This window comes from Pseudomonas sp. Marseille-Q5117, assembly GCF_946901175.1.
In the GTDB taxonomy this organism is placed as follows: domain Bacteria; phylum Pseudomonadota; class Gammaproteobacteria; order Pseudomonadales; family Pseudomonadaceae; genus Aquipseudomonas; species Aquipseudomonas iranensis.
The window spans coordinates 229,686-286,769 of sequence record NZ_CAMPPP010000006.1 but is presented as its reverse complement, the minus strand read 5'-3'; the positions used below and the strand labels follow the sequence as shown (position 1 = coordinate 286,769).

49 protein-coding genes, 4 tRNA genes, 1 pseudogene and 1 riboswitch (2 of these 55 running past the window's edge) are annotated in these 57,084 nt (G+C 60.5%); of the genes and pseudogenes, 33 read left to right on the top strand and 21 right to left on the bottom strand.

All coding sequences use genetic code 11. From position 1 onward, the window contains the following. Positions 1-487, top strand: the 3' portion of a protein-coding gene (locus OC605_RS12875) for a C40 family peptidase (protein ID WP_041479547.1). The gene continues 50 nt to the left of window position 1, outside the view; the window shows 487 of its 537 coding nt (coding positions 51-537); the start codon falls outside the window, past its left edge; the stop codon is at positions 485-487. A gap of 128 nt (positions 488-615) precedes the next feature. Here the strand turns inward: OC605_RS12875 and OC605_RS12870 are convergent, their stop codons facing one another. Together OC605_RS12870 and OC605_RS12865 are read right to left on the bottom strand one after the other, a co-directional pair. Continuing rightward, positions 616-1,929, bottom strand: coding sequence for a PQQ-dependent sugar dehydrogenase (locus OC605_RS12870; RefSeq protein WP_262137485.1), 1,314 nt, complete (start codon positions 1,927-1,929; stop codon positions 616-618). 66 nt (positions 1,930-1,995) lie between these two features. Continuing rightward, a complete protein-coding gene (locus tag OC605_RS12865; RefSeq protein ID WP_122611624.1) occupies positions 1,996-2,580 on the bottom strand; it encodes a hypothetical protein in 585 nt (194 codons plus the stop codon). 161 nt (positions 2,581-2,741) lie between these two features. After that, positions 2,742-2,972: riboswitch (cobalamin riboswitch) on the top strand. Between the two features lie 81 nt (positions 2,973-3,053). Here OC605_RS12865 and cobO point away from each other — a divergent pair. From cobO to OC605_RS12795, 14 genes are all read left to right on the top strand, one after another. Continuing rightward, positions 3,054-3,665 (top strand): cob(I)yrinic acid a,c-diamide adenosyltransferase, encoded by a 612-nt coding sequence (gene cobO, locus OC605_RS12860; RefSeq protein WP_016773703.1) that lies wholly within the window; start codon positions 3,054-3,056, stop codon positions 3,663-3,665. Then, positions 3,662-5,044, top strand: a complete 1,383-nt coding sequence (locus OC605_RS12855) for a cobyrinate a,c-diamide synthase (RefSeq protein ID WP_262137484.1) — start codon at positions 3,662-3,664, stop codon at positions 5,042-5,044. Before cobO ends, OC605_RS12855 begins: the two co-directional genes overlap by 4 nt. Further along, positions 5,041-5,691 (top strand): 5,6-dimethylbenzimidazole synthase, encoded by a 651-nt coding sequence (gene bluB / locus OC605_RS12850; protein WP_071171489.1) that lies wholly within the window; start codon positions 5,041-5,043, stop codon positions 5,689-5,691. The genes OC605_RS12855 and bluB overlap by 4 nt, the downstream gene beginning before the upstream one ends. After that, positions 5,688-6,596: an adenosylcobinamide-phosphate synthase CbiB gene (cbiB, locus tag OC605_RS12845; RefSeq protein WP_262137483.1), complete on the top strand. Its 909-nt coding sequence runs from the start codon at positions 5,688-5,690 to the stop codon at positions 6,594-6,596. The genes bluB and cbiB overlap by 4 nt, the downstream gene beginning before the upstream one ends. After that, a complete protein-coding gene (gene cobD, locus OC605_RS12840) occupies positions 6,589-7,581 on the top strand; it encodes a threonine-phosphate decarboxylase CobD (protein WP_122698957.1) in 993 nt (330 codons plus the stop codon). The genes cbiB and cobD overlap by 8 nt, the downstream gene beginning before the upstream one ends. Further along, a complete protein-coding gene (locus OC605_RS12835) occupies positions 7,578-9,029 on the top strand; it encodes a cobyric acid synthase (RefSeq protein WP_262137482.1) in 1,452 nt (483 codons plus the stop codon). The genes cobD and OC605_RS12835 overlap by 4 nt, the downstream gene beginning before the upstream one ends. A gap of 120 nt (positions 9,030-9,149) precedes the next feature. Continuing rightward, the gene (gene cobU / locus OC605_RS12830; RefSeq protein WP_041479540.1) at positions 9,150-9,671 is read left to right on the top strand and encodes a bifunctional adenosylcobinamide kinase/adenosylcobinamide-phosphate guanylyltransferase; all 522 of its coding nucleotides are present in this window, start codon (positions 9,150-9,152) and stop codon (positions 9,669-9,671) included. Next, the gene (gene cobT / locus OC605_RS12825; protein WP_262137481.1) at positions 9,668-10,723 is read left to right on the top strand and encodes a nicotinate-nucleotide--dimethylbenzimidazole phosphoribosyltransferase; all 1,056 of its coding nucleotides are present in this window, start codon (positions 9,668-9,670) and stop codon (positions 10,721-10,723) included. The genes cobU and cobT overlap by 4 nt, the downstream gene beginning before the upstream one ends. Next, entirely contained in the window at positions 10,720-11,295 is a 576-nt protein-coding gene (cobC, locus tag OC605_RS12820; RefSeq protein ID WP_125918404.1) for an alpha-ribazole phosphatase family protein, read from the top strand. The genes cobT and cobC overlap by 4 nt, the downstream gene beginning before the upstream one ends. A 1-nt stretch (position 11,296) precedes the next feature. Next, positions 11,297-12,019 carry an adenosylcobinamide-GDP ribazoletransferase gene (locus OC605_RS12815; protein ID WP_262137480.1) on the top strand — a complete coding sequence of 241 codons (723 nt, stop codon included), beginning with the start codon at positions 11,297-11,299 and terminating at the stop codon, positions 12,017-12,019. A gap of 175 nt (positions 12,020-12,194) precedes the next feature. Next, a complete protein-coding gene (locus OC605_RS12810; protein ID WP_217879566.1) occupies positions 12,195-12,599 on the top strand; it encodes a MarR family winged helix-turn-helix transcriptional regulator in 405 nt (134 codons plus the stop codon). 52 nt (positions 12,600-12,651) lie between these two features. After that, positions 12,652-13,860 (top strand): MFS transporter, encoded by a 1,209-nt coding sequence (locus OC605_RS12805; protein WP_262137479.1) that lies wholly within the window; start codon positions 12,652-12,654, stop codon positions 13,858-13,860. Then, complete coding sequence (locus OC605_RS12800) at positions 13,857-13,979, top strand: hypothetical protein (protein ID WP_262137478.1); 123 nt, start codon at positions 13,857-13,859, stop codon at positions 13,977-13,979. Before OC605_RS12805 ends, OC605_RS12800 begins: the two co-directional genes overlap by 4 nt. 54 nt (positions 13,980-14,033) lie before the next feature. Continuing rightward, positions 14,034-14,594, top strand: coding sequence for a glutathione peroxidase (locus tag OC605_RS12795; protein WP_071171497.1), 561 nt, complete (start codon positions 14,034-14,036; stop codon positions 14,592-14,594). Positions 14,595-14,804: 210 nt separating this feature from the next. Here OC605_RS12795 and OC605_RS12790 read toward each other — a convergent pair whose 3' ends face one another. The 3 genes from OC605_RS12790 to OC605_RS12780 all read right to left on the bottom strand — a co-directional run bounded on the left by OC605_RS12790 (position 14,805) and on the right by OC605_RS12780 (position 17,201). After that, positions 14,805-16,076, bottom strand: coding sequence for an OmpP1/FadL family transporter (locus OC605_RS12790; RefSeq protein WP_262137477.1), 1,272 nt, complete (start codon positions 16,074-16,076; stop codon positions 14,805-14,807). A gap of 146 nt (positions 16,077-16,222) precedes the next feature. Next, the gene (locus OC605_RS12785) at positions 16,223-16,705 is read right to left on the bottom strand and encodes a hypothetical protein (RefSeq protein ID WP_262137476.1); all 483 of its coding nucleotides are present in this window, start codon (positions 16,703-16,705) and stop codon (positions 16,223-16,225) included. Positions 16,706-16,976: 271 nt separating this feature from the next. Next, positions 16,977-17,201 carry a hypothetical protein gene (locus tag OC605_RS12780; protein ID WP_016773719.1) on the bottom strand — a complete coding sequence of 75 codons (225 nt, stop codon included), beginning with the start codon at positions 17,199-17,201 and terminating at the stop codon, positions 16,977-16,979. A gap of 911 nt (positions 17,202-18,112) precedes the next feature. On the opposite strand from OC605_RS12780, the pseudogene OC605_RS12775 reads away from it, so the two are divergent. Together OC605_RS12775 and rmuC are read left to right on the top strand one after the other, a co-directional pair. Next, positions 18,113-18,430 (top strand): annotated as a pseudogene (locus tag OC605_RS12775) (sel1 repeat family protein); the annotation flags it as partial. A 181-nt stretch (positions 18,431-18,611) separates the two neighbouring features. Further along, on the top strand, positions 18,612-19,976 hold the full coding sequence (gene rmuC / locus OC605_RS12770) for a DNA recombination protein RmuC (protein WP_166554593.1): 1,365 nt from the start codon (positions 18,612-18,614) through the stop codon (positions 19,974-19,976). Between the two features lie 440 nt (positions 19,977-20,416). On the opposite strand, the gene OC605_RS12765 is transcribed toward rmuC, so the two are convergent. Next, positions 20,417-23,887: a PAS domain-containing hybrid sensor histidine kinase/response regulator gene (locus OC605_RS12765; protein ID WP_262137475.1), complete on the bottom strand. Its 3,471-nt coding sequence runs from the start codon at positions 23,885-23,887 to the stop codon at positions 20,417-20,419. A 210-nt stretch (positions 23,888-24,097) separates the two neighbouring features. Then, positions 24,098-24,640, bottom strand: a complete 543-nt coding sequence (locus OC605_RS12760) for a TetR/AcrR family transcriptional regulator (RefSeq protein ID WP_223630086.1) — start codon at positions 24,638-24,640, stop codon at positions 24,098-24,100. A gap of 103 nt (positions 24,641-24,743) precedes the next feature. Here OC605_RS12760 and OC605_RS12755 point away from each other — a divergent pair, with 103 nt between their 5' ends. The 3 genes from OC605_RS12755 (at position 24,744) to OC605_RS12745 (ending at position 29,166) form a co-directional block, all read left to right on the top strand. Then, positions 24,744-25,931 (top strand): MFS transporter, encoded by a 1,188-nt coding sequence (locus OC605_RS12755; RefSeq protein ID WP_262137506.1) that lies wholly within the window; start codon positions 24,744-24,746, stop codon positions 25,929-25,931. 115 nt (positions 25,932-26,046) lie between these two features. Then, a complete protein-coding gene (locus OC605_RS12750) occupies positions 26,047-27,198 on the top strand; it encodes a TDT family transporter (RefSeq protein WP_186565885.1) in 1,152 nt (383 codons plus the stop codon). 96 nt (positions 27,199-27,294) lie between these two features. After that, the gene (locus OC605_RS12745; protein WP_262137474.1) at positions 27,295-29,166 is read left to right on the top strand and encodes an MFS transporter; all 1,872 of its coding nucleotides are present in this window, start codon (positions 27,295-27,297) and stop codon (positions 29,164-29,166) included. 103 nt (positions 29,167-29,269) lie between these two features. On the opposite strand, the gene sugE is transcribed toward OC605_RS12745, so the two are convergent. From sugE to rdgC, 3 genes are all read right to left on the bottom strand, one after another. After that, entirely contained in the window at positions 29,270-29,584 is a 315-nt protein-coding gene (sugE, locus tag OC605_RS12740; RefSeq protein WP_024012188.1) for a quaternary ammonium compound efflux SMR transporter SugE, read from the bottom strand. A 120-nt stretch (positions 29,585-29,704) separates the two neighbouring features. Then, entirely contained in the window at positions 29,705-30,670 is a 966-nt protein-coding gene (locus tag OC605_RS12735) for a bile acid:sodium symporter family protein (RefSeq protein WP_041479525.1), read from the bottom strand. A gap of 143 nt (positions 30,671-30,813) precedes the next feature. Continuing rightward, positions 30,814-31,734, bottom strand: coding sequence for a recombination-associated protein RdgC (rdgC, locus tag OC605_RS12730; RefSeq protein WP_024012190.1), 921 nt, complete (start codon positions 31,732-31,734; stop codon positions 30,814-30,816). A gap of 159 nt (positions 31,735-31,893) precedes the next feature. Here rdgC and OC605_RS12725 point away from each other — a divergent pair. From OC605_RS12725 to OC605_RS12710, 4 genes are all read left to right on the top strand, one after another. Continuing rightward, positions 31,894-31,969 (top strand) — tRNA-Val (locus tag OC605_RS12725). A 19-nt stretch (positions 31,970-31,988) separates the two neighbouring features. Further along, positions 31,989-32,065: transfer RNA gene (locus OC605_RS12720), tRNA-Asp, on the top strand. Positions 32,066-32,255: 190 nt separating this feature from the next. Continuing rightward, positions 32,256-32,331: transfer RNA gene (locus OC605_RS12715), tRNA-Val, on the top strand. A gap of 19 nt (positions 32,332-32,350) precedes the next feature. After that, positions 32,351-32,427: transfer RNA gene (locus OC605_RS12710), tRNA-Asp, on the top strand. A gap of 89 nt (positions 32,428-32,516) precedes the next feature. Here OC605_RS12710 and OC605_RS12705 read toward each other — a convergent pair. Beyond that, a complete protein-coding gene (locus OC605_RS12705) occupies positions 32,517-33,686 on the bottom strand; it encodes a catalase family protein (RefSeq protein WP_262137473.1) in 1,170 nt (389 codons plus the stop codon). Next, the gene (locus tag OC605_RS12700; RefSeq protein ID WP_262137471.1) at positions 33,683-35,494 is read right to left on the bottom strand and encodes a cytochrome c; all 1,812 of its coding nucleotides are present in this window, start codon (positions 35,492-35,494) and stop codon (positions 33,683-33,685) included. The genes OC605_RS12705 and OC605_RS12700 overlap by 4 nt, the downstream gene beginning before the upstream one ends. Before the next feature lie 269 nt (positions 35,495-35,763). Between OC605_RS12700 and OC605_RS12695 the strand changes: the two genes are divergently transcribed. From OC605_RS12695 to OC605_RS12665, 7 genes are all read left to right on the top strand, one after another. Beyond that, on the top strand, positions 35,764-36,480 hold the full coding sequence (locus tag OC605_RS12695; RefSeq protein WP_016773732.1) for an FKBP-type peptidyl-prolyl cis-trans isomerase: 717 nt from the start codon (positions 35,764-35,766) through the stop codon (positions 36,478-36,480). 292 nt (positions 36,481-36,772) lie between these two features. Further along, a complete protein-coding gene (locus OC605_RS12690) occupies positions 36,773-37,228 on the top strand; it encodes a YkvA family protein (RefSeq protein ID WP_016773733.1) in 456 nt (151 codons plus the stop codon). 112 nt (positions 37,229-37,340) lie between these two features. Next, the gene (locus tag OC605_RS12685) at positions 37,341-37,682 is read left to right on the top strand and encodes a helix-turn-helix domain-containing protein (RefSeq protein WP_016773735.1); all 342 of its coding nucleotides are present in this window, start codon (positions 37,341-37,343) and stop codon (positions 37,680-37,682) included. Continuing rightward, on the top strand, positions 37,679-38,050 hold the full coding sequence (locus OC605_RS12680; protein WP_003223109.1) for a hypothetical protein: 372 nt from the start codon (positions 37,679-37,681) through the stop codon (positions 38,048-38,050). The genes OC605_RS12685 and OC605_RS12680 overlap by 4 nt, the downstream gene beginning before the upstream one ends. Continuing rightward, entirely contained in the window at positions 38,051-38,458 is a 408-nt protein-coding gene (locus OC605_RS12675) for a sel1 repeat family protein (RefSeq protein WP_262137467.1), read from the top strand. Positions 38,459-38,697: 239 nt separating this feature from the next. Further along, on the top strand, positions 38,698-43,482 hold the full coding sequence (locus tag OC605_RS12670; RefSeq protein WP_262137466.1) for an RHS repeat-associated core domain-containing protein: 4,785 nt from the start codon (positions 38,698-38,700) through the stop codon (positions 43,480-43,482). Continuing rightward, positions 43,482-43,898, top strand: coding sequence for a hypothetical protein (locus OC605_RS12665; protein WP_262137464.1), 417 nt, complete (start codon positions 43,482-43,484; stop codon positions 43,896-43,898). Before OC605_RS12670 ends, OC605_RS12665 begins: the two co-directional genes overlap by 1 nt. A 123-nt stretch (positions 43,899-44,021) precedes the next feature. Here OC605_RS12665 and OC605_RS12660 read toward each other — a convergent pair whose 3' ends face one another. Both OC605_RS12660 and OC605_RS12655 read right to left on the bottom strand, forming a co-directional pair. Beyond that, complete coding sequence (locus OC605_RS12660; RefSeq protein WP_262137462.1) at positions 44,022-45,812, bottom strand: bifunctional diguanylate cyclase/phosphodiesterase; 1,791 nt, start codon at positions 45,810-45,812, stop codon at positions 44,022-44,024. 118 nt (positions 45,813-45,930) lie between these two features. Then, positions 45,931-48,015: a carboxy terminal-processing peptidase gene (locus OC605_RS12655; RefSeq protein WP_262137460.1), complete on the bottom strand. Its 2,085-nt coding sequence runs from the start codon at positions 48,013-48,015 to the stop codon at positions 45,931-45,933. A 138-nt stretch (positions 48,016-48,153) separates the two neighbouring features. On the opposite strand from OC605_RS12655, the gene OC605_RS12650 reads away from it, so the two are divergent. Further along, on the top strand, positions 48,154-49,116 hold the full coding sequence (locus tag OC605_RS12650) for a zinc-binding dehydrogenase (protein WP_133340149.1): 963 nt from the start codon (positions 48,154-48,156) through the stop codon (positions 49,114-49,116). 93 nt (positions 49,117-49,209) lie between these two features. Here the strand turns inward: OC605_RS12650 and OC605_RS12645 are convergent, their stop codons facing one another. The 6 genes from OC605_RS12645 to OC605_RS12620 all read right to left on the bottom strand — a co-directional run bounded on the left by OC605_RS12645 (position 49,210) and on the right by OC605_RS12620 (position 54,646). Beyond that, positions 49,210-49,863, bottom strand: a complete 654-nt coding sequence (locus OC605_RS12645) for an HAD family hydrolase (protein WP_262137459.1) — start codon at positions 49,861-49,863, stop codon at positions 49,210-49,212. 112 nt (positions 49,864-49,975) lie between these two features. Then, entirely contained in the window at positions 49,976-50,965 is a 990-nt protein-coding gene (locus OC605_RS12640; RefSeq protein ID WP_110601211.1) for an ABC transporter ATP-binding protein, read from the bottom strand. After that, positions 50,962-51,762, bottom strand: a complete 801-nt coding sequence (locus OC605_RS12635) for an ABC transporter permease (RefSeq protein WP_016773742.1) — start codon at positions 51,760-51,762, stop codon at positions 50,962-50,964. Before OC605_RS12635 ends, OC605_RS12640 begins: the two co-directional genes overlap by 4 nt. Further along, the gene (locus OC605_RS12630; RefSeq protein ID WP_161984092.1) at positions 51,749-52,585 is read right to left on the bottom strand and encodes an ABC transporter permease; all 837 of its coding nucleotides are present in this window, start codon (positions 52,583-52,585) and stop codon (positions 51,749-51,751) included. Before OC605_RS12630 ends, OC605_RS12635 begins: the two co-directional genes overlap by 14 nt. 5 nt (positions 52,586-52,590) lie before the next feature. Beyond that, positions 52,591-53,397 (bottom strand): alkaline phosphatase family protein, encoded by an 807-nt coding sequence (locus tag OC605_RS12625; RefSeq protein ID WP_217879576.1) that lies wholly within the window; start codon positions 53,395-53,397, stop codon positions 52,591-52,593. A 181-nt stretch (positions 53,398-53,578) separates the two neighbouring features. Next, complete coding sequence (locus OC605_RS12620) at positions 53,579-54,646, bottom strand: ABC transporter substrate-binding protein (protein ID WP_262137454.1); 1,068 nt, start codon at positions 54,644-54,646, stop codon at positions 53,579-53,581. A 351-nt stretch (positions 54,647-54,997) separates the two neighbouring features. Here OC605_RS12620 and OC605_RS12615 point away from each other — a divergent pair, with 351 nt between their 5' ends. After that, positions 54,998-55,711, top strand: coding sequence for a UTRA domain-containing protein (locus OC605_RS12615; protein WP_262137452.1), 714 nt, complete (start codon positions 54,998-55,000; stop codon positions 55,709-55,711). Positions 55,712-56,273: 562 nt separating this feature from the next. Here OC605_RS12615 and OC605_RS12610 read toward each other — a convergent pair. Continuing rightward, positions 56,274-57,084, bottom strand: the 3' portion of a protein-coding gene (locus tag OC605_RS12610) for an amidohydrolase (protein WP_262137450.1). Its footprint extends 524 nt past the window's final position; the window shows 811 of its 1,335 coding nt (coding positions 525-1,335); its start codon lies beyond the right edge, outside the window; the stop codon is at positions 56,274-56,276.

Genomic DNA, 57,084 nt, shown 5'->3' with positions numbered 1-57,084 from the left:
CGCCTGCGCCAGCCGCACACCGCCGCCAGCCCCCGTGGTTCGCGCGCCGATCGTGTTCGCTCCCTCCCAGGCTTTTTCCCCCGTTGCTGAAGACGTACTGTTCCGTGCCCTCGGCCTGGTCGGTACACCGTATCGCTGGGGCGGCAACACGCCAGATTCCGGTTTCGATTGCAGTGGTCTGATCGGTTTCGTCTACCGCGACGCGGCGGGAATTTCGCTGCCACGCTCGACCCGCGAAATGATCGTCATGCAGGCGCCGAATGTCGGCAAGGAAGGCTTGCAGACCGGCGACCTGATTTTCTTCGCCACCAATGGCGGCTCGCAGGTCAGTCATGCGGGGATTTACGTCGGTGAGGGGCGCTTCGTGCATGCACCGGCCACGGGTGGCACGGTCAAGCTCGATAGCCTGTCGAAGGCCTATTGGCAGAAGGCGTATCTGAGCGCCAAGCGGGTGTTGCAGCCGGGGCAGCTGGCGCATAACCCCTAGCGCGTATGCATAACTAATTGTGGGAGCGAGCCTGCTCGCGAAGGCGGAGTGTCAGTCGACAATGATTTGACTGATACACCGCTTTCGCGAGCAGGCTCGCTCCCACATTTTTTTACGTCGTGCTTAGCTTATTTGCTGGCCGACACACGCCACACTTTGTTCCCGACATCATCCGCCACCAGCAAGCCACCTTGCTGATCGATGACCACGCCAACTGGGCGGCCCAGCGCATTCTCGTCCTTGTCGAGGAAACCGGTCAGCACATCCACCGGTTGCCCGGTCGGTTTGCCGCCAGTGAACGGCACGAAAATCACCTTGTAGCCACTGTGCGGTTTGCGGTTCCACGAGCCGTGCTGGCCAATGAATGCGCCTTCCTTGAATTGCGCCGGCAGGCTGTTGCCCTCGGCGAAAGTCAGACCCAAGGATGCGGTGTGTGGGCCGACAGCGTAATCCGGAGCGATGGCCTTGGCCACCAGATCAGGATTCTGCGGTTTGACCCGCACATCGACGTGCTGGCCATAGTAGCTGTACGGCCAGCCATAGAAGCCGCCGTCCTTGACCGAGGTGATGTAGTCCGGCACCAGATCGCTGCCGATTTCGTCACGCTCGTTGACTGCTGTCCACAAGGCGCCGCTGGTAGGTTCCCAGGCGAGGCCGTTGGGGTTGCGGATGCCCGAGGCGAAGATCCGGTGATTGCCGGTCGCCCGATCCACTTCCCAGATCGCCGCGCGGCCTTCTTCCTGATCCAGACCGTTTTCGCCGACGTTACTGTTCGAGCCGACGGTGACGTAGAGCTTGTTGCCGTCCTTGCTGGCGATGACGTTCTTGGTCCAGTGGTGATTCAGCGTGCCGCCGGGCAAATCGACGACTTTGATCGGTTGGGTCTTTATCTCGGTGGCGCCTGGCTCGTAGTTGAAGCGCAGCAGGCGGTCGGTGTCGGCTACGTACAAATCGTTGCCGACGAGCGTCATGCCAAACGGCGAGTTGAGGTTCTGCAGAAATACCGTGCGGGTTTCGGCGACGCCATCGTGGTCGGCATCACGCAACAGGGTGATGCGGTTCGGGCTGGGTACGCCGGCGCCGGCCTTGCCCATGACTTTCTTCATCACCCAGCCACGAATGCCTTTGCTGTCATCGGGCTTGGGCGGCGCATTGGTTTCCGCAACCAGCACATCGCCGTTGGGCAGCACGTAGAGCCAGCGCGGGTGATCGAGGCCTTCGGCAAACGCCGCGACCTGGGTGCCGGCCGCAGCGGTCGGTTTCGCGCCGTCCGGCCAGCCCACCGCCGGGGCGATGTTGACTGTCGGGATCAGCGTCTTGTTCGGTTCGGGCAGTTTCGGCGACGGGCCGGTGCCGTCGGAGACTTGCAGGCTGGAGGTTTCACCGCAGGCGGCGAGCCCGCCAGCGACGGCGATGATGAGAGCGAGTTGGGCCTTGCGCATTGCTGATCTTCCCTATGAATGCATTCCTAAACATAGAGGAGGGCGCAGGCCCGATGGTTCAACTGCTCAACCGCGGGCTTCCTTGAACAGCACGGCGATGCCCGGATGATAGTTGCCCGCGTCGCTGTGCAATTTGCGATAGGCGTAGGGGAAATACCAGGCCACGGCGCAGGTGTGTTCCTTTTGCAGGTCGTCGACCATGTCCTGCAGTTCTTCGGGGCTGGCGCTGTGCTGGGCTTTTTGCGGGGCGACGAAGAGGCAGCCGAGCTTGAGATCGCTGGCGTAGCTGATGCGCTTGGCATCAGCGGTGATGTCGAGCAGGGCCTGGGTCAGGTTAAGGTTGTTGACCCGTGGCCAGCGTTGCGTGGCCTGGATGAACGCGCGGTCTTCGGCGCCGGCAATCAGCAGATCTGCGCGGGCATTGCGTTCGCCTTCTTCGTTCTGTTTGCGCGTGGCCGTGTCATTCAGCGTGACCATTTCAGCCATCCACGCCGCTGCCGCGAGCAGGCCCAGATTGGCTTTCTCGTCGTGCCAGTACGGCGTGTCGTTGTCGCCGCGAACGGTGTTGTAGCGATCGATACAGTCAAACCAGCGTTCCAGCACCGGGCGCAGGAATTCCAGGCGCGGGTTGCTGATGATCATGCCTTGCATCGTCGTCATCCTTATTGTTGTAGTGGGCTTTTCGAAAAAGCATGGCTCTTTGATATCACTTGTCACAGTCTGGCACAAGATTGCCGCTGCACAATTGATCAGCGGCAGTTATTCGCGCGCAAAGCGCCTCTTCAATTGACGCTCCACCCCCAACCCTCTAACCTTCGCCGCTTGTTTCAGGTGCTCTGTGGCCCCGCGTCGACAGAGTGAAACAGGGAAGCCGGTGAGGGTGGTCTTCAAGCGAAGCCACGACGATCCCGGCGCTGCCCCCGCAACGGTAAATGAGTGAAAACTGCGCCTTGAGCCACTGCCTCGAAAGAAGCGGGAAGGCGCGCAGTCAGGCGAAACGCCGCTCATGAGCCCGGAGACCGGCCTGATCCATCTCAGCGGCATCACGGTGGGCGATGCCAGGCTTTTTGCCGTCTATTCTTGTCCCTGCCCGCCGTTATCCAGCCTCAACGGAGAGCTCCCCCATGACTGATTCCCCCGAGCGTGACGAACGCCATCTGGCGCGCATGCAGCGCAAGAAAGCCGTGATCGACGAACGCATCGCCAACTCGCCCGACGAATGTGGCCTGGTGCTGGTGCTGACCGGCAATGGCAAAGGCAAAAGCAGTTCGGCGTTCGGCATGCTCGCCCGCGCCATGGGCCACGGCATGCAATGCGGCGTGGTGCAGTTCATCAAGGGCCGCAACAGCACCGGCGAAGAATTGTTTTTTCGCCGCTTTCCCGAGCAGGTGCGTTTCCACGTCATGGGCGAAGGCTTCACTTGGGAAACCCAGGATCGTCAGCGCGACATCGCCGCGGCGACCGCCGCTTGGGAAGTCTCGCGCGAATTGTTGCGCGACCCTTCGATCGGTCTGGTAGTGCTCGATGAGTTGAACATCGCCCTCAAGCACGGCTACCTCGATCTCGATCAGGTGCTCAGCGATTTGCAGGCGCGTCCGCCGATGCAGCACGTGGTGGTCACCGGTCGCGGCGCCAAGCCGGAAATGATCGAGATGGGCGACACGGTTACCGAGATGGGCATGCTCAAGCACGCCTTCCAGGCCGGGATCAAAGCGCAGAAAGGCGTCGAACTTTGAAGCCACCACGTCACTGCCCGGCGGTATTGATCGCCGCGCCGGCCTCCGGTCAGGGCAAGACCACCGTCACCGCCGCACTCGCCCGTTTGCATCGCAACCAAGGGCGCAAGGTGCGCGTGTTCAAATGCGGCCCGGACTTTCTCGACCCGATGATCCTCGAGCGCGCGTGCGGTGCGCCGGTGTATCAACTGGACATGTGGATGGTCGGCGAGCAGGAAAGTCGCCGCCTGTTGTGGGAAGCCGCCGCCGAGGCCGACCTGATTCTGATCGAGGGCGTGATGGGCCTTTTCGACGGCACGCCATCCAGCGCTGATCTGGCGCGCCACTTCGGTGTGCCGGTGCTCGGCGTGATCGATGGCACCGCCATGGCGCAGACCTTTGGCGCCTTGGCGCTGGGCCTGGCGAAGTATCAGCCGGACTTGCCGTTCGCTGGCGTGCTGGCCAACCGCGTCGGCACCTTGCGCCATGCGCAATTGCTCGAAGGCAGCCTCACCGAAGGTCTGCGCTGGTACGGCGCGCTGTCCCGCGAGACCGGCATCGAATTGCCGAGCCGCCACCTCGGCCTGGTTCAGGCCAGCGAATTGAATGATCTGGATCTGCGTCTCGACGCGGCTGCCGATGCGCTGGCCAGCAGTTGCCAAGTCGCGCTGCCCCCCGCCGTTGAATTCGCCGCGCCTGACGTCATCGCCGCCGAGCCTCTATTAAAAGGTGTGCGCATCGCCGTCGCCCGTGATGAAGCCTTTGCCTTCACCTATGGCGCCAGTCTCGATCTGCTGCGGGCGATGGGCGCCGAACTGCAGTTTTTCTCGCCGATCCGCGACACGCAATTGCCCGAGGCGGACAGCCTGTATCTGCCGGGCGGCTATCCAGAGTTGCATCACGTCGCGCTGGCGCAAAACGCCTCAATGCTGGCGGCAATCCGCGCGCACCACGCAGCGGGCAAGCCGTTGCTCGCCGAGTGTGGCGGCATGCTTTACCTGCTGGATTCGCTGACCGACGTGGAAGGCACCCGTGCTGAGCTGGTCGGTTTGCTCAAGGGCGATGCGGTGATGCAGCAGCGTCTGGCGGCGCTGGCGTTGCAGGCGGTTGAGCTGCCGGAAGGGGAGTTGCGTGGGCATACGTATCATCATTCGCTGACCACCACCGAGCTGACGCCGATTGCCCGGGGTTTGAGCCCCAATGGCGGGCGCGGCGCTGAGGCGGTTTATCGCGAGGGGCGGATGACGGCGTCGTACGTGCACTTTTATTTCCCATCGAATCCGACTGCGATTGCGGCATTGTTTGCGCCAGATCGTGAGGCCGCCTTCGCGAGCGGGCTCGCTCCCACAATGGATGACCTGAACCCTGTGGGAGCGAGCCTGCTCGCGAAAGGGCCATGACCGACAACGCATTCTCCGAAGCCGAACGCGCAGCGGTCTACAAGGCCATCGCCGAACGCCGCGACATGCGCCACTTCACCGGTGGCAGCGTCGAGCCGCAGTTGCTGCGCCGTCTGCTCGAAGCCGCTCATCAAGCGCCGAGCGTCGGTCTGATGCAGCCCTGGCGCTTCATCCGAATCAGCGATCGTGCTCTGCGCGGGCAGATCCGCGATCTGGTGGAAGAAGAACGCATCCGCACCGCCGAAGCCCTTGGCGAGCGCAGCGATGAGTTCATGCAGCTCAAGGTCGAAGGCATCAACGACTGCGCTGAGGTGCTGGTCGCGGCGCTGATGGATGATCGCGAAAAGCACATCTTCGGTCGGCGCACGTTGCCGGAAATGGACATGGCCTCGTTGTCCTGCGCGATCCAGAATCTGTGGCTGGCCTCCCGCGCTGAAGGTCTGGGCATGGGCTGGGTCTCGCTGTTCGAACCGCAAGCCTTGGCGGACTTGCTCAAGTTGCCGGCCGGTGCCAAGCCGCTGGCGGTGTTGTGTCTGGGCCCGGTCAAGGAATTCTATCCGGCGCCGATGCTGGTGCTTGAAGGCTGGGCGCAGGCGCGACCGCTGAACGAGTTGCTGTACGAAAATTATTGGGGGGTGAGTCAATGAGCGTGGCGTTGCTGAGTGTCGCCGCAGTAGCGCTGGATGCGCTGCTCGGTGAACCGAAACGCTGGCATCCGCTGGTGGCGTTCGGCAATTTTGCCGGGCGCATCGAGCAACGCTTCAACGCCGGCGGTCGTGGCTGGCGCAGCCATGGTGTGACCGCATGGGTTATCGCGGTACTGCCGCTGACCTTGCTCGCCACAGCATTCTCCTGGGCGCCCTATGTCGGCTGGATCGTCGAGATTCTCGCGCTGTATTGCGCCCTCGGCATGCGCAGCCTCGGCGAACATGTCGCGCCGGTCGCGGCTGCGTTACGCGCCGATGATCTGGACGAGGCACGCAAGCGCGTCGGTTATCTGGTCAGTCGCCAGACCGATGAACTTGACAGCAACGCCGTTGCCCGCGCCGCCACTGAGTCGGTGCTGGAGAACGGCAGCGATGCGGTATTCGCCGCGCTGTTCTGGTTTGTCGTCGCCGGCGTGCCGGGCGTGGTCCTGTATCGCTTGAGCAATACCCTCGATGCGATGTGGGGTTATCGCAACGAACGCTTCGAGCGTTTCGGCTGGGCGGCGGCGAAAATCGACGACGTGTTGAACTACATTCCTGCGCGTCTGGTGGCGTTGACCTATGCGCTGCTCGGCAAAACCCGCCTCGCGCTCAAATGCTGGCGCACCCAGGCGCCGCAGTGGGACAGCCCCAACGCCGGCCCGGTGATGGCGGCCGGTGCCGGTGCGCTGGGCGTCGAGTTGGGTGGCCCGGCGATCTACCACGGCGAACTGCATGAGCGCCCGCAACTGGGCGAAGGTGCGCCGGCCGATGCCGATTCCATCGACCGTGGCTGGCAATTGGTCCAGCGCGGCGTATGGTTGTGGCTGCTGATGCTTTGCCTGGGGGCGGAATTTTATGCTTGAGCACGGTGGCCGGCTGCGCAAGGCTGCACTCGATTACGGGATTGCCGAGGCCGACTGGCTCGACCTGTCCAGCGGCCTCGCGCCGTGGCCGTTCCCGATCCCGGAGATCCCGCTACGCGCCTGGGCGCGCTTGCCGGAAACCGATGACGGACTGGAACAGGCCGCCTGCGATTATTACGGCGCCGCGCAGGTGCTACCGGTCGCCGGCTCGCAAATGGCCATCCAGTTGCTGCCGCGTCTGCGCCGGGCCGGCAAGGTCGGCGTGTTGTCGCCGTGCTATGCCGAGCATGCCGAAGCGTGGCGGCGCAGCGGTTACATTGTCCGTGAAGTGCTCGAGCAGGAAGTCGAATTCTTTCTCGACAGTCTTGATGTGCTGGTGGTGGTCAATCCGAACAATCCGACCGGCCTCAGCCTGACCCCGGCGCGCCTGCTCGACTGGCATGCGCGGCTGGCGCAACGTGGCGGCTGGCTGGTAGTCGACGAAGCGTTCATGGACAACACGCCGCAACTGAGCCTGGCGCCCTATGCGCATCAGGTCGGGCTGGTGGTGTTGCGTTCGTTCGGCAAGTTTTTCGGCCTGGCCGGGGTGCGCCTCGGCTTTGTGCTTGCTGAGCGCAAGTTGCTCAAACTGCTCGCCGAACAGGTCGGGCCGTGGGCGGTGAGCGGGCCGACGCGGGTGCTCGGTACGGCGTGCCTGCAAGACACCGAGGGCCATACCCGTCAGCGGATCCGCAGCGATGAAGCGAGCGAACGGTTGGCGGCGCTGCTGACCCGTTGCGGTTTTGCACCGCAGGGTGGCTGCGCACTGTTTCAGTGGCTGATCACCGAGCACGCCGAAGCGCTGCACGAATTCCTCGCCCGGCGCGGCATCCTCCTGCGCCTGTTCAGCCACAACAGCAGCGTGCGTTTCGGCCTGCCAGCGGATGCCGCGCAAGCGCTGCGTCTCGAACAGGCTTTGCAAGCTTTCACCAAGGACAATCCATGACCACTCTGATGGTGCAAGGCACCACGTCCGATGCTGGCAAAAGCACTCTGGTGACGGCGTTGTGCCGCTGGGCCACCCGCCAGGGCGTGGCGGTGGTGCCGTTCAAACCGCAGAACATGGCGCTCAACAGCGCAGTCACCGCTGACGGCGGCGAGATCGGCCGCGCGCAGGCAGTGCAGGCGCAAGCGGCCGGTCTTGAACCGCACACCGATATGAATCCGGTATTGCTCAAGCCCAACAGCGACACCGGCGCGCAAGTGATCATTCATGGCCGCGCGGTGACGACGATGAACGCCGTCGCTTATCACGATTACAAGGCCATCGCGATGCAAGCGGTGCTCGCCTCGCACGAGCGACTCAGCGCTGCGTATCCGCTGGTAATGGTCGAAGGCGCCGGTTCGCCGGCGGAGATCAATCTGCGCGCCGGCGACATTGCCAACATGGGCTTTGCCGAAGCGGTGGATTGCCCGGTTTTGCTGATCGCCGACATCAATCGCGGCGGCGTGTTTGCGCATTTGGTCGGCACGCTGGAATTGCTTTCACCGAGCGAACAGGCGCGGGTCAAAGGCTTCATCATCAACCGCTTTCGCGGCGATATCGCCTTGTTGCAACCGGGCCTCGACTGGCTGGAACAACGCACCGGCAAACCGGTGGTCGGCGTGTTGCCGTACGTGATGGACCTGCACCTTGAAGCCGAGGACGGCATCGACCAACGCCAGACCGACAAGGCCGAGCAGGTGTTGAAAGTGGTGGTGCCGGTGCTGCCGCGCATCAGCAATCACACCGACTTCGACCCGCTGCGTCTGCATCCGAAGGTGGATCTGCAATTCGTCGGCCCGGGCCAGGCGATTCCCGCCGCCGACCTGATCATCCTGCCGGGCTCGAAAAGCGTGCGCAGTGATCTGGCTTATCTACGCGCCAACGGTTGGGATGCGGCGATCAATCGGCATCTGCGCTACGGCGGCAAGGTGCTGGGGATTTGCGGCGGTCTGCAGATGCTCGGTGAACAGGTGCACGATCCGCTTGGGCTGGAAGGCGCTGCCGGCTCCAGCGCCGGTCTGGGGCTGCTGGCATTCGAAACCCAGCTCGAAGCCGACAAGCAACTGCGCAACGTGCGCGGGCGGCTGACGCTGGAAAACGCCGCAGTCATCGGTTATGAAATCCATGCTGGCGTGACCACCGGGCCGGCTCTGGAAAATCCGGCGGTGCATCTGGACGACGGTCGTTGCGATGGCGCGCAGAGTGCCGATGGTCAGGTGTTCGGCACCTATCTGCATGGCTTGTTCGAATCCCCCGAGGCGAGCGCGGCGTTGCTGCGCTGGGCCGGGTTGAGTGATGTGCAGGAAGTCGATTACCACGGCTTGCGCGAACGCGACATCGAGCGGTTGGCGGATCTGGTGGAGAAGCATCTTGATACCGGGCTGTTGCGTCAGCTCTGCGGGATTTGAGTTGTCCGGGCTGGCCTCTTCGCGAGCAGGCTCGCTCCCACAGGGATATGCGATCAACGGTGGGAGCGAGCCTGCTCGCGAAGAGGCCGGTGGCCTCACCACACATTTTTGGATGAACCCATGCTCCAACTGATCCTCGGCGGCGCCCGCTCCGGCAAGAGTCGTCTGGCGGAAAAACTCGCCAGCGACAGCCATCTGGCGGTCACCTACATCGCCACCAGCCAACCACTGGATGGCGAAATGAATCAACGCGTCGCCCATCACCGCGCACGCCGCCCGGTCGAATGGGCGTTGATCGAAGAGCCACTGGAACTGGCCCGCGTGCTGCGCGAATCCGCCGGCGCCGAGCGCTGCCTGCTGGTCGATTGCCTGACCCTGTGGCTGACCAATCTGCTGATGCTCGACGACGCCGAACGTCTCGCCGCCGAGCGTGAAGCCTTGCTCGATTGCCTGGCGTCGTTGCCGGGTGAAATCATTTTTGTCAGCAACGAGACCGGAATGGGTGTCGTGCCGCTGGGCGAATTGACCCGCCGCTATGTCGATGAAGCCGGTTGGCTGCATCAAGCTCTGGCCGAGCGTTGTCAGCGAGTTGTCCTGACCGTCGCCGGCCTGCCCCTGACTTTGAAAGGACCTGCGTTATGAGCCCGACCTGGTGGCTGAACCCGTGCAAAACCGTGAACTCGGACATCATCGCGCAAGCGACCGAGCGCCAGCAGCAACTGACCAAACCGGCCGGTTCGCTGGGGCGCCTTGAATCGGTGGCCGTGCAACTGGCCGGTCTGCAAGGTCAGCTCAAGCCAACGCTGGATCAAGTCTGGATCGCGATTTTCGCTGGCGACCATGGCGTGGTAGCCGAAGGCGTATCGGCTTATCCGCAGGAAGTCACCGGGCAGATGCTGCTCAACTTTGTCAGCGGCGGCGCGGCGATCAGCGTGCTGGCGCGCCAGCTCGGCGCGCAGCTGGAAGTGGTCGATCTCGGCACGGTGAATCCGGCGCTGAATCTGCCCGGCGTGCGCCATCTGAACATCGGCGCGGGAACGGCGAACTTCGCTCAGGGCGCAGCGATGACTCAGGCGCAGGGCGAATCGGCCTTGCAGGCCGGTCGCGACAGCGTCTTGCGCGCGAAAGCCGCCGGCACCCAGTTGTTCATCGGCGGCGAGATGGGCATCGGCAATACCACGGCGGCCAGTGCGCTGGCCTGTGCCTTGCTCGATTGCCCGGTGGCGCACCTGACTGGTCCCGGCACCGGGCTGAATGCCGCTGGCGTCAGCCACAAGGCGCACGTCATCGAACGCGCTCTGGCGCTGCATGCCGCACAGCGTGGCGATGCCTTGCAAACGTTGTTCAATCTCGGCGGCTTCGAGATTGCCGCGTTGGTCGGCGCCTATCTGGCGTGCGCGCAGGAAGGCATTGCGGTGCTGGTCGACGGTTTTATCTGCACGGTCGCGGCACTGGTCGCGGTGCGCTTGAATCCGGCCTGTCGCGAGTGGCTGTTGTTTGGCCATCGCGGTGCCGAGCCGGGCCATCGCCATGTGCTGAAAACCTTGAGCGCCGAGCCGCTGCTCGAGCTCGGCCTGCGCTTGGGCGAGGGCAGTGGCGCAGCGTTGGCGGTGCCGTTGTTGCGCCTGGCCTGTGACCTGCACGGGCAAATGGCGACATTCGCCGAAGCAGCCGTGGCGGATCGCCCGGCATGAGCCTGCGCCTGGATCTGCTGCGCCACGGCGAAACGGAACTCGGCGGCGGCTTGCGGGGCAGCCTCGACGATGCGCTGACCGCAAACGGCTGGACGCAGATGCGTGCGGCGGTGGTCGACGGCGGGCCGTGGGATCGTATCGTCAGTTCGCCATTGCAGCGCTGCGCGCGCTTCGCCGCTGAACTCGGCGAGCAACTGAACCTGTCCGTGCATCTGGACAAGGATCTGCAGGAACTGCATTTCGGCGCGTGGGAAGGGCAAAGCGCGGCGGCGTTGATGGAAACGGATGCCGAAGCGCTGGGGCTGTTCTGGGCTGATCCCTATGGCTTCACGCCACCGCAGGGGGAGCCGGTCAGCGCGTTTTCCGCACGGGTGTTGGCGGCGGTCGCGCGATTGCACGCGGCTTACGCCGGTGAACGGATTCTGCTGGTCAGCCACGGCGGCGTGATGCGTTTGTTGCTGGCGCAGGCACGAGAGCTGCCACGTGAACAGTTGCTCAATGTCGAGGTCGGCCACGGTGCGCTGTTTGCGCTGACGGTCGAGGCTGACGGCGCGCTCAAGGAAGGTCACTGAGATGTTGCCGCTGTGGATCGCCTTGCAGTTTCTCAGCAGCCTGCCGATTCGCCTCCCGGGCATGCCCGAGGCGCACCAGCTCGGCCGTTCGCTGCTGTTTTATCCGCTGGTGGGATTGCTGTTCGGGCTGATCCTCTTCGCGTTGAATCTGTTGTTGGCCGGCGCGCCGATGTTACTGCATGCGGCGCTGTTGTTGACCGTGTGGGTATTGCTCAGCGGCGCGCTGCATCTCGATGGCCTGGCCGACAGCGCCGATGCCTGGCTCGGCGGTTTTGGTGATCGCGAGCGCACGCTGACGATCATGAAAGATCCGCGCAGCGGGCCGATTGCGGTGGTCACGCTGGTGCTGGTGTTGTTGCTCAAATTTGCCGCGCTGCTGGCACTGATCGAACAAGGGCATACCCTGGCGCTGATCATCGTGCCGGTGCTCGGGCGAGCGGCGCTGTTGGGGTTGTTTCTGACTACGCCGTATGTGCGTGCGGGTGGCTTGGGTCAGGCACTGGCCGAACATCTGCCGCGCAGAGCGGGGTGGTGGGTGCTGGGGTTGAGTGCGCTGGGCTGCGTGTTCATTGCGGGTATTGGCGCGGTGCTGATTTCGCTGGGGGTGTTTGTCTGGCTGCGGCGGGTAATGATGCGGCGGTTGGGTGGGACTACCGGGGATACGGCGGGGGCGTTGCTGGAATTGCTGGAGATGGGGGTGTTGGTGGGGCTCGCTTTGGTCTGAAGGATTTGCGTAGATGATACCGGCCCCTTCGCGAGCAGGCTCGCTCCCACCTTCGAAATGCAATCCCCTGTGGGAGCGTGCCTGCTCGCGAAGGCGGCCTCACCGGCAACAATGATGTTCAGGTTAAACTCATCTGTAACTTGATTTAACACACTCGCGGGTATATACACGCATCATGCTTCCTTCTCAGTGTTTGTGCACCAACCTGCGTCGCGCCGCGCGTGGCGTCAGCAGGCATTACGACGGCGCTCTCGACGGCTTCGGGATCAACGTTGCCCAGTATTCTCTGCTGTGCAATCTGCAGCGGCTGGAGCAACCGAGCATTTCCGAACTGGCAGAGGCCATGGGCCTGGATCGCAGCACTTTGGGGCGCAACTTGCGCGTGCTCGAGGGCGAAGGTCTGGTGGCGCTGGCCGAAGGCGAGGACATGCGCAACCGCATCGTGCGCCTTACCGAAGCCGGTGTGCAACGGCTGGCAGCGGCATTGCCGGCGTGGGAAGCGGCGCAACAGCGGCTGATCGACCGTCTCGGTGCCGAGAAGCGCGAAACCTTGCTCAAATTGCTCGACGAACTGGCCTGACGCCGGTTTTTTCGCGCTCAAGCGGGTATATACCCGCGACTGGAGAATAACAATGACATCGATGTGGCGTACGTGCGGTTGGGTGTTGCTGGGGAGTGCGCTGATCCTGGCGTTGTCATTGGGCGTGCGCCACGGGTTCGGTCTGTTCCTGTCGCCGATGAGCGCGCAGTTCGGCTGGGGTCGCGAAGTGTTTGCCTTCGCCATAGCCCTGCAAAACCTGATCTGGGGCCTGGCGCAGCCGTTCACCGGCGCGCTGGCTGACCGCTTCGGCGCGGCGAAAGTGGTGCTGGTCGGTGGGATCCTCTACGCGGCGGGCCTGGTGTGCATGGGCCTGTCTGATTCGGCAGTGACTCTGTCACTCAGTGCCGGCCTGCTGATCGGTATCGGTCTTTCGGGCACTTCGTTTTCGGTCATTCTTGGTGTTGTGGGTCGTGCTGTGCCGCCAGAGAAACGCAGCATGGGCATGGGTATCGCCAGCGCCGCCGGTTCGTTCGGCCAGTTCGCCATGTTGCCGGGCACGCTCGGTTTGATCGGCTGGCTCGGCTGGTCGGCCGCGCTGTTGGTGCTGGGCCTGTTGGTGGCGATGATTGTGCCGCTGGTGAGCATGCTCAAGGACAAGCCGCTGCCGGTGCTTGGCCATGAACAGACTCTTTCCGAAGCGCTGCGTGAGGCCTGCTCGCACTCCGGTTTCTGGCTGCTGGCGTTCGGCTTTTTTGTCTGCGGTTTCCAGGTGGTGTTCATTGGCGTGCACCTGCCGGCGTATCTGGTCGATCAGCATCTGCCGGCGACAGTCGGCACGACGGTGTTGGCATTGATCGGGCTGTTCAACATTTTCGGCACGTACACCGCTGGCTGGCTTGGTGGACGCATGTCCAAACCGCGCCTGCTGACGGCGTTGTATCTGCTGCGCGCGGTGGTGATCGTGCTGTTCCTGTGGTTGCCGGTGACGACCACCACGGCGTATCTGTTCGGCATGGCCATGGGCTTCCTGTGGCTGTCGACGGTGCCGTTGACCAACGGTACGGTGGCGACCTTGTTCGGCGTGCGCAATTTGTCCATGCTCGGTGGCATCGTCTTTCTGTTCCATCAGCTCGGCTCGTTCCTTGGCGGTTGGCTGGGCGGGGTGGTGTACGACCGAACCGGGAGTTATGACTTGATCTGGCAAGTGGCGGTTCTCTTGAGCCCGCTCGCGGCGGCGCTGAACTGGCCGGTGCGCGAGCGTCCGGTGGCCCGCCTGCAAGCCGCTGCGAGCGCAGCATGAACCGGATATGCACGCGGGTCGTTGTTGTCGCACTGGCGGCAGCGCTGTTGGCGCTGGTGTGGTGGGGCTGGCAGCGCGGCGGTCTGGCGCTGATGCAGTTGGGCATGAGTATTTGCTAGATGCCAGCGTGGCGAGTAACGTCGAAGCCTGATGACTGCCCAAGGAAATTCGACATGTTGATGCGCTGGTGTGCTGTTCCCGCGTTGCTGATGGCGTTGACTGGCCTGGCCCAGGCCGCCGATTGTCCTGAGCTGCTGCAAGGCTCGCTGCCCAAGCTGCGCGCCAAGGAATCCATCGATCTGTGCAAGCAGTACGCCGACAAGCCGCTGGTGGTAGTCAATACCGCCAGCTTCTGCGGTTTCGCCCCGCAGTTCGAAGGCCTCGAGGCGCTGAACAAGCGCTACAAGGCGCAAGGGCTGGAGATGCTCGGCGTGCCGTCCAATGACTTCAAGCAGGAGTCCAAGGACAGCGCCGAAACCGCCAAGGTCTGCTACGCCAACTATGGCGTGACCTTCAACATGACCGAGCCGCAGAAGGTTCGCGGCGACGACGCCACGCATCTGTTCCAGGTGCTGGCCGCGCAGAGCAATGCGCCGAAGTGGAATTTCTACAAGTATGTGGTCGACCGGCAGGGCAAGGTGGTGGCGAGTTTTTCCAGTTTGACCAAACCGGATGATCCGGAATTTATTGCGGCGATCGAAAAGGCCATTGCCTCCAAGCCGCTGAAGCCCTGATTAATGCTGTTCTCTGTGGGAGCGGGCCTGCTCGCGAAGCGATGTGTCAGTTAGCACATCAACATCTAACATACCGCCTTCGCGAGCAGGCTCGCTCCCACAAGGGTGATTTTGTCGTTCCAGTGAAAAGTTGCAGGCAAGAAAAAGCCCCGCCTCTGTAAAGAGAGCGGGGCTTTTTGGTGGGCGAGGGGTTAGCCTCGCCACGGTGCATCAGAAGCGGTAAGTCGCGCCGACACCGAAGCCGTTTGCCGAGTTTTCATACTTGGCATCGTAGGTCTGGCCACGCGCGTTTTCGTTGCGGATGTTGACCGACTCTTCTTTCAGGTACGAGTACGCGACGTCGATGGTCAGGTCGTCAGTCGGGCTCCAGCCGGCACCGATACTGAAGATGGTGCGGTCGCCAGTCGGGATGCGTGGCGAGCGGTCTTCGTTATTGGTTGGCGACTGGTCGAAGGTCAGACCGGTGCGCAGAACCCATTCCTTGTTCAACTGGTACGAGGTACCCACGGCGTAGGCCCAGGAGTCATGCCAGTTCTGGTCTTCGTTGATCGTACCGAACTGACCGGCCAGCAGAGGCTGCACCCCGGAGTTCTTCACGGTGATCTTGTCCAGCTGGCTCCAGCGGGTCCAGGTGGTACCGGCGTAGACGTTCCAGCGATCGTTGATCGCCTGGGTCACCGACAGGTCAACGGATTCCGGCGTGGTGATCTTCAGCGAAGCGTCGTACTTCTGGTTGGCGCCAACGCCCACGAGTGCCAGGGCGTTGTAATTGACCTTGGTGTTGCCTTCGAGCTTGTAATCGACCTTGGAGTGATAGGTCAGGCCGACACGTGTGGTGTCGGTGGCCTGGACCAGCAAGCCGACGTTGTAACCCAGTGCGGTGTCGTCGCCCTTGATCTTGACCTTGCCGTCCGGCAGCGCCTGAGTGATCGACAGGTTGGATTCCAGCGAGCCGTCGATGCGGTTGATGGTCGGGCCGAAACCGATCGACACCTTGTCGTTGAAGGCGTAGCTGACGGTTGGCTGGAAAGTGATGACTTGCACTTCGGACTTGCTGCCGAAGTAACGACCGGCGAAGCCGTTTTCGTAATCCGTGATCAGACCGAACGGTACGTACACACCGAGACCGAATGCCCAGTGGTCATCGATCGGTTTTACATAGAAGCCCATCGGTACGGCAGTGAGGGGCACCATGTCACCCTTGTTGCTGCCGCCATTAGGGCTGGAGCTGGTATCGCTGATATCGGTATGCGCATCGACCAAGGCGACGCCGCCGGTGACTTGTTCGCGCTTGATGCGCGCCATGCCGGCCGGGTTGCCATAAACAGTGCTTGCGTCGTCGGCAGAAGAAGATCGCCCGGCAAAACCAGTCCCCATCCCACTGATGCTTTGTTCGTTGAGGGCAAAACCTGCCGCAAAGATTTGTGTGGAAGCAAGGGTAACGGCGAGGCTAAGGGTGGTTTTGAGCATGACTTTTTTCATTATTAGAACTCCTGGTGATCACCGGGGCGAAAATTACCAACATTTTCGTCCCAGCGCTATAGCCTGTATGCCTTGAGTTAGAGCGGTTTTGTAGGACAATCCGACCAAAATGGCGACCTGATGCGAGAACTTGTGAAACCGCCCGGTCAGCAAGCGACCTGATTCAGCGGTGAAACACAGGTTTGCCGGGCATAGGTGAAGTCGCGCAAACGGCCTTGCGGTTGAAAGGTCTGGCGCCAGATACGCGCCATGCCGAGCAGGTCGGTCGGAGCGGGGAGGGTGGGGTTTTGTTCTTCTACCAGCAGCCAGGCGATGGCCGTGGCGTAACGCAGGTTGACGGTCAGTTCCAGATGCGGGCCGCTGAGGAACGCATGCTGACTGGCTAGGCCGCGTACCAGGCTGGCGCGCTCCGGATCGAGCGCCAGATAATCGTCCCAGAGGGCCTGATGGCGATGCTCGGCAATCCGGTAGAGGCCGTGGCCACGGCGGTCATGCAGGGCAGACCCGAGGGCGGACTGGCTGGCGGCGATACCCAGCAGCAGGGATTCGGCAGTTGCGCAGTGGCGTCCCAGATAAATCAGTGTGGGACGGATCACATAGCGGCACAGTTCGCTGGCAGCGATACCCATAACACCCTCGGTTCTTGTTGTTGAGGGCGAGTCCTGAAGGGGCCTTGGCAGCAGTGGATCGACTCAGGCTCGCCGCAAGCGGGTCAAGCCGCTTGAGTTGAAGTGTAGTGTCATATTCAGCGTGTAAAGGCCTGTTTTTAAAATATTTCCGCCATCGCATTCCGGGCGTTAGATCGGAACATGCTTAGAAGCGCAGCGCTAAAAGTGAAATATCAGGCAATAAAAAGCCCCGCTTTTCAGCAGGGCTTTGCTTTTGCAGCCTGTCCGGCTTTCAGGCAACCAGTGCCTGACGGGTACGCTCGATCACGGCCTGCAGCGGTTCGGCGCTGGAGTATTGATCGGGGTACAAACGCTCGCTGTGACGAGCGATGCCGTGTTCATTGACCACGGTGAAGCTGAAGCAGCCTTTGCGAGCGGCCATGATCAGGCAGTTCATTGGAGCAAAAGCGTTGGTTAGGGTGCGAATGGCATCCTGAGTCTGGATTTGAGTAGACATAGTTATTAGGTGTTCCTACAAATGACACGGATAAGAACCGTGCAACGTTAAAACGTTCCAGTAACGTTGATCACCATTGATCGAACGAAGAACCCGACTGGAACAAAGCAGCCAGTTTGAAGCGCTGATAAATGTGCGCGCTTGGGCTGGCAGGTAGGTACTTAGGAGGACAGGCATCACAGCGAGGGCAAAGGTTCTGGGCCCGGGGTGAAGATCCTGATCAATTTGCAGGTTGGTTCGGTCAGAGTAAGTGTTCTTCGCAACGCCCTTTGTTTTCGTTCAAAGGCAGCGTCGTCGCAAGATTTACCTGGAAACCATCGAGGGGTCGTTCCCGCTTTTTTCGGCAGTGTCTTCCTGTTGGAAGTTGACCGTGGGGAGATGTTCGACCGGAATTGACTTTCAGCTTGGTACTAACGCCGCGGATAGTAACGGATCCGTTCGGGCGAAGCAAACCCCCTGACCAAAAAAAGGATCACAGGGAAAGGTCGTGTCGCACCGTCCGTCGGCGTGCATGCTTTTCGCAGAGCCTCTCGGTCGCTCGCAGCTACGCAAAATGACCCGAAAAAGCGCACGCATATAACCGGCTCACAGGTACTTGTGCACATTAGTTGCGCAGAGCGTAACGCAACTGTCACATCGATCCTGACTCCAGTCGCTGCCTGTATCAAAAGTTTAAGTCAATGAAAAATATCGTCTTTTTTTGTTGGTGAAAAAATCGTCAGTTTGACTGCGAGCCCCATTCCATAAGGCTTTGCGGGGATCGTAGAGCGGTTGTCCACTGACTTATCCACAGCTTCTGTGGATTGTCCCTAGCGCTTGCTCTAGCACGGGCGTGCCGGGTTTTTTTCGACTTTACCTGTAAGAAAAAGAGAGTAAAGTGGCGCGCCTTCCGATCTGTCCCGCAGTGCTTTATGAAGTTTCGCTCAGTATCAGACTCTGTTACCTCCAACCCGACCTCTGTTACCGCTCCCAAGCGTTTTTCCGTGCGTGTGGCCGAATGGCTGCTCGATGCGCCGCGCCTGAGCGACAGTCCCAGCGCCAAGCACCTGGCCGGCCGTCTGCTCAAGCAACCGGCCCGTGAAGGTGTGGTCGCTGCACAGAGCCGTCTCGGCCAATTGATTTGCCGGGAGTGCGGCAATGCCCGTGACCGGCGTATCGGTCAGGAGTTGCTGCGTCAGGCCGCCCGTGCCGGTGACCGTCGCGCGCAGCAGGAACTCGGTCTGATCCAAGCCTGCGCTCTCCTAGCCCTGACACCTTGGTTATCCTTCAGGCTTTATCCGATTGGCAGGAGTCGCTATGGCTATGGACTTGACCAGCGTATTGCTCGGTCTTGCGGCGGCAGGGTTGCCGCTGTTGGCGCTGGCTTGGCAACTGCAACGCAGGGCCAGCAACGCCCAGGCCGATCTGGCCTTGCTCGAAGAGCGCCTGGCGATGGCGCAACTGGCCCAGGACGGCCTCACCGCGCAGCTTGAAGCGAGTCGCGATGAGATCGCCGACCTCGGTCAGGCTAACGCCGCCAAACAGGCAGACCTCGCCGCCCTGCGCCGCGAAGTCGAATTGCTGCAGATCGAGCGCGACGACGCCCGCGACGCCTCCCACGCCTGGAACCTCGAACGCGCCAACAAGGACGCCGAGTTACGCCGCCTCGACGCCCACGCTGCCTCGCTGAGCGCCGAACTGCGAGAGCAACAGGAAAGCCATCAACAACGTCTCAACGACCTGCAAGGCTCTCGCGATGAACTGCGCGCGCAATTCGCCGAGCTGGCCGGCAAGATCTTCGATGAGCGTGAGCAGCGCTTTGCCGAAACCAGCCAGCAGCGGCTCGGGCAGTTGCTTGATCCGTTGAAAGAGCGCATCCAGTCCTTTGAAAAACGCGTTGAAGAAAGTTATCAGGCCGAAGCCCGCGAGCGCTTCTCGCTGGCCAAGGAGCTGGAGCGTTTGCAGGCGTTGAACCTGCGTCTGAGCGACGAAGCGACCAATCTGACTCGCGCGCTCAAGGGCCAGAAAACCCAGGGCAATTGGGGCGAACTGATCCTCGAGCGCGTTCTTGAGCACGCGGGTCTGGAGAAGGGCCGCGAGTATCAGACTCAGGTCAATCTCAAAGGCCCGGACGGTGAGCGCTTCCAGCCCGATGTGATCATTTATCTGCCCGGCGACAAGCAGGTGGTGGTCGACTCGAAAGTCAGCCTCACGGCCTATCAACAATATGTTGCGGCTGATGACGACACGTTGGGGCAGGTCGCGATCAAGCAGCACGTATTGTCGCTGCGCAATCATGTCAAAGGTCTGGCCGGCAAGGATTACAAGCGTCTGGAAGGCTTGCACAGCCTCGATTTCGTTTTGCTGTTCGTACCGATTGAAGCGGCATTTTCTGCGGCATTGCAGGCTGAGCCGTCGCTGTTTCAGGACGCTTTCGACCGCAATATCGTGATCGTCAGTCCGACAACGCTGCTGGCCACGCTGCGGGTGATCGACAGTCTGTGGAAGCAGGAACGGCAGAGCCAGAACGCCCGGGAAATCGCCGAGCGCGCGGGCTGGCTGTACGACAAGTTCGTGTTGTTTATTCAGGATCTGGACGAAGTGGGCAATCGTCTGCAGCAACTGGACAAGGCTTACAGCTCGGCGCGGAACAAGCTGACAGAGGGGCGCGGTAATCTGGTCAGCCGCAGTGAGCAGTTGAAGTTGCTCGGTGCGCGGGCGAGCAAGAGCTTGCCGGCGGATTTGCTCGAGCGGGCGATGACGGATGTTGATGGGTTGGTTGAGTTGCCTGAGTAAATTCAAAGGCTCGTTTTTTTCTGGCTGATTGGGGGCATATCCGTTGCTGCGGTCGTGGCGGCTGGCGGTTTCGCCCTTACGGCGACTCACTTTTTTTACAAACGCCTAAAAAAAGTAAGCAAAAAAACGCTTGCTCCTACGTTCGGCCCTCGCAAGCTCGGGTCCCTTCGCTCCGGGATCGATCCGGGCGCAGCGGCTACGGTTTGCTTCGCTGCACCTCCTTCCGCTGTGTACGACTGCGTCGTACGGTCGCTGCGCTCCCACGCCCGGATCAATCCCTCCACTCAGCCTTCCGACGTCGCCGGTGGATCAAAAGCAAGATCAAAAGCACTCGAGCTAACGCTCATTGTTGAGTGGGGCGGCTGCGCCGCGGGCAGCTTCGCTGCTTTGCTTTTCTATGGGAGCGAGCCTGCTCGCGAAGGCGTCTGCAAGATCACTCTCTACAACGGCAAATACCGACTCAGCAGTGCCCGCAATGCCGCCGGCTTCACCGGTTTGGCCAGGTAATCCAGGCCCGCCGCATGCACTTGCGCCACGGTCTCCGGGCGTCCATCCGCGCTGATGACCACGCCTGGCACGGGTTCACCCAGGCGTGTGCGCAACCAGGCCATCAGCTCTGTGCCGGTGTCGCCGTGGTCGAGGTGATAATCGACCAGCGCCAGTTGCGGCCGCACGCCTTCATTCAATATCGCTGCGCATTCTTCGCGATTGCGCGCCGTCCACACTTGGCAGCCCCAGCGGCTCAACAGGCTGTTCATGCCGATCAGGATGCTGTCTTCGTTATCGATGCACAGTACCTGCGCGCCGCTGAGCAGTTTTCCGTTCAGTTCCACCGTGGCGCTAACTGGAGGCGTTTGCGTGCGGGCGATCGGCACTGTCACGCTGAACACACTGCCGCGCCCCGGCCAGGAGCGAACGCGCAGGGTATGCCCGAGCACGCGGCACAAGCCATCGGCGATCGCCAGACCCAGGCCCAGGCCTTTTTCGGCGCGGGTCTGGTGGCTGTCGAGGCGTTTGAATTCTTCGAAAATCACTTGCTGCTTGTCTTCCGGAATGCCCGGGCCGCGATCCCAGACTTCCAGGCACAGTTCGCCACCGCGCCGACGCACGCCCAGCAGCACCGGGCCTTTGGCGTATCGGAACGCGTTGGTGAGGAAGTTTTGCAGAATCCGCCGCAGCAGTTTGATGTCGCTGTCGATGCGCAATTGACTACCGCGCACCCGGAACGTGAGCTTTTGCTCTTGGGCCAGCGCCTTGAATTCTGCGCCGAGGGTGTCGAACAGTTCGTTGACGGCGAAGGGTTTGCGATCCGGGTTGATCTTGCCGTTTTCCAGGCGCGAGATGTCCAGCAGATCGCTGATCAGGTCTTCCGCCGAACGCAGCGAGCTGTCGAGATGTTGCACCAGCTGCTGCGCCTCTGCGCTCAAGCCTTCATTCTGGTGGGAGAGGGCGGCGGAGAACAGTCGCGCGGCGTTCAGCGGTTGCATCAAGTCGTGGCTGACGGCGGCGAGGAAGCGGGTTTTCGACTGGTTGGCCGCCTCGGCGTTGCCCTTGGCTTCGGTGAGCGCGACGTTGAGTTGCGACAATTCCTGGGTGCGTTCGCTGACCCGTTGCTCCAGCCCTTCGTTCGCCTCGGTCAGCGCCTGTTCGGCTTCACGGAACGCGGTAATGTCGGTGAAGCTCATGACAAATCCGCCGCCGGGCATCGGGTTGCCGATCAGCTCGATCACCCGGCCGTTGGGGAACAACCGTTCGGAAGTATGCGCGCGGCCCTGACGCATCCAGTGCAAGCGTCGCGCGACGTGCACTTCTGCTTCGCCGGGGCCGCACAAGCCGCGTTCGGCGTTGTAGCGAATGATGTCGGCAATCGGCCGGCCGACGCTGATCAGGCCGTCGGGGTAGTTGAACAGCTCCAGATAACGCCGGTTCCACGCCACCAGTTTCAGCGACTGGTCGACCACGCTGATGCCCTGGGTGATGTTCTCGATCGCGCCTTGCAGCAGCGCGCGGTTGAACTGCAGCACTTCCGAGGCTTCGTCAGCGATTCGGACTACGTCCTCCAACTGCATTTCCCGACCTTCGATGGCGGCCTTTACTACGGCGCGCGTCGAAGAAGCGCCGAGGACACCGGCGAGCAAGCGTTCGGTGTGGGCAATCCATTCGCTGTCGGCGTTCTGGTTGGGGTTGAAGCCCTTGCCCTGACGGTAGGCGAAGCGAATGAAGCTCTGCCGCGCGCGTTCTTCGCCGACGAAACGCGCCGCCAGTTGCAGCAGATCGTCGATCTGTACCGCCAGCATCGAACGAGCATTAGGTCGTGCGCTGATTTCCTGACCGATAAAACGCCCGGCCTGCCAGTGCTCGGAAACCCGCGTGCGCGACAGCACCGAGACCCAGGCGAACAGGGTGAAATTACCCGCCAGCGACAGCACCACGCCTTGGGTCAACGGGGTGATCGGCAGGTTCAGCGGATTGCTGTGCAGCCACGCCAAGCCGGGGAAGCTCGCCAGTGACCAGCCGAGACTGTGCGCGGCAATCGGCAGCACCAGTGTGTAAAACCACAGGAAAGTGCCGGTGGCGAGGCCGGCGAACACGCCCCGGCGGTTGGCCTGTTTCCAGTACAGCGCGCCAAGCATCGCCGGGGCCAGTTGCGTTACCGCCGCGAAAGCGATCTGGCCGATGGTCGCCAGGCTCGCGGTCGAGCCAAGCAAGCGATAACTGACATAGGCCAGCAGCAGAATCACCACGATGCTCACGCGGCGCACCGAGAGCATCCACTGGCGGAACACCTCGAACGGGCGCTCGGCGTTGTTGCGGCGCAACAGCCACGGCAACAGCATGTCGTTGGAAACCATGGTCGACAGCGCGACGCTGGCGACAATCACCATGCCGGTCGCTGCCGATGCGCCGCCGATAAACGCCAGCATCGCCAGCGCCGGATGGGCCTGGGCCAGCGGCAGGCTGATCACGAACGAGTCGGGCAGCACATCACTGGGCAGCATCATCTGACCGGCAAGGGCGATCGGTACTACAAACAATGCGGCCAAAGCCAGATAGGCGGGGAACACCCATTTCGCCAGTCGCAGATCCTGCGGGTCGATGTTCTCCACCACGGTCACGTGAAATTGCCGCGGCAGGCAGATGATCGCCATCATCGCCACGCCGGTCTGCACCACCATCGATGGCCAGTTGATGGTTTCCTTCCAATACGCCTCAAGGCGCGGGGCGAGCATCGCCTGATTGAACAGGTCGTCGAAACCGTCATACAGGCCGTACGTGACGAAGGCGCCGACGGCGAGAAAGGCGAACAGCTTGACCAGCGATTCAAAGGCAATCGCCAGCACCATGCCACGGTGGTGTTCGGTGGCGTCGAGGTTGCGCGTACCGAAAACGATGGTGAACAACGCCAGCACCAGCGACACGATCAGCGCCGTGTCCTGGGCGCGGGTGCCCATGGCATCGGCGCCGGCGCCGATCAACAGGTTCACGCCGAGGACGATGCCTTTGAGTTGCAGGGCAATATAGGGCAACACGCCGACCAGACAGATCAGCGCCACCACCACCGCCAGCGATTGCGATTTGCCGTAGCGCGCGGCGATGAAGTCGGCGATGGAGGTGATGTTCTCCTGTTTGCTGATCATCACCATTTTCTGCAGGACCCACGGCGCGCCGACCAGCAGCAGGATCGGCCCGAGGTAGATCGGCAGGAATGACCACAGTTGTTCCGCCGCCTGACCGACCGCGCCAAAGAACGTCCAACTGGTGCAGTAAACCGCCAGTGACAGGCTGTACACCCAGGCGCGCACCCGTGGCGGCAACGGCGTGCTGCGACGGTCGCCGTAGAAGGCGATTGCGAACATGATGGCCATGTAGGCCAGGGCAACGACGGCGATCAGCCCGGTGGACAACGACATGCAGCACTCCCGACAAAAGACTCCCCGGCACTCCTGCCTGGGCGGACAGTCTCGCACGCGCGCGGCGGTTAGTCAGTGTCGATCAAGGTCGTGGCGTGGTGGGGTGTCGCAGGCGGGGTACCGGGTGGTTCTTGTGGTGACTGGGAGGACCTCTTCGCGAACAGGCTCGCTCCCACAATTGGAATGCATTTCCTTGTGGGAGCGAGCGCGTCAGTCCCGACGCAGCGCAATATCGATCAGGCGATGGAGCTCTTCAATCTCCAGCGCCGTGGCCGAAAACAGAATCCGGAACACCACCGGCGCCACCACCAGATTGATCAAGCGATCGACACTCGGCGCCTTCTCATCGGGATAGCGATCGACAATGGTCTGCAACTGCGCACCAATGATCGCCACGCAATAGCCCGGCGTAGCGCTGGCCTGCACGTCGCGCATCATGTTGCGCCCGACCTCTGAACTCATCTCGTCAAGATACTGCTCGGCCCACGCACGGATATCGCCGCGCAGGCTGCCAGTGTTCGCCGGCTCGCTGTCCGGGCGCATGCGGGCGAGGGCGACGTCCGCCAGCAACGCCGCCAGATCACCCCAGCGTCGATAAATCGTCGACGGCGTTACCCCCGCGCGGGCGGCGATTTGCGGGACGGTCACGGTGGAACGTTCCTGCTCTTGCAGCAGCGCATTGACCGCCGAATGAATCGACTCCTGCACCCGGGCACTGCGGCCACCGGGGCGTAAACCTTCTTTAATAGCCATGCGGCAGACCTTAACACAAAGAATTTGCTTTAAGCGCTGGGCGGTAGCACACTGCGCAAAAGCAAAAAATTAGCTTTTGTGGAGTGTGCCCATGACCAGCCCCTTGAATAGTGTCGCTTCCCACCGGTCGAGCTTGTGGTTTCTGGCGATCACCTTACTCAGTTTTCTCGCCGCTTCCACCGCGCCGACGCCGTTGTATCACTTGTATCAGGATCAACTGCATTTCTCGGCAGCGATGTTGACGCTGATCTTCGCCGTTTACGCTTTCAGTCTGTTGGCAGCGTTGCTGACGGTCGGTTCGCTTTCCGACCATCTCGGACGCAAACCGGTGATCTTTACCGCCGTGTTGCTCAATGCGCTGGCCATGTTGCTGTTCATTTATGCCGACAGCGTGGCTTGGCTGATCAGCGCACGAGTGTTGCAGGGTTTTGCCACTGGCATGGCCACTGCCGTATTGAGCGCAACGCTGCTCGATACCGACCGGCAGCAGGGGCCGCTGATCAACAGTGTCGCGCCGTTACTCGGGATGGCTCTGGGCGGTTTGGGTTGTGGCTTGCTGGCAGAATTTGCGCCGGCGCCGTTGCAGCTGACTTACTGGTTACTGTTGGCACTGTTTGTGTTGCAAGGCGTGTATGTCTGGCGCCTGCCGGAGAGTGTCTCGCGGCAAGGTGGGGCGCTGGCGTCGTTGCGACCGACCCTGCACGTGCCGGTGCAAGCGCGTTCAACGTTGTGGCGGGTGCTGCCACTGAACACCGCAACCTGGGCGCTCGGTGGTTTTTATGCCTCGCTGGCACCGTCGTTGGTGCGCACCGCCACTGGCTCTACCTCCAATCTGATCGGTGGCGCTACGGTCGCGGCGCTCACCGTGACCGGTGCGTTGATGATTTTCATGATGCGCAATCGTCCGGCCGCTCAGGCGTTGCGGCTGGGCGCGAGCTTGCTGCCAATCGGGCTGGTCCTGATCCTGCTCGGTGTGCATGGCGCCAGTCTGTCGCTGTTTTTCTTTGGCACCTTGGTCGCCGGTTGCGGCTTTGGTTCGGGCTTTCTCGGTGCGGTGCGCAGTCTGGTGCCGCTGGCTTTGCCGCATGAACGAGCCGGGTTGATGTCGGCGTATTACGTGCTCAGTTATCTGGCGTTCTGTTTGCCGGCGTTGCTTGCCGGGCACTTGGCGCGCAGTTTCGGGTTGCTGGCGACCACTGATGGTTACGGCGTTGTGTTGATCGTGCTGGCCTTGGCTGCGCTGCTGCTCAGTCTGCGTCCGCAGACAGGCAGAGTTTGCAGCGCTCCTTGAGCGCATGTAGAGACTTATCTGCAAAACAGATAACAGTTAGAGATATTACCCGTTATATCGATATTCGATTCGGATCTACCATGGACTCAACCTCACCAGAGGACAGGAGTTCATGATGATTTGCCCTAACAGTGTCACCCCCGGCTACAAACCTTTCAGCCAGCTGCAGCATCCGCGTGAAGTGATCCGCCAGTTCACGCCGAACTGGTTCGCCGCGACTATGGGCACCGGTGTGCTGGCATTGGCGCTGGCTCAGTTACCGCTGGCCATTCCCGGATTGCGCGCCGTGGCCGAGGGGCTGTGGCTGTTCAACATTCTCTTGTTCAGCCTGTTTACCGCTGCCTACGCCGCGCGCTGGATTTTGTTCTTTGACGAGGCGCGGCGGATTTTCGGTCATTCCACCGTGTCGATGTTCTTCGGCACCATTCCCATGGGCCTGGCGACGATCATCAACGGCTTTCTGTTGTTCGGGCTGCCGCGCTGGGGCGACGGTGTCATTCAGCTCGTTGAAGTGCTGTGGTGGATCGATGTAGCGATGTCGCTAGCTTGCGGTGTGTTGATTCCGTACATGATGTTTACCCGTCAGGAACACAGCATCGATCAGATGACCGCGGTCTGGTTGCTGCCGGTGGTGGCAGCGGAAGTGGCAGCGGCCAGCGGTGGCCTGCTCGCGCCGCATCTGCCCGACGCCCATGGACAACTCGTCGCACTGACCACCAGCTATGTGCTCTGGGCATTCTCGCTGCCAGTGGCGTTCAGCATTCTCACCATTTTGTTGCTGCGCATGGCCTTGCACAAACTGCCCCACGAAAACATGGCCGCGTCGAGCTGGCTGGCGCTGGGGCCGATCGGCACCGGTGCGCTGGGCATGTTGCTGTTGGGCGGTGAGGCACCAGCGATTTTTGCCGCGAATGGTCTGCCCGGCGTCGGTGAAATTGCTTCAGGCCTGGGTCTGGTCGCTGGGATCACGCTGTGGGGTTTTGGTCTGTGGTGGATGTTGATGGCGCTGCTGATCACCGTGCGTTATCTGCGTGACGGCATTCCGTTCAACCTCGGCTGGTGGGGCTTCACCTTTCCATTGGGCGTGTATTCGCTGGCGACGCTGAAACTGGCAAGTATCCTCAACCTGACATTTTTCAGTGTGTTCGGTACGGCGCTGGTGATTTTGTTGGCGGCAATGTGGCTGATCGTCGGCAAGCGCACCGTGCAGGGCGCGTGGCGAGGCGAGCTGTTTGTCTCGCCGTGTATTGCAGGTTTGAAGAAATAATCCGAAAAGTTTAGGTAAGGTGTGGCCTGGATCGTGGTGCGGGATTCCAATAACAAGCACCCAGGCCTCACTACCTAACATCAGGAAACACGGAAGATGAGTCACCCCTCACAGTTCAACCTGTTGCGCACCCGGCGCTTTTTGCCCTTCTTTATTACCCAGTCGCTCGGCGCGTTCAACGACAACGTCTTCAAGCAGTCGTTGATCCTCGCCATCCTCTATCGGCTGACCATCGAGGGCGATCGGTCGATCTGGGTCAACCTCTGCGCGCTGCTGTTTATCCTGCCGTTTTTCCTGTTCTCGGCGCTGGCCGGGCAGTTCGGGGAAAAATTCGCCAAGGACGCGCTGATCCGTCTGATCAAACTCGCGGAAATCGCCATCATGGCCGTAGGATCGATCGGCTTCCTCTTCGATCATCTGTCGCTGATGCTGGTGGCACTGTTCGCCATGGGCACTCACTCGGCGTTGTTCGGCCCGGTGAAGTATTCGATCCTGCCGCAGGCCTTGCGCGACGATGAATTGGTCGGCGGCAACGGTCTGGTGGAAATGGGCACGTTTCTGGCGATTCTCGCCGGCACCATCGGCGCCGGGATCATGATGTCGTCCGAGCACTACGCGCCGGTAGTCTCCGCAGCGATCGTCGGCATTGCCGTGCTGGGTTATCTGGCCAGCCGCAGCATTCCGCGCGCGGCGGCCTCGTCGCCGGAAATGCGCCTGAACTGGAATATCTTCAGCCAGTCCTGGGCGACGCTGAAACTCGGTCTGGGCCAGACACCTGCGGTGTCGCGCTCGATTGTCGGCAACTCGTGGTTCTGGTTCGTCGGGGCGATCTACCTGACGCAGATCCCGGCCTACGCCAAGGAATGGATGCACGGTGACGAAACCGTGGTCACGTTGATTTTGACGGTGTTCTCGGTAGGGATCGCGCTGGGTTCGATGCTCTGCGAAAAGCTCTCCGGGCGCAAAGTCGAGATCGGACTGGTGCCGTTTGGCTCGTTTGGCCTGACCGTGTTCGGCCTGTTGCTGTGGTGGCATTCCGGTGGGATCCCGGACAGCTTCACCGGCCATAGCTGGATTGCCGTGCTGGGCTTCGTGCACACCTGGGCGGTGTTGATCGACATCCTTGGCCTCGGCATTTTTGGTGGCTTCTATATCGTGCCGCTGTACGCGCTGATCCAGTCGCGTACGGCTGAAAACGAACGGGCGCGGGTGATTGCCGCCAACAACATTCTCAACGCGTTGTTCATGGTGGTGTCGGCGATTGTTTCGATCGTTTTGCTGAGCGTCGCCAAGCTGTCGATCCCGCAACTGTTCCTGGTGGTGTCGCTGCTGAACATCGGCGTCAACGCCTACATCTTCGAGATCGTTCCGGAATTCAGCATGCGTTTCATGATCTGGCTGCTCAGCCATTCCATGTACCGCGTCGAGCACCGCAACCTTGAAGCGATCCCGGACGAGGGCGCGGCGCTGCTGGTGTGCAACCACGTGTCGTTCGTTGACGCCTTGCTCATCGGCGGTGCCGTGCGTAGGCCGATTCGCTTTGTCATGTACTACAAGATCTACAACCTGCCGGTGCTGAACTTCATCTTTCGCACGGCGGGCGCGATTCCTATCGCCGGACGCCAGGAAGATATCCAGATCTACGAAAAAGCCTTCACGCGCATTGCCCAGTATCTGAAGGACGGCGAATTGGTGTGCATCTTTCCAGAAGGCAAATTGACCGCCGATGGCGAGATCAACGAGTTTCGCGGCGGCGTGACGCGGATTCTGGAGGAGACGCCGGTGCCGGTGATTCCGCTGGCGTTGCAAGGATTGTGGGGGAGTTTCTTCAGTCGCGATCCGAACAAGGGTTTGTTCCATCGCTTGTGGTCGCGGGTGACGCTGGTGGCGGGGCCGGCGATTACCGAAGGGACGGAGCCGGCGAAGTTGCAGGTGTTGGTGGGGGAGTTGCGCGGATCCGTTAGATAGCTGTTGACTGGACGGCCCTCATCGCTGGCAAGCCAGCTCCCACAGGTTCGATGGTGTACACCAATCTTGTGGGAGCTGGCTTGCCAGCGATGGGGCCGGTGGCTTAAGCGCTGACCTTGAGCCCGATCAAACCCGTGACGATCAACGCCACACTGACCAGCCGAATCAATGCCATCGACTCACCGAACAGAATGATCCCGGCGATCACCGTACCCACGGCACCGACACCGGTCCAGATCGCATACGCCGTACCCAGCGGCAATTCCTTCATCGCCAGACCGAGCAAACCAAGGCTGATGGCCATGGCGGCAACGGTCAGGGCGGTGGGGAGCGGGCGGGTGAAGCCGTCGGTGTATTTCAGGCCGACGGCCCAGCCGACTTCGAACAGGCCGGCGCAAAACAGAATGATCCAGGACATGCAGGACCTCCATCGATTGACGGGGTCGTCCCCAGATTAATGACTCGATCGAGCCGCAGGGTCGTCCCCGCGTTGCGCAATATAGTGACGAGCATTAACCCGGGGATCAAGTTTTCAGCCTCAATCGGCAGCCCGTTGCGCGAGGTTGTCGCGGTCTTCCTTCTCGCTCATGCGCCGGAAGTACGTCGACAGCAGTGCTCCGGAAATATTGTGCCAAACGCTGAACAGCGCGCTCGGCACCGCCGCCAGTGGCGAGAAATGCGCACTGGCCAATGCCGCGCCCAGCCCCGAATTCTGCATGCCGACTTCCAGTGCCAGCGACTTGCGCTGCGCCAGCGGCAAGCCGAACAGGCGCCCGGTGAAGTAGCCGAGCAAGTAACCGAAGCTGTTGTGCAGCATGACCACGGCCATGATCAGCAGGCCGGACTCGGCGATTTTCGCCTGACTCGCCGCGACCACGGCGGTGACAATAATCACGATGCTGACCACCGACACCAGCGGCAACACATCCACCGCATGCCGCACCTTGTCGCCGAGCAGCCGCTGCGCGACCACGCCGAGAACGATCGGCAACAGCACCACTTGCAGGATCGACCAGAACAGCTCCATGAACGATACCGGCAGCCACGCCGAGGCCAGCAGCCAGATCAGCGCCGGGGTCAACAGTGGGGCGAGGAGGGTAGTGACCGCGGCAATCGCCACGGAAAGTGCCAGATCACCGCGTGCCAGCCAGGTCATCACGTTCGAAGAGGTGCCGCTCGGGCAGCAACCGACCAGAATCACCCCGACGGCGATTTCCGGCGGCAGGTGAAACACCTGGCAGAGCAACCACGCCACACCGGGCATGATCACGAAGTGCGCAACCACGCCCAGCGCCACCCGCCACGGATGGCGAGCGACGGCAGCGAAGTCGTCGAGTTTGAGGGTCAGGCCCATGCCGAACATCACCAGACCCAGCAGCGGCACGATCGCGCTTTTCAGGCCGATGAACCACGCCGGTTGCAGGAAGGCCACGACGGCAAAAATCAGAACCCAGTAAGCGAAGGTATTGCCGACAAAGCGGCTGAGTGCAGCCAGTGCGCGCATGGCTTGATCCTTATTTTTGGTTACACCACAAAACATTGTGGGAGCGAGCCTGCTCGCGAAAGCGGTGAGCCAGACACATTAATGTTGTTGGCACACCGCATTCGCGAGCAGGCTCGCTCCCACAGGTTAAATACTCGTCAGTGTCAGATCCCCTGCGGCATCTCTTCCCCACCCAACGCTTCAACCAGCGCCGGCAGGAAGTCGCCGAAGGTCAGCATCATCAGGGTGAAACTGGCATCCAGTTGGCCCAGGGCTTCGTCGCCACCGTCCTGTTCCGCCTGATCCTGCAACAGATCCTCGAATTTCAGGCGTTTGACGGTCATCTTGTCGTCGAGCATGAACGACAGTTTGTCCTGCCACGCCAGCGACAGCTGAGTGACGACTTTGCCGGTGCTCAGGTGCAGCTGGATTTCTTCGCTGGTCAGGTCTTGGCGTTTGCAACGGACGATGCCGCCGTCTTCGTGGGTGTCGCGCAGTTCGCACTCGTCCAGCACATAGAAATCGTCGGCGGCTTTCTGCGTGGTGACCCACTCGGTCATCACCGCAGTCGGTGCCATTTTCACGGTCAGCGGACGCACGGGCAGGGTGCCGATCACTTCGCGCAGGGTCGACAGCAGGTCTTCAGCACGTTTCGGGCTGGCCGAGTTGACCAGGATCAGGCCCTGTTTCGGCGCGATCGCGGCGAAGGTCGACGAACGACGAATGAACGCGCGCGGCAGAAACGCCTGGATGATTTCATCCTTGATCTGGTCGCGTTCCTTCTTATAGACCTTGCGCATCTGCTCGGCCTCGATCTCTTCGACCTTTTCCTTGACCGCGTCACGCACAACGCTGCCCGGCAGAATACGTTCTTCCTTGCGCGCAGAGATCAGCAGGAAATCGCCGCTGACGTGTACCAGCGGCGCATCTTCGCCCTTGCCGAACGGCGCAACGAAACCGTAAGTGGTCAGCTCCTGGCTTGCACACGGCCGCGCCAGTTTGGTCGCCAGTGCAGTTTCCAGCGCCTCGGCGTCGACAGGCAGGTCTTGGGTCAGGCGATAGATCAGCAGGTTCTTGAACCACATGGGGCGAGTCACTCCTTTATACAAAGGGGGGCATTATTGTCTTCGCCGGGGCATAGGCCAACCCTTCACTAAGCCTTTGGAAGGCCTCGGAAAATTATTTAAAAAAGTGCTTGCCAGAGGTGGGGGTGCTCCGTAGAATGCGCGCCACACCGAAGCGAAGGGTGATTAGCTCAGCTGGGAGAGCGTCTGCCTTACAAGCAGAATGTCGGCGGTTCGATCCCGTCATCACCCACCATTCGTTTCAAGTGTTTAGCGCAGCGGTAGTTCAGTCGGTTAGAATACCGGCCTGTCACGCCGGGGGTCGCGGGTTCGAGTCCCGTCCGCTGCGCCATATTCGGTAACCTGGACCACTGAACGCCAGGTCGCCACGGAAAAACCCGCTGAAGCGGGTTTTTTTCTGTCTCAAGGTTGTACCCGCGGGATGTATCGTTTCACCGGTTTTCAGATTTTTTTGAAAAATATTCAATTAAATCAACACTTTACGAAAACCTGTGGCATAATGCGCCCCGTAACGAAGCGAAGGGTGATTAGCTCAGCTGGGAGAGCGTCTGCCTTACAAGCAGAATGTCGGCGGTTCGATCCCGTCATCACCCACCATTCGTTTCAAGCGTTTCGCGCAGCGGTAGTTCAGTCGGTTAGAATACCGGCCTGTCACGCCGGGGGTCGCGGGTTCGAGTCCCGTCCGCTGCGCCATATTCGGTATCTGGAACTGAACGCCAGACACCACAAAAAGCCCGCCTTGTGCGGGCTTTTTGCTGTCTGCGATTTATAAAATCGCCGCGCTACTGCGCCGCATTGCGGGCCTGCCGATAATCGCTCACCGCCTCGTACACTGCCTTGCGCAAGCGATTGATCCCGCCAATCGGCCGATGCGCCTCGATGCCGAACCACGGGTTGAACGACAGGTTGTCGCATTGCAGATTCAGCGCCGGCGTGTCGAAGTCCTGCGCGGGCAGGGTGATCCGCGCCACGGTTTCAAACGGTGCATCCTGCTCACGCCACTCAATGCTCGTGTCCTCGATCGGCATGTATTTGTTCGCGTCCTGGCGCTGGATCTGCAAGGCGAAGCACGCCGGCACCCGATCCGTCGACAACTGCTGATTCAGTGCGCTGCGCAGGAAATTCGGCAAGTCGTGATTCTGTTTGGGCAGCGTATACGCCGGGCAACGCTCCGGATCCGGCACGACGCGGAATTTCGCATTGGCCTCACCGAACTTGTAGGGCGATACCGAGAAATATGTGGTCTCGGTCGGACTGTCCGGCGGCGGTGACAGAGTGGCCAAGGCGATAAACAGATGGCGGACCTGCCAGGTGCGCGGATCCCATGTCGGAAAAAACGCCATGACCTTCTTGCCGTCAGCCTGCGCCGCCACATTCTGACGGTACTCGGCGACATTGCTGACAAAGAAATTCGGATGGCTGAACATCACGAAATCCTGTTCATGCTGCTCCTGGCGATTGCCGAGCAGTTGCTTGCCAGGAACCTCGAACAGCTTGATTGCCATCCCTCGCGCGTCGCGAATGCTGTCGAATTGCGGATAGGCATTGCCGTTGGACAACCGGATCAGCGCCTGCCAGGTCTTGCCCGGCTCGCTGAACACACCCTGTCGCAGCGATTGCGCCAGTTCCGGTAACACCTGCACTTGCGCCTTCACGCAGCCATGCGCCTTGGCGTGAGCATCGCGCAGATAACGCGTGGGTTCGCGGTGCTGGTCGACGATGCGCACTGCGGTTTGGATGACGTCCTGGGTCATCGCCGCTTCGCCTGCTGGAATCTGTTCCTGCGCCGACACCGGCCCGCGATGCTGCCAGGCAAACCATGCGGTGGCGATGGCCCAGCCGAGCATTGCGATGACCAGCAGGATCAGCAGCGTCTTGCCAAGCAAACGCCCCAACCACAGCCAGAAACGCGCGAGTGGCGGCAGTTCTTTTTTGAATGTCGGCATGATCATGGCAACTGCGCCTCCAGTGGACCGCCCAATACTTTCAGGTATTCGAGCAGCGCCCAGCGCTCCTCGGGTTGCAAGAGTCGGCCGATCACCCCGTTGCCGCGAGCGCCGGCGCGGAATTCGTGGCCGCTGTTGCGGTTGCCGCTGATGCGCGTGTCGAACAGAAAACCGTTGGTGAAAGGCTCGGTGCGATAGCCGAGGTGGCGCGGATCGTATTCGAGCGTGCCTTTATAGAAAGTAGTGGCGCGCTCATCCTGCGGTGACAGCAACTGATAGATGCTCGGCACCGAACCGTTGTGCAGAAACGGCGCAGTCGCCCACACGCCAGCCAGCGGTCGGGCCTTGTAAGCCACTTTCTCGCGCACGCCGATCGGCAGGCCGAAACCATCCATGCGCGGTTTTTCTTCCGGCGTGATCTGCGCGTCGCGATAGGCACGGTTTTCCACGAACGCGGTGACGTAAGCCAGGCCCTTGGCCACCGACAATTGGCTCAGATCAAGCGGCTCCTTGGGTTCGGGGTGCAGTTTGACGTCCATCTTTTTCAGCTCATTGACATCCCATTGCAGTGCGCTCAGGTCGAAACGGTGACTGGCAATGTTGTTGGCCGCATTCGGATCGGTGCCGATCACCTCCACGGGAATCATGTGCAAGTGCTGCACCCAGCGTTCGCCTTCCTGCGATTGGCGCGGGACATGGCAGCCGGCGCAGTTTTCCGCGAACAGCGCGCGGCCTCTGGCGGCCAGCGGCTTGTCGATCGCACCGAACAGATCTTCCGGCCAGGTCGGCGGCTTCAGCTGCTGCAAGGTTTCTTCGATAGCGTGCAGATCGCGCACGCGCACGCTGGAGGGATAGCGCGCAGCGCCTTGCAGCGGCTGACCGTTGGCGTCGAAGAAATTCAGCGTGGCACCGACGCCGAGCGCCTCGCCGATATTGCGCGCCATTGGCTGCTGGGCCGAGCCGTTCCACTGCACCCAGTCGAACGTCCACATGTCCCACAGCTGCGGGTAATCCACCGGGGCATCGGCCACGCGGTAGTTGGCAGGGGAAATCGCATCGCCAAACGTAGCGTTGGCAATCCGGCCGAACGCATCGGTGCGCCCCGGGCCTTCCTCGGTCGGATAGAGGCCGCGATGAGTGTCGTTCCAGGCCACTTTGACGAAGGTGTTCAGCGATGTCTTGAACTCGCTGCGCAATTGTTCGCGGCGCGCTTCGTAATCATCTCCGAGCACCTGGCGGGCGAAGCGCTCAAACTTCCATGGGTTGTAGTAAGTCGAGGCGAGACTGGCGACCAGAGCCTGTCCGAAACTGCCACCGCGCAAAGTAGGAACGCTGGAAGGCAACACGTGCTGTGCACTGCCGCCATCGATACGCACGGCCTGGCCTTTGAAGCGCAACTCGCCGGTGTGGCAAGCAGCGCAGGTGATGTCCAGATAGTGCTCGGAGGCGTTGCCGGGACTCTGGTGCCGGGCAAAACCGACGGGGAGGTTGCCGGGATTGTTCGCGCTAGCTTCCTGCCGCGGGTCGACCAGGAAGCCGAAACGGGCGAGATATTCAGGGGAGGCGAAGCGCTGCTCGGAGAAGGGCAATTCCAATGCCTGGAACCACTCGTAACGCAGGCCTTTGACTTGCGTACCTTGGGGCGTGAAGTAGTAGGTCTGCCGTTGCTCTTCGCTCCATTGATCCAGGTAACGTACCTGTTGCGGCGGGGTGTAGAAGGGCAATTTCGGATTGGCGACGTAATAGACGATCACTGCGAGGACGATTACCGCCAGCACGATCAGCAGAGCGAGAACGCGGGATAAGAGGCGCAAGTTGAACATCCTTGTCGAATTGTTGCGCTGTTATGCCTGAGCGGCGCTGGCTGGGCAAGTGGCCATTACGCCAGATACTGAGTCAGGAGCCGACGAGCCTTGTCGTCCGTGAATGACAGAAGCTTCATCCAGCCATCGTCCAAATGCGTTTTAATCCCTGAACTTATCGGAAGATTCCTGCTCTCATGCCGGTAGCCATTGGTCGTGGCGGCCTGATAAGCTCGCGGCTTTACTCGATTGCCCATTCGGCGCATGAACAAGGAAATAGCATGAAACAGCATCGGTTGGCGGCGGCGGTAGCCCTGGTTAGCCTGGTACTCGCGGGTTGTGACTCGCAGACCAGCGTAGAGCTGAAAACCCCGGCGCAAAAAGCTTCCTACGGCATCGGCCTGAACATGGGCAAAAGCCTTGCCCAGGAAGGCATGGATGATCTGGACTCCAAAGCGGTAGCCCAGGGCATCGAAGATGCCGTTGGCAAGAAAGAACAGAAGCTGAAAGATGAAGAACTGGTCGAAGCCTTCGCCTCGCTGCAAAAGCGTGCTGAAGAGCGCATGGCCAAGATGAGCGAAGAGTCGGCAGCCGCCGGCAAGAAATTCCTCGAAGAAAACGGCAAGAAAGCCGGTGTCACCACCACCGCTTCGGGCCTGCAGTACGAAGTAGTGAAGAAAGCCGATGGCCCACAGCCTAAGCCGACCGACGTCGTCACTGTTCACTACACCGGCAAGCTGACCAACGGCACCGTGTTCGACAGCTCCGTCGAGCGCGGCAGCCCGATCGATCTGCCAGTCAGTGGCGTGATCCCGGGTTGGGTTGAAGGTCTGCAACTGATGCACGTTGGCGAGAAGTACAAACTGTACATCCCTAGCGATCTGGCTTACGGCGCTCAGTCGCCAAGCCCGGCAATCCCGGCCAACTCCGTTCTGGTTTTCGACCTGGAACTGCTGGCCATCAAGGATCCAGCCAAAGAAGACGCCGCTGCCAAGTAACACGCAACGGCTCGAAAACAACGCCTCGCACATGCGGGGCGTTGTTGCATCTGCAGGTCAGGGAAGGTAAACAGAGCGAACTGACAGCGATCAGCACAGTCATAGCTTTGAGGCTGCCCGCGCTAGACGCCCTGAGCTGCCAAGTCAATGAAATATTGGGCTTTTTTATGTGAGTAAAAAACGCCCGATCTGAGCGCAGCCCTTATGAAACGGGGCTCTCAGCGCTGAAATGCAGCTCTGTTCACAAGGTTATCCACAATTTGTGTGGATAACATTTCAACGGGAAGAATAGATGAAAGCTCCGTGGAATTTCGCTCGATTCCTGCCGTTGGCCGGTCGCCTGCTGGCCCGTGGACGCCTGCCGACCCTATTGTTTGCCGTGGCCAGCAAAGGCGCCGCGCAAGGCAATCGCTTGGGCAAACTCAAGGATGATCTGCGCTTGCTGCAGTCGTTATGCCTGGCCTACTGGCGTGGCGAGTATCGCGCGATCAGTGCCAAGTCGCTGATTTCGGTGGTGGCGGGCCTGATGTATTTCCTCAGCCCGGTGGATGCCATTCCGGATTTCATCCCCATGTTCGGCATGCTCGATGACATCGCTGTCCTCGCCTGGTTGATGAAAACCCTCGATGACGAACTCAACGCCTTCCGCCTGTGGCGCAAACGCCAGCAACCCGAAAAGCTGGCGGTGGTTGAACGCCTCCCTGATACCCCTGAACAATTGCAGCTGCAAGGCCCGAAAAAACCCTGACTGACCAAGTCTGCCTACAGATAGATACCACTCGCGACCTTAGCCGCTGTTAGGATTACACTTCTAGGGAAAAGTGCCGACTCGCTAAGTGGTGTTGTCCTACGGGGTAGTCATGGATATTCAGATAATTGCACGCGATGGCGAACCCGAATACGCGGTTCTGCCGTGGGCTCAATATCAGGCTTTACTGAAAGCAGCAGGGATCAACGCAACACCGGCGCCGCAGCCAGCAGCGCCGCTCGCCACCTCGCCGGAGCCGATTCTTCCGGGTCTGGATCAATTACGCAGTTTGCGCGAAGGGAAGGGCATCGCCATCGAGGCGCTGGCCCGCACGGTAGGCATCAGCCCGTCTTACCTGGCCATGATCGAAAGTGGTGAGCGTCAGCCCGACGCCGCGATTCGCCGCAGCCTGGCCTGGGAACTGACGGTGCCGGGTTGGAGGGATGAATCGTGAGCGTACGCATCAGCCGTCAACATTGGGACGGATTGCTGGGGGAACTGGACCAGGCGCGCCGTCAGCGCCATCTACTGACCTATCGAGCCTTGCTTGAGCGTTTGCAGCTACCGACTCCGGCGATGCAGACGTTGACGGCTGCACTGGAGCATCTGGCCGCACTGGACGCCAAAGCCGAGCAGCCGTTGCGCAGTTCGCTGGTCATCAGTCAAGGCGCCAGTCGTTTGCCACGTACCGGGTTCTTTGAATGTGTCGAGCGTCTGGGGCGTTTTTCCGGGCCGTCGGATGGCGTCGCGGCGGCTTCCTGGCATGCGTCGGAAGTGGTGCGGGTCTTCGAATACGAATACCCGGAATCGGCGGAGGCCTGAGTGTTTCTGCGGCTCAAGGCGCGGGCCGGTTACTGGCTGGCCCGCCGGCTGTTTCATTGGTCGTGGTTCGTTCGCCAGCCGCGTGGCTGGCGCTGGCTTGAAGGCCAGTTTGCGCGCATGGCCAACCTCGGCAATGTCGATGCTCAAAGCTTTTATGGGCACATTCTGACTTTTCGCGGTGTCGGGCTAGGCGCGCGTGAAGAAGGCGTGCGTCTGCTGCGTCTGGCGGCGTTGGCCGGCGACGGTAAAGCGGCGTATCAAGTCGGCGTCATCAGCCTCGCCGGTACCCCGAGCAAGGCGCCGGATCCCGCTGAGGCCGCTCGTTGGTGGAGCATGGCTGCCAAAGCCGGCCACCCGTTGGCCGAGCTGAAGCTGCAACAGCTGAAGGCTGGTGATTCAACGCAGTAATTCCATGTATGTCTTCTAAGTAAACGCGGCGTGAGGTTTTCCTCACGCCGCGTTTACGTTTCTGCCTGCACGTTTTTCGCTTGATGCTGGATTGCAGATTAGTCCTACATCCTTTGCCTACTCGCCTGACTTCTTTCCTCTTTGATCCCCCGCACAGTTCCCGCGACTAATTTCTTGCGCGAGGGACCGCTCATGCTCCAGCCCGTTTTTCAGTCCACCTTGTTTGCTCGCGTGTGTTGATGGAAGCCATCGCGCGCATCGAGCAGGAACTCGACAGCTTTCCGCAAACGCTCAGCCTCTACCGCAAACAGCTTGATCACTGGTTCAGTCGCAGGGCGGACCAGATCAGCGAGGCAGCAGACCTGCCGTCGCTGGTGGGTATGGAGCGGATCATCCGCTTCGGCGATAGCAGTACGTCGGTCAGCAGCAGCGACGACGAATTTTCCTCCAGCGTCTTCCAGTGCCCGCACGGCGGGCTGATGCAAATCGAGAGCAAGTTCGAATCGGTCTACGACATCCCGCTGGGCAACATTTCCGTCGATGTGGTCGACGTGGATAGCGGCAAGACCAGTCCGGTCACCCTTGATCAGCAGGGCAAGGCTGAATTCAGAGGCGAAGAGGGCAAGTTATACCGCGTTCTGGTCCACAGCGCTGTCACCTCCAGTCAAGTCGACGAGCTGTTCAAATCCTATGACGGTTTGACCGGCGAACTTGAGCGCTGGCTGCGTAGCGAGTGGCAGGGTTTCAAGCCGCAGTGGTCACAGTCGGTGGCAACCGCAGCCAGCAACGGCATGCTCGCCGGCAGTTGGGCGGCCATCGAGGGGGTATGGGACAGCCTCGGTCTGCTCTCGGAAATTCTTCAGGACCCCGGCAAGTTTGCCGAGCGTTTGGGCAGTGGCGCGGCTGAGCTGATCGAGCTGGCACAGACCGCTCCGGATCTCATGGAAAAGCTGCAGTTGCTGGTCAGTGACGAAGCGGCGATGTGCTTGCTGCTACGGTCGGCGAGTCTGTGGCTGGACATGCTGCCGCCCAGCGAGGTTGCCGGCAAGTCTGCTGAAGTAGCGTCGATGATGATCGTGCAACTGATCATCGATGTGTTGATCAGCGTGGTGCTGACGTTTGTCGGAGCGGGGGCGGGGATCGCTTATCTGACGCTGCGTCTGGCTGACCGCGCTACGCAGCTGTTCAACGTCGCCAAGCGTCTGGTCAAGGCGCTGTTCAGCATCGTCAACGCCTTTATTGAATACGTCGACCGCTACAAAGCCGTTGCCGCGCGGGGCATCGCCGCCGGGGTGAAAAAGGGTCGGATGCAATTGCGCTGGGATGCCAAGCGCAACGCCATGTTGAAGAAAGACGAACAGCACGACGACGTCCCCGATCAAGCGAAAAACCCCAACGGCGATGCCGCCGATTGCGTGCCCAAAACCTGTACCAATGGCTGCCCGGTGTCGATGGTCACCGGCGAAGAACTGCTGACCCTGACCGACGCGGTGCTCGACGGCGTGCTGCCCTTCGAGTTCACCCGCTTGTACCGCAGCAGCGCGGTCGAGATCGACATCGGCCTGGGTTTCGGCTGGAGCCATACGCTGGCCCATCGGCTGACCTTCGACGGCGATGGCGTGATCTGGATCGATCATGAGAACCGCCGAACCCGCTTTCCCTTGCCCAATGTCGCGCGTCCGGCGATTCACAACAGCCTGTCGCGGGCGGCGATCTTTCTCGGTGATGAGCCGGAAGAACTGATTCTGGCGTTGGCCGGTGACAGCGCACGGTTTTACCACTTTCGCGCCGGCCGGCTGACCGCAATCAGCGATGTCTTCGGTAATCGTCTGACCCTGCAACGCGATCGCTCCGACCGCATTCAGCGTCTGGACACCGGCGCCGGGCGCGCCCTGCTGTTGCGTTATGACCGCGCGCAACTGGTGGCGGTCGATTATCAGGTGTTTGTTCAGGGCGAGTGGATCACCGAGCAAAACCTCGCCACCTACAGCTTCGATGCCCGGCAACGCCTGCTGGTCGCGACCAACGCGGTCGGCGACAGCGAGCGCTACGACTACGACGACCACCACGTCATCCTCCAGCGCCAGCTGACCGGCGGCGCGAGCTTCTTCTGGGAGTGGCAGCGCGAGGGCAAAGCCGCCCGCTGCGTGCGGCACTGGGCGTCGTTCTCGCAGATGAACACCCGTTACGTCTGGAACGATGACGACGCCAGCGTGACCGTGCATTACGTCGACGGTACCGAAGAAGTCTACGTCCACGACGAGCGCGCGCGGCTGGTGCGCCAGGTTGCGGCCGATGGCGGCGAGCAGCTCAAGGCCTATGACCAGCAGGGGCGCTTGATCGCCGAGCAGGATGCGTTGGGCGCGGTTACCGAATACCGCTATGACGAAGTCGGACGGCTGATCGCGCTGATTCCGCCGGACGATGCACCAACGTCCTACGAGTACCGCAACGGGTTTCTCTACAAGCGTTGCCGTGGTGAGGCGGTGTGGATCTACCGGCGCAACGCTGAAGGCGCCGTTACCGAAGCGGTCGATCCCGACGGCCAGGTCACGCATTACTACTACAACCTGCGCGGGCAATTGCTGTCGCTGCGTTATCCGGACAGCAGCCGCCACCGCTGGGTGTGGAACGAGCTCGGCCAGCTCATCGAAGAAACCCTGCCCGATGGCGGCGTGCGGCGCTTTTCCTACGATGCGCTGGGCCGGCGGATTACCACTCAGGACGAATTTGGTGTTGTCAGCCGTCAGCAGTGGGACGCGGCTGGCCGACTGATCCTGACGACTTCTCCTACGGGCAGCACGCGCGCCTACAGCTACGGCGCCTACGGCCAGATCACCGCCGAACGCGACGAGCTCGGGCGCATCACCCGCTATGAATATGACGATGATCTGCACCTAGTCTCGCGGCGGATCAACCCCGACGGCACCCGCGTGCAGTATCGCTATGACCATGCGCGGTTGTTGCTGACCGAGATTGAAAACGAGTCGGGCGAAAAATACCGACTGGATTACACGCCGACCGGATTGATCCGACAGGAAACCGGGTTTGATGGACGGCGCACGGCTTACGTCTACGACCTCAATGGTCATTTGCTGGAAAAGACCGAGTTCGGCGAGCAGGGTTTATCGCTGGTCACCCGGTACGAGCGCGACGCGGCTGGAAGGTTGCGAGTCAAAACCCTGGCCGATGGGATCAAAGTCCGCTACGACTACGACCGCCTCGGCCGATTGATCGGTGTCGATGACGGCCAGAACCATCCGCTGGCCTTCGAGTATGACCGTCAGGATCGCTTGATCACCGAGCATCAGGGCTGGGGCACTCTGCGCTACGCCTATGACGCCTGCGGTCAGCTCAAACGCCTGCGCCTGCCGGACAACAGCAAGCTCGATTATCACTACGCCAAGGGCGGTGCGCTGTCGGCCATCGACCTCAACGGCACGCCGCTCACGCGCCACGTCTACCAGTCCGGTCGCGAGCAGCAACGCCAGCAGGGTCTGCTGCTCAGCGAATATGCCTACGACGATCAGGGCCGCTTGCTCGCCCATGCTGTAGGTCATCGCCACGCCTCGCTGTACCGCCGCGATTATGCCTACAGCGCCAATGGCAATCTTGAGCACATCGCCGACAGCCGCCACGGTCAGCGCACCTACGGCTACGACGCCCTCGACCGGTTGATCCGCGTACGCCACTCGCGCGACGAACTGCCCGAATCCTTCGCCCACGACCCGGCCGGCAACCTGCTGATGCAGGACCGCCCCGGTCCCGCCCAGATCAAAGGCAATCGCCTGCTGATGCAGGGCGACCGCCATTACGACTACGACGCCTTCGGCAACCTGATCCGCGAACGCCGAGTCCACGGCCAGACCCTGGTCACCGAATACCGCTACGACTGCCAGCACCGCCTCATCGGCCTGACCCGCCCCGACGGCCAGACCGCCACTTATCACTACGACGCCTTCGACCGCCGTATCCGCAAAACCGTCGACGGCGCCGTCACCGAATTTTTCTGGCAAGGCGAACACCTCGTCGCCGAAAGCAGCGCCACGCAATACCGCAGCTTCCTCTACGAACCCGGCACCTTCCGCCCACTCGCGATGCTCGACGGCAAAGGCCCGAAAAAGGCCTGCCCCTTCTACTACCAACTCGACCACCTCGGCACCCCGCAGGAACTCACCGACTACAGCGGCGAAATCGTCTGGTCCGCGCAATACGACGCCTACGGCAAAGTCGCCGCTGTGACCCTGGCCGGCGAAGACTACCTCGACCAACCGCTGCGCTTTCAGGGGCAGTATTTCGATGTTGAAAGTGGGCTGCATTACAACCGGCATCGGTATTACGACCCGAGGCTTGGGCGGTATCTGACGCCGGACCCGGTGAAGCTCGCGGGCGGGTTGAATCAGTACCAGTACGTACCGAATCCGACGGGGTGGGTGGATCCGTTGGGGTTGAGTTGCATTTGTCCACCGTCAGCGCCGCGACGTCCGATGCGATACGAGGCTGGTCGCGTGGTCGTCGAAGAGGGGGCGCCCCCGCTGCCAAAGATGACGGCGCAGGAACGACGGGCGAGGATTGATGAAGTGGCTGAGGAGAATGCAAAGCGGCGTGTGAGTGAGTATGAAGAACTTTATGACATGCACACTGTGAAAAAACATAGTTCGGAAATTCCCGATCGGGCACTAAAACAGCGAGCTATCAACGGCGCTGATCCTCACACAGGTGTCGTTCCGAGGCCTCCCAGAGGAAATCCAAGTTCACAATTTCACAACTGGCGAATGCATTTGGGGGCATTAAACAAGGCGATGACAAGGAATAAAAATGGCTTGATCATGCATACGGGTGACGATCAGCATGATACTCCGATAGTTAGGTTGGAATTGCCTGGAGCAGGGCGAGGGTACAAACCGAATAGGCGGGATTCGCAAAATCCGGTTTTGAATGATGATATGAGCTGGTTTGAAGTTAAGTTTGATAAGACAAATACGCAAGAACCATTTACGGGCTTTCCTTCGGAGAAAAAATAATGTTGAAACATCCGTATTTAGATAGGCCTTTCAATCCAAGATTTAGCTGGTTTATTGGCGTTTTTGATGTTTATGATCAAGAAGAGACCCGAGGTCTAGAGCTCGGCGTATATAATCCGAATATACCTACTGACAGGGAAAATCTTATACGGAGGTATTGTCTGAAACTGCCGTATCTTTCGTATAGGCATAAGTTGGTTCTATTTGAAGCCCTAGAGTCAGCGTTAGATGATTCAAGCTACGATTTTAGTAGCTTATTTGATATTGATGAGTGCGAAACTTCCAGTTGGCCTAGGGGGGAGTGGTATTCGTTAAATAGTCCGCGTAGCTTTTTTGAAGAAGTTTTTCGCTTGGCGAAAGAGGTCTGGAGGGAAGACCTTGAGAAGGCTGCTGGTGAGGATAGATCTACATGGTGAGGACGATATCTCAATAAAATGATCATTATTTTCTTTGCTAGTTGAACTGATATTAAAGCCAGCAATTAGTTGCGTCGGCTTGCCTTCGTTGCAGCCCTGCTCCTACAGGGATCTTGTCGATATTCAGCGTTGTCCAATTAGATGCGGCAAATGGAGGTCGGGCGCGATGAGGCTATCAATCAAATAAACACTAAATCCCACAACCCCCTTCGCATGATGCTTAGCCTGCGAGGCCATCTCCGCAAGCTGGCTGGCATCAAGCGCTGCACAAGCTTCAGGTCGCAAATGCACCACCCCAATCGATAACGACAACAACGCAAACTCCTGCCGCACACCCTGGCGATTCGGCGCAATAAAACATCCCGCCTCAAGGTGTTCAGGCCGATAGAACCGGCGGCATTGGCTTTGGAAGTCGTCGAGCAGTTGGTTGAGGCGTTTGCGCCAGTCTTCGGGGCCGAGGACGAGGAGGAAGTCGTCGCCGCCGATGTGGCCGACGAAGTCGCGGGTGGGGTCGATGCGTTCGTTGAGGCATTGCGCGAGACAGAGCAGGACTTCGTCGCCACGGCCGTAGCCGTAGATGTCGTTGAAGGGTTTGAAGCTGTCGATGTCGACGTAACAGATGATCGACTCGCGGGCCTGCTGCAGCAGGCGGGTGAGGCATTGCTGGATCGGTACGTTGCCCGGGAGCAGGGTGAGGGGATTGGCGTAGCGTGCTTGCTGGATTTTCAGTTCGGTGATCAGTTTCAGCACGTCGATCACCCGGCCGAGGCCGAGGTAACTGCCGTTGAGGGTGATGATGAAGTCTTCTTCGATGCGCTGGCGGGCGCGGCTGGTGATCAGGCGGCTGACTTGCTGGAGTGACTGGCTGATTTCCACGGCGAGGAAGTCATCGTTCATCAGGCGGCTGATCGGTTTGCGCGCGAACAGATCGGTGGCAAACGGTTTGAGCAGTGCGTCCGACAGCGAGTGGCGATGGACGATGCCGCAGGGCTGGCCTTGTTCGTCGAGCACAGCGAGTGAATTGAGATTGGCCTGGCGGCGGAAGGCTTCCAGTACCGTCGCGGTGGGCGTATCGCGTTGCACGGCGGGCTGGTCGTTGAGCAGGGCGCTGAGGTCGCTGCCTTCGTCATTCAGCGCGACGGCGCTGCTGTCGTGTTTGGGCATCATCGCGCGAGCGTCGCGGGATGGATGTTCCTGAGGGCGGCCGAGCAGGTAGCCCTGCACCAGGTCGACGCCCATTTCAGTCAGCACCGCGAGTTCTTCCGGCAACTCGATCCCCTCGGCAATCACCTGCGCGCGCGAGGCTTTGGCGATTTGCAGAATCGAGCCGACAAACTCTCTTTTCAACGCATCCTGATGAATGCCATCAATGAAGTGCCGGTCGATCTTCACGTAATCCGGACGCAATTCCGACCACAGGCGCAGGCTCGAATACCCTGCACCCAAGTCGTCCAGCGCAATGGAAAAACCCATCGCCCGATAGTGATGCAGAGCGGTTTGCAGCAACTGAAAGTCATCGATCGGGGTCTGCTCGGTGAGCTCGATGACCACCTGGCTCGGCGCAATGCCCAAGTCCTGCAGCAGTTGCAACGTTCGTCCGGGTTGGTGCGCGGCTTCGAGCAAGGATTCTGGCGAGACGTTAAGGAACAGCTTGCCCGGCAGTTGCTGCTCATTGAAGCGGCGACAGGCGCTTTGCCGGCAGGCGATCTCCAGTTCGCTCAATCGGCCAGCCTGTCGCGCCACGGCGAACAGGGCAATCGGCGAGTGAAGAGGGCTGTTGGACGGGCCACGGGTCAGGGCTTCGTAACCGAGAATGCGGCGTTCGGAAAGACAGATGATCGGCTGGAACAGGCTGTGTAAACCGCTTTGAGTCAGGATCGAGCTCAACGCGCTCAGCTGTTCGGTCGTGGTCATGGCAGTCTCTGACGATAAAAAAAGGACCGGGAGCGCTTGCTCCCGGTCCTTTATTGCACGACAGAATGATGACTGTTTGATGACGATCCGGGGATCGTCAGCACTAAATTGCCATCACTTACTTCTTGGCCACCTGATTGCTCAGTTTCAGGTAATCCAGCAGCACGCGCCCGGTTTCGCTCAGGTAGGCATCGTCTTCCGGTTTGACCTTGTCCGGCTCGGCAGCGGCCAGTGCGTCTTCGTCTTCTTTCTTCAGCTCTTTGAGCGGTTCTTCGCCTTTGGCCTTGCGACGGATGTTCTCCATCGCCAGTTGCTTGGCGTCGATGTCGGCGTGCTGGGCGCGACGATCGGCTTCGTTGAGGCTGACGGTTTTTTCTTCCATCAGTTTCTGCGCCAGGGCCAGCTTGTCGCGGATGAACACGAACTCGGCATCCTTGTTGGTGCGCGCGTCATGTTCGGACTTCAGCTGGGCGAGGAACGGCTTGAACGGATCGGCCGCTGGTTTGATCGCCGCGCGGATGGTGTCCCACGGCATGGCTTCCGGCAGGGCGCTTTCACCGATTTCCTTGGTGTCGATCAGCGACGGGTAGTCGATGTCCGGCAGTACGCCCTGATGCTGGGTGCTCTGCCCGGAGACACGGTAGAACTTGGCCAGGGTCAGTTTCAGTTCGCCATGGTTCAGCGGCTGAATAGTCTGCACGGTGCCTTTGCCGAAGGTCTGACCACCGATGATCAGCGCGCGGTGGTAGTCCTGCATGGCGCCGGCGAAGATTTCCGAGGCCGAGGCGGACAGGCGGTTGACCAGCAGCGCCATCGGGCCTTTGTAGAACGCACCCGGGTTTTCGTCCTCGAGGACGTCGACACGGCCATCGGCATTACGCACCAGCACGGTCGGGCCCTTGTCGATAAACAGGCTGGTCAGTTCGGTGGCTTCCTGCAGGGAGCCGCCGCCGTTGTTGCGCAGGTCGATGACCACGCCGTCGACTTTTTCCTTTTGCAGCTCGGTCAGCAGCTTCTTGACGTCGCGAGTGGTGCTCTTGTAGTCCGGATCGCCGGCACGGAAGGCCTTGAAGTCAAGGTAGAAGGCCGGGATCTCGATGACGCCAAGTTTGTAGTCCTTGCCGTCCTGTTTCAGGCTGAGGATCGACTTCTTCACGGCCTGGTCTTCAAGCTTCACCGCTTCACGGGTGATCGGCACGATCTTGGTGGTCTGGTCGTTCGGCGCATTGCTCGCCGGGATCACTTCCAGGCGCACCACGGTGCCTTTCGGACCACGAATCAGTTTGACCACTTCGTCCAGACGCCAGCCGACCACGTCGACCATTTCCTTGTTGCCTTGGGCAACGCCGATGATCTTGTCGGCCGGAGCGACCTGCTTGGTCTTGTCCGCCGGGCCTGCCGGCACCAGACGCACGACTTTCACTTGATCGTTGTCGCTCTGCAACACGGCGCCAATGCCCTCGAGGGACAGGCTCATGTTGATGTCGAAGTTTTCCGCGTTATCGGGCGACAGATAGTTGGTGTGCGGGTCGTAGGACATGGCGAAGGTGTTGATGTACGCCTGGAAGATGTCCTCGGCACGGGTCTGGTCGAGGCGCGCCAGCTGATTCTTGTAGCGCTTGGTCAGGGTTTCCTGGATCTGCTTCGGGTCTTTGCCGGCGATCTTCTGGCGCAGCACTTCGTCCTTGACGCGTTTGCGCCACAGGTCGTCGAGTTCTGCGGTGGACTTGAGCCAAGGCGCGTCCTTGCGATCGATCAGCAAGGTCTCCTTGGTGTTGAAGTCCATCTTGTCGACGCCTTTGTTCAGCTCGGCAAGGGCGAAGTCCAGACGCGCCTTGACGCGGTCCAGATAGCGCTTGTAGATGGAGAATCCGGCGTTGAGGTCGCCGCTTTTGAGGAAGTCGTCGAACTGGGTCTTCCACTTGTCGAATTCGGCGATATCGCTGGCCATGAAATAGCTGCGCGACGGGTCGAGCAGCTTGATGTAGCTGTCGTAGATGATCACCGAGCGCGCATCGTCGAGCGGCGGCTTGCTGTAGTGGTGACGCTTGAGCAACTCGACGACGTTCAGACTGGCGATGACTTCATCGCGATCAGGCTGCAACTTGTCCCAGCTGTTGGCTGCGAATGTGGTGCCCGACACCGGCAACAGGCCGATACCGATGAAAAGAGCGAGGGCGGTGCTGGGGAGCAGATGCTTCATGCTGATTCGACGCGGGGACAATTGATAACGCATATTAGGCCGTCTTTGAAGTCGCCGGTTCTTTGAGAGCCGGTCGCATAATGCAAAAAGCCCGGCGCTACAGCTTCGGGCTCAGTCCAGACTCACTATGGAGGCAGTGTGAAGGCATTGCAAGGCGTTGAAGGTCAAGTGGCATGGGTTGAAGAGCCGAGTCCTACCTGCGATGTAGGACAAGTCCGCATCCGGGTGGCGGCAGCCGGCCTCAATCGCGCCGATTTATTACAGAAGGCAGGGCTTTATCCGCCGCCTCCCGGTGCCAGCCACGTGCTCGGTCTTGAGTGCTCCGGGGTGATCAGCGAAGTCGGTGCGGGCTCGTCCTGGCAAGTCGGCGACCGGGTTTGCGCCTTGCTGGCCGGGGGCGGCATGGCCGAAGAGGTGGTCGTCGACGGACGGCACGTGCTGCCGGTGCCCGAAGGTGTTTCGCTGATCGAGGCGGCGGCATTGCCCGAGGTGTACGCCACCGTCTGGCTGAATGTGTTTCAACTTGCAGCGTTGAAGCCCGGTGAGAAAATTCTCCTGCACGCCGGCGCAAGTGGCATCGGTTCAGCCGCCATTCAGCTGTGCAAAGCCTTCGGTAACCCGTGCTGGGTCAGCGTCGGTTCCGCCGAGCGCCTGGCTTACTGCGAAGCGCTGGGTGCGCAGGGCGGCGTGGTGCGTACCGATGATCTGGAGAGCCTGCGCGACTTCGGGCCGTTCGACGTGATTCTCGACCCGGTGGGCGGCAATTATTCAGCATTGAACCTCAAGCTGATGGCGCTGGACGGGCGTTGGGTGCTGATCGGTTTGATGGGCGGGCGCGAGGCGAAACTGGATCTGGCGCAGGTGTTGGCCAAGCGTGTGCAACTGCTCGGTTCAACGTTGCGCAGTCGTGGCGATCAGTTCAAGGCGGATCTGCTCAGTGACCTGGGCCAGCATGTCTGGCCGCTGTTTGCCGAGGGCCGCTTGCGTCCGCAATTGGCCAAAGCGTTTGCGGTGAAGGATGCCGAAGCAGCGTTTGCCGAACTGGCGAGCAATACGGTGGCGGGAAAGTTGGTGTTGGTGATCAATGAGGGTTTGAGCTGACAGCAAAACAAGGTCAAAAGATCGCAGCCTTCGGCAGCTACAGAGGCACGCATTCCAAAAGTAGGAGCTGCCGAAGGCTGCGATCTTTTCCTTTTATTTCCAGAGGTGGATCGGCCAGCCGGACTTTTCGGCGTGCTCGAGCAGCACCGGATCCGGATTGACCACATGCGGGAAGTCCACCTTAAGCAACAACGGCAGATCGTTACGCGAATCGGAATAAAAACTCGCGCCTTCGAGGTTTTCTTCTTCGGCATCCAGCCATTCCAGCAAGCGGGTGATCTTGCCTTCGCGGTAAGTCAGGGTGCCGACGGTGTTGCCGCTGTACACGCCATGGGCGACTTCCAGGTCGATGGCCAATATCTCGTCGATGCCCAGACGATCAGCGATCGGGCGAACCAAGTGCGCACCGGATGCCGAGATCACCAGAATCCGGTCACCGGCCTTGCGGTGGGCGGCGATGGTTTTGGTCGCGTCGCTGAAGATGATCGGCTCGATGAAATCTTCCACCCACGGGCCAACCAAGTGCTCGATTTCCTCAGGGGTGCGGCCAATCAATGGTTCGAGACTGAAGGCCATATAGTCTTCCATCGCCAGATGTCCGCGGCCATAGGCATCCATCAGTTCCTTGTCGCGCTGCATGAACGACTCGCCATCGACCCAGCCAAGGCGGACCATCTGCTCACTCCATAGCGAGGAGCAGTCGCCGTGGATCAACGTTTCGTCCAGATCAAAAATTGCCAAAGCCATCGGTTCTCTCCGAGAACAGCTTCAAGCCATGAGGCTTCAAGCTGCAAGAATTGGAATCAAGTACGCCGCAGTCTACAACTTGAAGCTTGTAGCTCGAAGCTTGCAGCTGCTTTTAAGCTACTTCGCACAGGGCCGTCGGATCGATGGAAAGTGCCAGGCGCTGTCCGTCGGGATGCAGATCGGCGGCGGAGCGGTTGAGTACGTCGACCACCAGTTCCACGCCGCGCGCTTCGACGCGATAGCGAATGACGTTGCCGAGCAGGCTGTGACTGCGGATCTGCGCATCGAGTTCGCCGTCAAGGCTCAGTTCGATGGCTTCCGGGCGGATGGCGATGCGGTGGTTGATCGGCCGTTGCAACAGCTTCGACGCAGCCTCGGCGTCGAGCAGGTTGTAGTTGCCGATGAAGCCGGCGGCAAATACATCGACCGGCGCGGTGTAGAGGGTTTCGGCGTCGCCGCTCTGGACGATCTTTCCCTGATTCATCAGGAAAATCCGGTCCGACATGGTCAGCGCTTCTTCCTGATCGTGGGTGACGAAGATCGTGGTCAGGCCGAGTTCGCGCTGGATCTGACGAATCTGTTCGCGCAGGTGTTTGCGAATCCGTGCGTCGAGCGCCGACAGCGGCTCATCCAGCAGCAACAAGCGCGGGCGGGTTACCAGTGAGCGGGCGAGGGCGACGCGCTGGCACTGACCACCGGACAGTTGATGCGGATAGCGGCTGGCGAAGTCGTGCAGTTCAACCAGTTTCAACACTTCTGCCACGCGCTTGTGGCTGTCATCGGCGTTGACCTTTTGCATGCGCAGGCCGAAGGCGACGTTCTGTTCGACGGTCATGTTGGGGAATAGCGCGTAGCTTTGAAAGACCATACCGATGCCACGTTTCTGTGGGCTCAACGGCACGATGTCGACGCCATCGAGCAAAATCTTGCCGCCATCCACCGGGGTCAACCCGGCGATGCAACGCAGCAAAGTCGACTTGCCGCACCCGGACGGGCCGAGCAGGGTGACGAACTCGCCTTTGTTGATTTCGCAATCGATGTCGCTGAACACCGTGGTGCCGGCATAACTTTTCTGCAGGTGTTGGACGCTGACGTAGCTCATTCGCTTTTGTCCTTGTTCAAGATGTTGGCGATCCAGGTCAGGACCAGCACGAAAAAGAAATACGAAATGACCAGCGCACTGGTGAAGTGGCCGCTGCTGTTACGCATGTTGTTCAGGTACACCTGCAGGGTTTCGTAGCGGGTGCCGACGAGGATGTTGGCGAACACGAATTCACCGAAGAGGAACGAGAACGACAATAGCAGCGCCACCATCAGGCCTTTGCGCAGATTCGGCAGCACCACCAGAAACGCCGCTTGAAAAGTGCTGGCGCCAAGCAGTTGCGCGGCGTCCATCAGGTCGCGCAGGTTGATCGCTTGCAGGTTGTTGGTGATCGCGCGGTACATGAACGGCAGCGCCACGGTGAAGTAGCAGCCGATCAGAATCCACGGTGTGCCGACCATCGCCATCGGCCCGGAACCGTAGAGCTGCAACAGCCCCACCGAGGACACCACCGGCGGTACCGCGAAGGGCAGCAGGATGAGGATGTTCATCAGCGCATCGAGTTTCGGAAAGTAGTAATGCACGACGAACAGCAACGGCAGGATCAGCACCACCGACAGCACCAGCGCGCCGACACACACAATCAGCGACTGGCCGAATGCATGCAGAAAGCGCGGATCGCTCCACAGCTGGATGTACCACTTGAAGGTGAAACCGCTGGGCAGAATCGTTGCCGACCAACTGCTGGCGATCGAATAGACCAGCGTGCCCAGCAGCGGCAACAGCAGAATGGCGAACAGCAGATAAACCACGACGCGGTGGTAGAGGCCGGCCGGGCCGGATTCAGCGCGAGACATGGTAGCTCCTCTTCAACAGCAGTTGATGCACAACGGTGACGATGGTCATCAGCGCCACGAGCACCACGGCCAGTGCGCTGGCCAGGTTCGGATCGAGAGAAATGTCGCCGGACACCATGGCCGCGATACGAATCGGCAGAACGTTGAAATTGCCGGTGGTCAGCGCATAAACCGTGGCGTAGGCGCCGAGGGCGTTGGCCAGCAGGATCACGAACGTGCCGAGCAACGCCGGGGTCAACACCGGCAGGCCGATGTGCCGCCAGAACTGCCAGCCGTTGGCGCCGAGCAGTGCGGCGGACTCGCGCCAGTCTTCACGCAGAGCGTCGAAAGCCGGGTAGAGCAGCAACACGCCGAGCGGGATCTGGAAGTAGGTGTAGAGGATGATCAGGCCGGTTTTCGAATACAGATTGAAGTCCTGAATGATCCCCGACTGTTTGAGCATGATGGTGATGCTGCCGTTGAAACCGAGCAGGATGATGAACGCGAACGCCAGCGGCACGCCGGCAAAATTGCTGGTCATGTTGGCGAAGGCATTGACGAAGTTGCGCAGCTTCGAATCGACCCGGCGCAGGGAGTACGCACCCAGCACGGCGATGATGATGCCGAATACGCTCGACCAGAAACTGATCTCCAGGCTGTACTGGATCGCCTGCCGATAGAACTTCGAACCGAAGATCTTGCTGAAGTTGGCCAGGCCCCAGCCGGACTCTTCCGATTGCAGGCTGTTGATCATCACCCAGACCAGCGGGGCGATTTCGAAGACGATAAAGAACAGCGCGAAGGGCACCAGGCACAGCGCCGCGAGCCATTTGCCGCGATTCATGGCATTCACTTGAGCAGCTCCCGGCACACAGGTTTGTCGTGGGGTACGCCGAGCAGTTCGCAAATTGTGCCGCAGAGCTCGGTCTGCGTCGGCGTGGCGTCAGGGTTGAGGCTGAACGCATTGCCGAGAACGAACAGCGGCACCTGACGTTCTTCCGCCAGCAGGCCGTTGTGCGAACGATCGTTGTTCATGCCGTGGTCGGCGGTCACCAATACCTGATAACCAGCGTCGAGCCAGCTCTGCAGATAGTCGGCGAGGATGACGTCAGCCGAGCGCGCGCTGTTGCGGTATTGCGAGCTGTCGAGGCCGTGCTTGTGCCCGGCGTCGTCGATGTTCATCGGGTGGATCAGGAGGAAATCCGGCGCGTGACGCAGGCGCAGGTTCTCGGCGTCGGCGAACAGGTGCGAATCCGGATAATGATCGTTCCAGTAGAAGTGACCGTACTGGATCGGCAGCGTCGGATCGTTGGTGTGGCGGTCGCGCGCAGCCACGAACGGTGAGCGGTTATACAACTCGCTGACCCAGTGATACGCCGCAGCGGCGGTTTTCAATCCGGCATCGCGGGCGTAGTGATAGATGCTGCGCTGGTTGGACAAGCGCGAGACATTGTTGTGGACGATGCCGCTGTCGATCGGCGGCACGCCGGTGAGAATACATTCGTAAAGCGGTCGGGACAGGGCCGGCAGTTCGCACTCCAGTTGATAGAGCGCCGCGCGTCCTGCGCCAACATAAGCCTGCAGATGCCCCATGGCGTGACACGCAACCTCGTAGTTGAGGCCGTCGAGCACGACAAGGATGACGTTGTGCTTCATAGGGGCGAGAACTCCGCGAAATTCAGATATTCCGAAATCAACCCGATCCCCTGTGGGAGCGAGCCCGCTCGCGAATGCAATACATCATTCAACAGTGATGTCGACTGACGCGCCGCCGTCGCGAGCAGGCTCGCTCCCACATTCGGATCTTCAGCGGATCCCGAACAGGGGGATCACAGGATTACTTCATCTCGACGATGACTTCCTCGTTCCACTGCTGCGGCAGGGCTTTGGAGGTCTTTTCCCACGCGTCGGCGTCCTTGACCGGCGTGACCTTCTTGTACTGCTCGTTTGGCAGCAGTTTGGCTTTCACGTCTTCCGGCAGTTGCAGGTGTTCGGCGCGGATCGGCCGGGCGTTGCCGCGGGCGAGGTTGGTCTGGCCGGCGTCGCTGAAGATGTATTCGCGGGTCAGCTTGGCGGCGTTGGGGTTTTTCGCGTACTTGTTGATGATCGTGGTGTAGCCGGAAATCACCGAGCCGTCCGATGGAATCAGCACTACGTAATCATCCGGGTTGGCCATCTTGGCCTTGTAGCTCAGACCATTGAAGTCCCAGACCACGCCGACTTCGATCTCGCCTTTTTCCATGGTGGCGATGGTCGGGTTGGCCATCGACAGACGACCCTGTTTGGCTAGATCGGCGAACAACAGCAGGGCGGGCTTGATGTTTTTCTCGTCACCGCCATTGGCCAGTGCGGCAGCGAGGACACCGTTGGCGGCCTGAGCAGCGGTGCTCACGTCACCGATGGAAACCTTGTATTTACCGGTTTTCAGGTCAGCCCATTTGGTCGGCACGTCGGAGCCGTTCAGCAGCTTCTTGTTGACGATGAAGGCGATGGTGCCGGTGTAGGCCAGCGCCCAGTTGCCGTCCTTGTCCTTGGCCCAGTCCGGAATCTGATCCCAGGTGCTTGGCTTGTACGGTTGCACCACGCCTTGCTTGACCGCGATCGGGCCGAAGGCAGCACCGACGTCACCGATGTCGGCGGTGGCGTTGTCTTTTTCAGCAGCGAATTTGGCAATTTCCTGGGCCGAGCTCATGTCGGTGTCGATGTGTTTCAAGCCGTAATTCGCAGCCAGGTCATCCCACGTGCCTTTCCAGTTGGCCCAGTTGTCGGGCATGCCGACGCTGTTGACGGCGCCTTCCGCTTTCGCAGCGGCTTCGAGGGTTTTCAGATCGGTGTCGGCAGCCATGGCGGCGCTGCACATAGCGATGGTCGAGCCTAACAGTGTTGCCAGGAAAAGCTGTTTCATTCCGAAGCTCCTTGGTCGTGTTCAACGCTGCGATTGCGGTTGGTATTGGTCTAGGTCAGCAATACCTGAGCCAATTTAGGTCGGCTGGATGACATTTTGATGTCGATGGCCGCGTGGCTGAACTTTTATCTGCCAATGTCAGGACGGTGCCAGATCAGCGTAGACCATACCCAAAGGCCCGTAGGACAGGGGACTTGGCCGATGTATTGCAAGCCGTGAAAGCGACCGTTCGGTAGTTTTGTCATCTGTCGGTCATCTGCACTGCCTAGGCTTGCAACATACGAAGGCGCTTTGATCGGCGTTCGGATTTGCCCCGAAACAGTGCTGGTCTAGTCCAGATAGGTAACGTTGATGCGCGATGAGGCAACGAAAGCGGTGACAGCGATTGGCCAGGTGCTGCAGGAGCAAATCGATCACGGTTTGCTGGCGGCCGGGAGCAAGTTGCCCGCTGAACGCAAGCTCAGCGAGTTGTTCGGGACGACGCGGATCACTGTGCGTGAAGCGCTGTTGCAGCTTGAGGCGCAGGGGCAGATTTACCGTGAGGAGCGGCGCGGCTGGTTCGTGTCGCCGCCGCGTCTGGCGTACAACCTGATGCAGCGCAGTCACTTTCACGCCATGGTCAGTGCGCAGGGACGCGAACCCTCGACCGAGGTGATTTCGGCGCGGTTGCAACCGGCTTCCGCGGCGGTGTGTGCGTGGTTGCAACTGCCGGCTTTGTCGAGCGTGATTCAGATTTGCCGCTCGCGGCGCATTGATGGGCGACTGGTGTTGTATGTGGAGCACTATCTGAATCCGCAGTTTTTTCCGGGGATTCTTGATTTCGATTTGAATCAGTCGATCACCGAGTTGTATGCGCGGCATTTCGATTTGCACTATGGGCGGGTGCGGTTCGAGATCGTGCCTACGTCTTTATCTGTCGATGCGTCGGCGGCTTTACGGGTGTCGGTGGGGAGTCCGGGACTGAGGATTGCTCGGGTCAATTATGATCAGCATGGGCGGTTGATTGATTGTGATCTGGAGTTTTGGCGCCATGATGCGATTCACGTTGGGGTTGATGTGGTTTGATCCTTGGCGGCCTCTGGGCCGACCAGGTTCTGGTTGTTTTCGGGTGTTTATCCGTTGCTTCGGGTGGTGCTGATGGCGGTTTCGCCCTTACGGCGAGTCCCTTTTTCAAACGCCAAAAAGGAACCAAAAGGCTTTGCTCCTGCGTTCGGCCCTCGCAGGCTCGGGTCCCTTCGCTCCGGGACCGATCCGGGCGCAGCGGCTACGGTTTGCTTCGCTGCACCTCCTTGCGCTGTGTCTGGCTGCGCCAGACGGTCGCTGCGCTCCCACGCCCGGATCGATCCCTCCACTCAGCCTTCCGATGTCGCTGGCTAGGCAAGATCAAGAGCACGCGAGCTAACGCTCATTGTTGAGTGGTTAGAAGCGGGTGGTTGGCTTGGGATTTGTGGTGGGGCTGCCCCTCACCCCAGCCCTCTCCCGAGGGAGAGGGAGCCGATCGTTGGGCTTTTCAGAATCTGAGTTCGACTCGGTATCTCAGTCGGCGTATCTCTCACATTCACCGCGGTCAGTCCCCTCTCCCTCTGGGAGAGGGCTAGGGTGAGGGGCTTTTGACGTTGAGGGTGTCTTATTTGCCCACCTCGGCGTTCGCATGCAGATAATCCGTCGCCAACGAAGCCAATGTCCTCACCCCGACCACTAACGCCGACTCATCGACAAAGAACCCCGGATTATGATTCGGCGCAGCTTTGCTCATGTCCTGATCCCGCGGGGTCACGCCGAGAAACACGAACAACCCCGGCGCTTCTTTGGCGAAGAACGAGAAATCCTCCGCTCCACCCACCAGCGGCCCCTGCACCACGTCATCCTTGGCGGCCCACTTCAACGTCGGCAGCATTTTCTCGGTCAGTGCCGGGTTGTTGATGGTCGGGTCGTATTTTTCGATGATGGTGACGTCGGCTTTCGCGCCGCCGCTTTCGGCGATTTTCTCGACTGTCTGGCGCACGTCGCTGTGCAGTTTCTGGCGGATGCCGTAGTCGTAGGAGCGGATCGTGCCGGTCATGTCGAGCGATTCGGGGATGATGTTGTAGCGGGTGCCGCCATTGATGGTGCCGATGCTGACCACCGACGGGTACGAGGAAATGTCGGTGCGGCGGCTGACCACGGTTTGCAGGCCGACGATGGTTTGCGCGCCGACGGTGATCGGGTCGATGCCGTCCCAGGGGCGGCCGGCGTGGGTTTGTTTGCCGTGGATCTTGATGCGCAGGTCGTCGGAGCTGGCCAGGGTCGGGCCGGGGCGGTAGGCGATCTGGCCGGCGGGGACGCCGGCCCAGACGTGCAGGCCGAACACCGCGTCGGGTTTCGGCGATTTCATCACGCCTTCCTCGACCATCATCTTCGCGCCCCAGGTATTTTTGCCGTCGGGAATGAAATCGCTC

Excerpts from the sequence above, each read along its gene's own strand:
- OC605_RS12870 (WP_262137485.1), bottom strand. The coding sequence starts at position 1,929 with ATGCGCAAGGCCCAACTCGCTCTCATCATCGCCGTCGCTGGCGGGCTC.
- OC605_RS12865 (WP_122611624.1), bottom strand. The coding sequence starts at position 2,580 with ATGCAAGGCATGATCATCAGCAACCCGCGCCTGGAATTCCTGCGCCCG.
- cobO (WP_016773703.1), top strand. The coding sequence starts at position 3,054 with ATGACTGATTCCCCCGAGCGTGACGAACGCCATCTGGCGCGCATGCAG.
- bluB (WP_071171489.1), top strand. The coding sequence starts at position 5,041 with ATGACCGACAACGCATTCTCCGAAGCCGAACGCGCAGCGGTCTACAAG.
- cbiB (WP_262137483.1), top strand. The coding sequence starts at position 5,688 with ATGAGCGTGGCGTTGCTGAGTGTCGCCGCAGTAGCGCTGGATGCGCTG.
- cobD (WP_122698957.1), top strand. The coding sequence starts at position 6,589 with ATGCTTGAGCACGGTGGCCGGCTGCGCAAGGCTGCACTCGATTACGGG.
- OC605_RS12835 (WP_262137482.1), top strand. The coding sequence starts at position 7,578 with ATGACCACTCTGATGGTGCAAGGCACCACGTCCGATGCTGGCAAAAGC.
- cobU (WP_041479540.1), top strand. The coding sequence starts at position 9,150 with ATGCTCCAACTGATCCTCGGCGGCGCCCGCTCCGGCAAGAGTCGTCTG.
- cobT (WP_262137481.1), top strand. The coding sequence starts at position 9,668 with ATGAGCCCGACCTGGTGGCTGAACCCGTGCAAAACCGTGAACTCGGAC.
- cobC (WP_125918404.1), top strand. The coding sequence starts at position 10,720 with ATGAGCCTGCGCCTGGATCTGCTGCGCCACGGCGAAACGGAACTCGGC.
- OC605_RS12815 (WP_262137480.1), top strand. The coding sequence starts at position 11,297 with ATGTTGCCGCTGTGGATCGCCTTGCAGTTTCTCAGCAGCCTGCCGATT.
- OC605_RS12810 (WP_217879566.1), top strand. The coding sequence starts at position 12,195 with ATGCTTCCTTCTCAGTGTTTGTGCACCAACCTGCGTCGCGCCGCGCGT.
- OC605_RS12805 (WP_262137479.1), top strand. The coding sequence starts at position 12,652 with ATGACATCGATGTGGCGTACGTGCGGTTGGGTGTTGCTGGGGAGTGCG.
- OC605_RS12800 (WP_262137478.1), top strand. The coding sequence starts at position 13,857 with ATGAACCGGATATGCACGCGGGTCGTTGTTGTCGCACTGGCGGCAGCG.
- OC605_RS12795 (WP_071171497.1), top strand. The coding sequence starts at position 14,034 with ATGTTGATGCGCTGGTGTGCTGTTCCCGCGTTGCTGATGGCGTTGACT.
- OC605_RS12790 (WP_262137477.1), bottom strand. The coding sequence starts at position 16,076 with ATGAAAAAAGTCATGCTCAAAACCACCCTTAGCCTCGCCGTTACCCTT.
- OC605_RS12785 (WP_262137476.1), bottom strand. The coding sequence starts at position 16,705 with ATGGGTATCGCTGCCAGCGAACTGTGCCGCTATGTGATCCGTCCCACA.
- OC605_RS12780 (WP_016773719.1), bottom strand. The coding sequence starts at position 17,201 with ATGTCTACTCAAATCCAGACTCAGGATGCCATTCGCACCCTAACCAAC.
- OC605_RS12765 (WP_262137475.1), bottom strand. The coding sequence starts at position 23,887 with ATGTCGTTGTCCACCGGGCTGATCGCCGTCGTTGCCCTGGCCTACATG.
- OC605_RS12760 (WP_223630086.1), bottom strand. The coding sequence starts at position 24,640 with ATGGCTATTAAAGAAGGTTTACGCCCCGGTGGCCGCAGTGCCCGGGTG.
- OC605_RS12750 (WP_186565885.1), top strand. The coding sequence starts at position 26,047 with ATGATTTGCCCTAACAGTGTCACCCCCGGCTACAAACCTTTCAGCCAG.
- OC605_RS12745 (WP_262137474.1), top strand. The coding sequence starts at position 27,295 with ATGAGTCACCCCTCACAGTTCAACCTGTTGCGCACCCGGCGCTTTTTG.
- sugE (WP_024012188.1), bottom strand. The coding sequence starts at position 29,584 with ATGTCCTGGATCATTCTGTTTTGCGCCGGCCTGTTCGAAGTCGGCTGG.
- OC605_RS12735 (WP_041479525.1), bottom strand. The coding sequence starts at position 30,670 with ATGCGCGCACTGGCTGCACTCAGCCGCTTTGTCGGCAATACCTTCGCT.
- rdgC (WP_024012190.1), bottom strand. The coding sequence starts at position 31,734 with ATGTGGTTCAAGAACCTGCTGATCTATCGCCTGACCCAAGACCTGCCT.
- OC605_RS12705 (WP_262137473.1), bottom strand. The coding sequence starts at position 33,686 with ATGATCATGCCGACATTCAAAAAAGAACTGCCGCCACTCGCGCGTTTC.
- OC605_RS12695 (WP_016773732.1), top strand. The coding sequence starts at position 35,764 with ATGAAACAGCATCGGTTGGCGGCGGCGGTAGCCCTGGTTAGCCTGGTA.
- OC605_RS12690 (WP_016773733.1), top strand. The coding sequence starts at position 36,773 with ATGAAAGCTCCGTGGAATTTCGCTCGATTCCTGCCGTTGGCCGGTCGC.
- OC605_RS12685 (WP_016773735.1), top strand. The coding sequence starts at position 37,341 with ATGGATATTCAGATAATTGCACGCGATGGCGAACCCGAATACGCGGTT.
- OC605_RS12670 (WP_262137466.1), top strand. The coding sequence starts at position 38,698 with ATGGAAGCCATCGCGCGCATCGAGCAGGAACTCGACAGCTTTCCGCAA.
- OC605_RS12665 (WP_262137464.1), top strand. The coding sequence starts at position 43,482 with ATGTTGAAACATCCGTATTTAGATAGGCCTTTCAATCCAAGATTTAGC.
- OC605_RS12660 (WP_262137462.1), bottom strand. The coding sequence starts at position 45,812 with ATGACCACGACCGAACAGCTGAGCGCGTTGAGCTCGATCCTGACTCAA.
- OC605_RS12655 (WP_262137460.1), bottom strand. The coding sequence starts at position 48,015 with ATGAAGCATCTGCTCCCCAGCACCGCCCTCGCTCTTTTCATCGGTATC.
- OC605_RS12645 (WP_262137459.1), bottom strand. The coding sequence starts at position 49,863 with ATGGCTTTGGCAATTTTTGATCTGGACGAAACGTTGATCCACGGCGAC.
- OC605_RS12640 (WP_110601211.1), bottom strand. The coding sequence starts at position 50,965 with ATGAGCTACGTCAGCGTCCAACACCTGCAGAAAAGTTATGCCGGCACC.
- OC605_RS12635 (WP_016773742.1), bottom strand. The coding sequence starts at position 51,762 with ATGTCTCGCGCTGAATCCGGCCCGGCCGGCCTCTACCACCGCGTCGTG.
- OC605_RS12630 (WP_161984092.1), bottom strand. The coding sequence starts at position 52,585 with ATGAATCGCGGCAAATGGCTCGCGGCGCTGTGCCTGGTGCCCTTCGCG.
- OC605_RS12625 (WP_217879576.1), bottom strand. The coding sequence starts at position 53,397 with ATGAAGCACAACGTCATCCTTGTCGTGCTCGACGGCCTCAACTACGAG.
- OC605_RS12620 (WP_262137454.1), bottom strand. The coding sequence starts at position 54,646 with ATGAAACAGCTTTTCCTGGCAACACTGTTAGGCTCGACCATCGCTATG.
- OC605_RS12615 (WP_262137452.1), top strand. The coding sequence starts at position 54,998 with ATGCGCGATGAGGCAACGAAAGCGGTGACAGCGATTGGCCAGGTGCTG.